Annotated in this window: 47 protein-coding genes (1 of these 47 running past the window's edge); 29 read left to right on the top strand and 18 right to left on the bottom strand. The window is 66.2% G+C overall.

The genetic code is table 11. The features are described from left to right. Together A8M77_RS24735 and A8M77_RS24740 are read left to right on the top strand one after the other, a co-directional pair. Nucleotides 1-2,662 (top strand): DUF637 domain-containing protein (locus tag A8M77_RS24735; RefSeq protein WP_192871675.1); only part of this gene is annotated, 2,662 nt, incomplete at its 5' end. Beyond that, the gene (locus tag A8M77_RS24740; protein ID WP_086924169.1) at nt 2,659-2,856 is read left to right on the top strand and encodes a DUF4926 domain-containing protein; all 198 of its coding nucleotides are present in this window, start codon (nt 2,659-2,661) and stop codon (nt 2,854-2,856) included. The genes A8M77_RS24735 and A8M77_RS24740, both read left to right, overlap by 4 nt. A gap of 182 nt (nt 2,857-3,038) precedes the next feature. Here A8M77_RS24740 and A8M77_RS24745 read toward each other — a convergent pair whose 3' ends face one another. From A8M77_RS24745 to A8M77_RS24755, 3 genes are read right to left on the bottom strand one after another with little or no spacing between them, the layout of a single operon-like run. After that, nucleotides 3,039-4,106, bottom strand: coding sequence for an AI-2E family transporter (locus tag A8M77_RS24745; RefSeq protein ID WP_086924170.1), 1,068 nt, complete (start codon nt 4,104-4,106; stop codon nt 3,039-3,041). 39 nt (nt 4,107-4,145) lie between these two features. Further along, nucleotides 4,146-4,844 carry a GntR family transcriptional regulator gene (locus A8M77_RS24750; RefSeq protein ID WP_086924171.1) on the bottom strand — a complete coding sequence of 233 codons (699 nt, stop codon included), beginning with the start codon at nt 4,842-4,844 and terminating at the stop codon, nt 4,146-4,148. Nucleotides 4,845-4,850: 6 nt separating this feature from the next. Continuing rightward, nucleotides 4,851-6,185, bottom strand: coding sequence for a C4-dicarboxylate transporter DctA (locus A8M77_RS24755; RefSeq protein WP_086924172.1), 1,335 nt, complete (start codon nt 6,183-6,185; stop codon nt 4,851-4,853). A 329-nt stretch (nt 6,186-6,514) separates the two neighbouring features. Here A8M77_RS24755 and A8M77_RS24760 point away from each other — a divergent pair, with 329 nt between their 5' ends. The 4 genes from A8M77_RS24760 to A8M77_RS24775 are packed head-to-tail and all read left to right on the top strand — an operon-like array spanning nt 6,515 to nt 10,826. Continuing rightward, nucleotides 6,515-7,375 (top strand): FAS1-like dehydratase domain-containing protein, encoded by an 861-nt coding sequence (locus tag A8M77_RS24760; protein WP_086924173.1) that lies wholly within the window; start codon nt 6,515-6,517, stop codon nt 7,373-7,375. A 37-nt stretch (nt 7,376-7,412) separates the two neighbouring features. Further along, a complete protein-coding gene (locus A8M77_RS24765) occupies nt 7,413-8,603 on the top strand; it encodes a CaiB/BaiF CoA transferase family protein (RefSeq protein ID WP_086924174.1) in 1,191 nt (396 codons plus the stop codon). Nucleotides 8,604-8,613: 10 nt separating this feature from the next. Then, nucleotides 8,614-9,441, top strand: coding sequence for an HpcH/HpaI aldolase/citrate lyase family protein (locus A8M77_RS24770; RefSeq protein ID WP_086924175.1), 828 nt, complete (start codon nt 8,614-8,616; stop codon nt 9,439-9,441). A gap of 38 nt (nt 9,442-9,479) precedes the next feature. After that, nucleotides 9,480-10,826 (top strand): class-II fumarase/aspartase family protein, encoded by a 1,347-nt coding sequence (locus tag A8M77_RS24775; RefSeq protein ID WP_086924176.1) that lies wholly within the window; start codon nt 9,480-9,482, stop codon nt 10,824-10,826. A gap of 5 nt (nt 10,827-10,831) precedes the next feature. Here the strand turns inward: A8M77_RS24775 and A8M77_RS24780 are convergent, their stop codons facing one another. Further along, the gene (locus A8M77_RS24780; protein ID WP_086924177.1) at nt 10,832-11,761 is read right to left on the bottom strand and encodes a LysR family transcriptional regulator; all 930 of its coding nucleotides are present in this window, start codon (nt 11,759-11,761) and stop codon (nt 10,832-10,834) included. Nucleotides 11,762-11,911: 150 nt separating this feature from the next. Here A8M77_RS24780 and A8M77_RS24785 point away from each other — a divergent pair, with 150 nt between their 5' ends. The 3 genes from A8M77_RS24785 to A8M77_RS24795 all read left to right on the top strand — a co-directional run bounded on the left by A8M77_RS24785 (nt 11,912) and on the right by A8M77_RS24795 (nt 16,323). Further along, nucleotides 11,912-12,883, top strand: a complete 972-nt coding sequence (locus A8M77_RS24785; RefSeq protein ID WP_086924178.1) for a Bug family tripartite tricarboxylate transporter substrate binding protein — start codon at nt 11,912-11,914, stop codon at nt 12,881-12,883. A 1-nt stretch (nt 12,884) separates the two neighbouring features. Further along, nucleotides 12,885-14,909, top strand: a complete 2,025-nt coding sequence (locus A8M77_RS24790) for a 4-oxalomesaconate tautomerase (RefSeq protein ID WP_086924179.1) — start codon at nt 12,885-12,887, stop codon at nt 14,907-14,909. A gap of 121 nt (nt 14,910-15,030) precedes the next feature. After that, nucleotides 15,031-16,323 (top strand): porin, encoded by a 1,293-nt coding sequence (locus A8M77_RS24795; protein WP_086924180.1) that lies wholly within the window; start codon nt 15,031-15,033, stop codon nt 16,321-16,323. A 225-nt stretch (nt 16,324-16,548) separates the two neighbouring features. Here A8M77_RS24795 and A8M77_RS24800 read toward each other — a convergent pair whose 3' ends face one another. Together A8M77_RS24800 and A8M77_RS24805 are read right to left on the bottom strand one after the other, a co-directional pair. Then, the gene (locus A8M77_RS24800; RefSeq protein ID WP_086924181.1) at nt 16,549-17,835 is read right to left on the bottom strand and encodes a phospholipase D-like domain-containing protein; all 1,287 of its coding nucleotides are present in this window, start codon (nt 17,833-17,835) and stop codon (nt 16,549-16,551) included. Nucleotides 17,836-17,865: 30 nt separating this feature from the next. After that, the gene (locus A8M77_RS24805; protein ID WP_086924182.1) at nt 17,866-18,054 is read right to left on the bottom strand and encodes a hypothetical protein; all 189 of its coding nucleotides are present in this window, start codon (nt 18,052-18,054) and stop codon (nt 17,866-17,868) included. 402 nt (nt 18,055-18,456) lie between these two features. Here A8M77_RS24805 and A8M77_RS36215 point away from each other — a divergent pair, with 402 nt between their 5' ends. Both A8M77_RS36215 and A8M77_RS24810 read left to right on the top strand, forming a co-directional pair. After that, a complete protein-coding gene (locus A8M77_RS36215; protein WP_158100990.1) occupies nt 18,457-18,624 on the top strand; it encodes a hypothetical protein in 168 nt (55 codons plus the stop codon). An 82-nt stretch (nt 18,625-18,706) separates the two neighbouring features. Further along, nucleotides 18,707-19,990, top strand: coding sequence for a phospholipase D-like domain-containing protein (locus A8M77_RS24810; protein ID WP_086924183.1), 1,284 nt, complete (start codon nt 18,707-18,709; stop codon nt 19,988-19,990). Nucleotides 19,991-20,152: 162 nt separating this feature from the next. Here A8M77_RS24810 and A8M77_RS24815 read toward each other — a convergent pair whose 3' ends face one another. After that, nucleotides 20,153-20,935, bottom strand: a complete 783-nt coding sequence (locus A8M77_RS24815) for a uracil-DNA glycosylase family protein (protein WP_086924184.1) — start codon at nt 20,933-20,935, stop codon at nt 20,153-20,155. A gap of 178 nt (nt 20,936-21,113) precedes the next feature. On the opposite strand from A8M77_RS24815, the gene A8M77_RS24820 reads away from it, so the two are divergent. The 3 genes from A8M77_RS24820 to A8M77_RS24830 all read left to right on the top strand — a co-directional run bounded on the left by A8M77_RS24820 (nt 21,114) and on the right by A8M77_RS24830 (nt 26,007). Further along, complete coding sequence (locus tag A8M77_RS24820) at nt 21,114-22,664, top strand: amidohydrolase family protein (protein ID WP_086924185.1); 1,551 nt, start codon at nt 21,114-21,116, stop codon at nt 22,662-22,664. 10 nt (nt 22,665-22,674) lie between these two features. Then, nucleotides 22,675-24,570 carry a S41 family peptidase gene (locus tag A8M77_RS24825; protein WP_086924186.1) on the top strand — a complete coding sequence of 632 codons (1,896 nt, stop codon included), beginning with the start codon at nt 22,675-22,677 and terminating at the stop codon, nt 24,568-24,570. Between the two features lie 63 nt (nt 24,571-24,633). Next, nucleotides 24,634-26,007 (top strand): PxKF domain-containing protein, encoded by a 1,374-nt coding sequence (locus A8M77_RS24830; RefSeq protein WP_143694752.1) that lies wholly within the window; start codon nt 24,634-24,636, stop codon nt 26,005-26,007. Nucleotides 26,008-26,073: 66 nt separating this feature from the next. Here the strand turns inward: A8M77_RS24830 and A8M77_RS36220 are convergent, their stop codons facing one another. Beyond that, a complete protein-coding gene (locus A8M77_RS36220; protein WP_337590029.1) occupies nt 26,074-26,343 on the bottom strand; it encodes an HIRAN domain-containing protein in 270 nt (89 codons plus the stop codon). A 380-nt stretch (nt 26,344-26,723) separates the two neighbouring features. Here A8M77_RS36220 and glgC point away from each other — a divergent pair, with 380 nt between their 5' ends. Genes glgC through A8M77_RS24845 form a run of 3 tightly spaced genes read left to right on the top strand, consistent with a single transcriptional unit; the run spans nt 26,724 to nt 31,984 of the window. Further along, on the top strand, nt 26,724-28,016 hold the full coding sequence (gene glgC, locus A8M77_RS24835) for a glucose-1-phosphate adenylyltransferase (protein WP_086924188.1): 1,293 nt from the start codon (nt 26,724-26,726) through the stop codon (nt 28,014-28,016). 7 nt (nt 28,017-28,023) lie between these two features. After that, on the top strand, nt 28,024-29,484 hold the full coding sequence (gene glgA, locus A8M77_RS24840) for a glycogen synthase GlgA (RefSeq protein WP_086924189.1): 1,461 nt from the start codon (nt 28,024-28,026) through the stop codon (nt 29,482-29,484). A 28-nt stretch (nt 29,485-29,512) separates the two neighbouring features. Beyond that, nucleotides 29,513-31,984 (top strand): glycogen/starch/alpha-glucan phosphorylase, encoded by a 2,472-nt coding sequence (locus A8M77_RS24845; RefSeq protein ID WP_086924190.1) that lies wholly within the window; start codon nt 29,513-29,515, stop codon nt 31,982-31,984. 40 nt (nt 31,985-32,024) lie between these two features. Here A8M77_RS24845 and A8M77_RS24850 read toward each other — a convergent pair whose 3' ends face one another. The 4 genes from A8M77_RS24850 to A8M77_RS24860 form a co-directional block, all read right to left on the bottom strand. Beyond that, nucleotides 32,025-32,504, bottom strand: coding sequence for a carboxymuconolactone decarboxylase family protein (locus A8M77_RS24850; protein ID WP_086924191.1), 480 nt, complete (start codon nt 32,502-32,504; stop codon nt 32,025-32,027). Between the two features lie 2 nt (nt 32,505-32,506). Continuing rightward, nucleotides 32,507-32,650 (bottom strand): hypothetical protein, encoded by a 144-nt coding sequence (locus A8M77_RS36225; protein WP_158100992.1) that lies wholly within the window; start codon nt 32,648-32,650, stop codon nt 32,507-32,509. A gap of 26 nt (nt 32,651-32,676) precedes the next feature. After that, entirely contained in the window at nt 32,677-33,510 is an 834-nt protein-coding gene (locus A8M77_RS24855) for an alpha/beta fold hydrolase (protein ID WP_238136960.1), read from the bottom strand. Between the two features lie 279 nt (nt 33,511-33,789). Next, entirely contained in the window at nt 33,790-34,797 is a 1,008-nt protein-coding gene (locus A8M77_RS24860; RefSeq protein ID WP_086924193.1) for a LysR family transcriptional regulator, read from the bottom strand. Between the two features lie 310 nt (nt 34,798-35,107). Between A8M77_RS24860 and A8M77_RS24865 the strand changes: the two genes are divergently transcribed. Beyond that, on the top strand, nt 35,108-36,118 hold the full coding sequence (locus A8M77_RS24865; protein WP_086924194.1) for a bestrophin family protein: 1,011 nt from the start codon (nt 35,108-35,110) through the stop codon (nt 36,116-36,118). Between the two features lie 138 nt (nt 36,119-36,256). Next, nucleotides 36,257-36,781, top strand: coding sequence for an Ohr family peroxiredoxin (locus A8M77_RS24870; protein ID WP_086924228.1), 525 nt, complete (start codon nt 36,257-36,259; stop codon nt 36,779-36,781). A gap of 62 nt (nt 36,782-36,843) precedes the next feature. On the opposite strand, the gene A8M77_RS24875 is transcribed toward A8M77_RS24870, so the two are convergent. The 4 genes from A8M77_RS24875 to A8M77_RS24890 are packed head-to-tail and all read right to left on the bottom strand — an operon-like array spanning nt 36,844 to nt 41,754. Then, nucleotides 36,844-37,923 (bottom strand): HlyD family secretion protein, encoded by a 1,080-nt coding sequence (locus A8M77_RS24875; protein ID WP_086924195.1) that lies wholly within the window; start codon nt 37,921-37,923, stop codon nt 36,844-36,846. 5 nt (nt 37,924-37,928) lie between these two features. After that, on the bottom strand, nt 37,929-39,509 hold the full coding sequence (locus A8M77_RS24880; protein WP_202820655.1) for an MFS transporter: 1,581 nt from the start codon (nt 39,507-39,509) through the stop codon (nt 37,929-37,931). Next, complete coding sequence (locus A8M77_RS24885; protein ID WP_086924196.1) at nt 39,506-41,002, bottom strand: efflux transporter outer membrane subunit; 1,497 nt, start codon at nt 41,000-41,002, stop codon at nt 39,506-39,508. The genes A8M77_RS24880 and A8M77_RS24885 overlap by 4 nt, the downstream gene beginning before the upstream one ends. Beyond that, nucleotides 40,999-41,754 carry an SDR family oxidoreductase gene (locus tag A8M77_RS24890; protein WP_086924197.1) on the bottom strand — a complete coding sequence of 252 codons (756 nt, stop codon included), beginning with the start codon at nt 41,752-41,754 and terminating at the stop codon, nt 40,999-41,001. The genes A8M77_RS24885 and A8M77_RS24890 overlap by 4 nt, the downstream gene beginning before the upstream one ends. A 330-nt stretch (nt 41,755-42,084) precedes the next feature. Between A8M77_RS24890 and A8M77_RS24895 the strand changes: the two genes are divergently transcribed. Together A8M77_RS24895 and A8M77_RS24900 are read left to right on the top strand one after the other, a co-directional pair. Further along, nucleotides 42,085-42,546, top strand: a complete 462-nt coding sequence (locus A8M77_RS24895; protein ID WP_086924198.1) for a nuclear transport factor 2 family protein — start codon at nt 42,085-42,087, stop codon at nt 42,544-42,546. Nucleotides 42,547-42,600: 54 nt separating this feature from the next. Beyond that, nucleotides 42,601-45,552: an ATP-binding protein gene (locus A8M77_RS24900; RefSeq protein ID WP_202820656.1), complete on the top strand. Its 2,952-nt coding sequence runs from the start codon at nt 42,601-42,603 to the stop codon at nt 45,550-45,552. Here A8M77_RS24900 and A8M77_RS24905 read toward each other — a convergent pair. Continuing rightward, the gene (locus A8M77_RS24905) at nt 45,476-48,457 is read right to left on the bottom strand and encodes an ATP-binding protein (RefSeq protein WP_086924199.1); all 2,982 of its coding nucleotides are present in this window, start codon (nt 48,455-48,457) and stop codon (nt 45,476-45,478) included. The two genes, A8M77_RS24900 and A8M77_RS24905, sit on opposite strands and share 77 nt — an antisense overlap. Before the next feature lie 415 nt (nt 48,458-48,872). Between A8M77_RS24905 and A8M77_RS24910 the strand changes: the two genes are divergently transcribed. From A8M77_RS24910 to A8M77_RS24930, 5 genes are all read left to right on the top strand, one after another. Beyond that, nucleotides 48,873-49,886: a hypothetical protein gene (locus tag A8M77_RS24910; protein WP_086924200.1), complete on the top strand. Its 1,014-nt coding sequence runs from the start codon at nt 48,873-48,875 to the stop codon at nt 49,884-49,886. Nucleotides 49,887-49,892: 6 nt separating this feature from the next. Further along, nucleotides 49,893-51,755: a S8 family serine peptidase gene (locus A8M77_RS24915; RefSeq protein WP_086924201.1), complete on the top strand. Its 1,863-nt coding sequence runs from the start codon at nt 49,893-49,895 to the stop codon at nt 51,753-51,755. Then, complete coding sequence (locus tag A8M77_RS24920; protein WP_086924202.1) at nt 51,755-52,186, top strand: hypothetical protein; 432 nt, start codon at nt 51,755-51,757, stop codon at nt 52,184-52,186. The genes A8M77_RS24915 and A8M77_RS24920 overlap by 1 nt, the downstream gene beginning before the upstream one ends. A 44-nt stretch (nt 52,187-52,230) precedes the next feature. Continuing rightward, the gene (locus A8M77_RS24925; RefSeq protein WP_143694754.1) at nt 52,231-52,845 is read left to right on the top strand and encodes a hypothetical protein; all 615 of its coding nucleotides are present in this window, start codon (nt 52,231-52,233) and stop codon (nt 52,843-52,845) included. Nucleotides 52,846-52,966: 121 nt separating this feature from the next. Continuing rightward, nucleotides 52,967-54,064 carry a branched-chain amino acid aminotransferase gene (locus tag A8M77_RS24930; RefSeq protein WP_086924204.1) on the top strand — a complete coding sequence of 366 codons (1,098 nt, stop codon included), beginning with the start codon at nt 52,967-52,969 and terminating at the stop codon, nt 54,062-54,064. Nucleotides 54,065-54,273: 209 nt separating this feature from the next. Here the strand turns inward: A8M77_RS24930 and A8M77_RS24935 are convergent, their stop codons facing one another. Continuing rightward, nucleotides 54,274-55,545 (bottom strand): acetyl-CoA hydrolase/transferase family protein, encoded by a 1,272-nt coding sequence (locus A8M77_RS24935; protein ID WP_086924205.1) that lies wholly within the window; start codon nt 55,543-55,545, stop codon nt 54,274-54,276. Between the two features lie 44 nt (nt 55,546-55,589). On the opposite strand from A8M77_RS24935, the gene A8M77_RS37280 reads away from it, so the two are divergent. The 3 genes from A8M77_RS37280 to A8M77_RS24945 all read left to right on the top strand — a co-directional run. Beyond that, nucleotides 55,590-55,712, top strand: coding sequence for a hypothetical protein (locus A8M77_RS37280; protein WP_272947452.1), 123 nt, complete (start codon nt 55,590-55,592; stop codon nt 55,710-55,712). 170 nt (nt 55,713-55,882) lie between these two features. Further along, nucleotides 55,883-56,767: an HpcH/HpaI aldolase/citrate lyase family protein gene (locus A8M77_RS24940; RefSeq protein WP_086924206.1), complete on the top strand. Its 885-nt coding sequence runs from the start codon at nt 55,883-55,885 to the stop codon at nt 56,765-56,767. Between the two features lie 105 nt (nt 56,768-56,872). After that, nucleotides 56,873-57,056 carry the beginning of a GAF domain-containing protein gene (locus tag A8M77_RS24945; protein WP_086924207.1) on the top strand. The gene runs 386 nt beyond the window's last position, so only the first 184 of its 570 coding nucleotides appear in the window; the start codon lies at nt 56,873-56,875; the stop codon falls past the right edge of the window.

The raw sequence follows: 57,056 nt of genomic DNA on the forward strand, positions 1-57,056 counted from the left end.
CGACATCAACGTGGTGACCACCACACGCGAGGCGCGCAGCAACGCAAGCATGCTGCCGGGCCTGGACGCGGCCAGCGGCGTGAAGCTCGCGGCCGTCGCGCTCGACCGGGTGGCGGGCCTGTATGTGACCAACCCCGGGGGCAGCCTGCTGGCAACGGCAGGGCGCGACATGAATCTGGTCGGCGCCGAGGTCAAGAGCGGCGGCGATGCGAGCCTCTCGGCCGTGCGCGACCTGAACCTGGACAGCGTCACGACAGGCCGCGCGGAAGACATCCGCTGGAGCGGCAGGAACTCCCGCGAGGGCCAGCAAAGCCAGGAGAGCGGCACCACCGTCAGCGGTACCGGCAATGTGAGCCTCATTGTGGGGCGCGACCTCACGGGACGGGCGGCCACCCTGAGCGCCGGTGAGGCCCTGAGCCTGGAGGCAGGCGACAGGCTGAGCTTGATCGCCGGCGAGAACGGCAGCTCGGCCGAGACGCATCACGCCACCAAGCGGGGCATGACCAAGTACAGCCTGGATGCCGACAGCCAGGACACCACCTTGGCGCGGACCACCCTCAACGCCACGAACATCCAGCTGCGAAGCGGCGGCGACATGGCCCTCAGCGCCATCGAGACGAACGCGCAGAGCCTGGATATCGACGCCGGCGGAAAGCTCAGCCTGCTCACGCAGTTCACCACCAGCGCCATGAGCCGCAAGGAGGTCGACAACGATGCGGCCTTCTCCTCGTCCTCGGGAAGTGGCAGGAAGGACGAGACCAGCCAGTACAACCGCTTCAACGTCAAGGACCTGAGCATCCAGGCCGGTAGTGGCGTGAAGGCCCAGCTCGGCCAGAACGACGCGCTCTCCTCCCTCGCGCAGCAGCCCGGCATGGCCTGGGTGAACCGGCTGGCCAACGACCCGGCCTTCGTCAACAGCGTCCAGTGGCAGCGGGTGAAGGAGGAGCACGACCGGTGGTCGTATCACCAGAGCGGCATGGGGCCGGTGACGGCGCTGGTGGTGAGCGTGGTGGCGGCCGCGGTGGCTGCGCCCATGGCAGCGCAGGCGGGGGCGGCTGCGGGCGGTGCGGCGACATCGGCCGGCATGAGTGCCACCGTCTCCGTGGGCGTCAGCGGTGCGGTCCAGATGGGCGTCAGTGCCCTTGCGAGCCGGGCCTCGGTGAGCCTGGCCAACAACGACGGCGACCTGGGCAAGGTGCTCAAGGAGCTGGGCAGCAGCGAGAGCATCAAGGCCATCGCCACGTCGATGCTGACGGCGGGAGTGATCGAGGGGCTGGGCGCCTCCGGGCTGCTGCCGCAGAACGTTGCCAATGCGACCAACGGCTCGGCGCGCTTCACGGACCAGTTGCAGCGGCAGTTGATCGACAACGCTGCCGGCGCTGTGGTGCGCAGCGCGGTCAACGGCACCAGCCTGGAGGACGAGCTGCGCCAGGGTTTGGTCAATGCGCTGCTGAACACGGTGGCGGCGCAGGGCGCGAATGAGATCGGCCACCTGACGGCCAATGAGACCCTCAACGCCTTTGCTGGCGAGGCGGCGCATGCGATCGTCGGCTGTGCTGTGGGTGCAGGCAGGGCGGGCCACAGCGCTGGCTGCGCACCGGGCGCTGTCGGCGCCGTGGTGGGCCACCTGACCGCGCAGTTCGTGAACCCGACCGGAGATCAAAGCCTCGCGCCGCAGACCTTGGCGGCCTCGCAGCTGATGGCGGCCCTCGCCGGAGCGATCGTGGGGGCCGACGAGCAGAGCATGTACATCGCCTCGAGCGCGGGCGTGAATGCAGCGGAAAACAACTGGCTGAGCGGCCAGCAGCAGATGCGGGCGCGTCGGGCCACCAATGCCGCGCAGATCGACTACTGGGCCCATGTGGATGCCGCGCAGCAACGCACGCTCGATGACTTGATCGCTGCCAAGGATGCAGCAGCGACGGCGAGTACGCCGGAAGAGCAGAAGACTGCCTATTTGCAGTTGCAGACGGCGACCGCAAGTGCTTCGTCACTCGTTCAAAGTTTGAGGGCCGACGGGGATAGCGCCGGCGCTGCCTTCATTGGTCGACAGCTCCTGGGCGGTACGGTTGCCATGCAGCAACTGGGCGGCCAGCTCGGCATGCCGTTGGATCTGACGCCCGAGCAGAGGCAAGCACTGGCGAATGCGTATGGCGAGATGGGCATGACGCTGGCGGCTTCAGAAGGCAGTGTCACGGATGGTGCTTTGGTAACGCGCATCAAGGACGTAGCGCAGGGATGGACCGAGGACTTGTCCGGCTGGCGGGCGAGCCAGCGAACCCCGAGCCCAGCTCAAGCACCTTCGCCTGCTACAGGAGCGAACGCCATTGTCGATACACGTAAATTTACTGACTATATTTTCAAACCGGGCGCTGATCACGGAAAGAACATTGTTTTCGAATCATTGGGTTACTCCGCCGATGATGCAGCCGAACTATCTTTGATCTGGCGATCTCAAGCTGCACAAAAATACGCAAAAGGCGAGTTCGCATTGGGCAGGGCTGACCAGTATGGTCAGCGCGTCAACATCGAGATCGTTCTGCCAGGCAAGGGTGAGGCAAGCGGACAAACCAGCTATCTCCAATCTGGTTGGATGGTTCAATCCGATGGATCTCTGAAGTTAAACACGCCTTTCTCGGGCTTTACTAGGAGTCGGCAATGAGGCCTTCAATTTACAGCAGGGTGCGCTATCTTGGGGTTGCGAACGGCCAAGAGCGGATCAATCCTGGTGACATCGGCTACATCATTGAAGACTATGGCGACGGAAATTTTGAGGTGGAGTTTTGTCGTGCTGATGGAACGACTGGGGCGCAAGCTGTTATTGCGGAGAGTGATTTAGAGTTGGCTGAGAACTAGCGAGATTCCTTGAACGGCGGCCATCGATGCGTCGGCCCAAAGCGGCCAAGTGCGCCACCATCGTCTTCAACGACGTGATGAGCATTTGGTCTGGCCATCGGCGGCGCCGTTGAAGTCATCATCGCCTCGGCACCCTGATCGCTGGTGCAAGCGGTGAAACAGCAGCCAATTGAGACGGTTTTCTAGGTGGTCGGCTCGTCGGCCTCTTCGTTCGATGACGCAAACAGATCCCAGGTCGCCATGAACAGCGCCGCGATCACCGGCCCGATGACGAAGCCGTTGACGCCGAAGAGCGCCATGCCGCCGACGGTGGACATCAGCACGATGTAGTCGGGCATCTGCGTGTCCTTGCCCACCAGCAGCGGGCGCAGGATGTTGTCCACCAGGCCGATCACCACCACGCCGAAGACGACCAGCGACACGCCTTCCCAGATGTGGCCGGTGGCCAGGAAGTAGATCGCCACGGGCAGCCAGATCAGCGCCGCGCCCACCGCGGGCAGCAGCGAGAGGAAGGCCATCAGCACCGCCCACAGCAGCGCGCCCTGCACGCCCAGCACCCAGAAGGCCAGCCCGCCCAGCGCGCCCTGGGCTGCCGCCACCGCCACGTTGCCCTTGATGGTGGCGCGGATCACGGTGGTGAACTTGTTGAGCAGGAAGTGCGTGTGCGGCCGCGCCATCGGCAGCGCCTGGCGCACCGTCTTCGACAGCTCGGCGCCGTCGCGCAGGAGGAAATAGAGCAGGTAGAGCATCAGCGCAAAGCTCACCAGGAAGTCGAAGGTGTTCTGGCCGATGTTGACGGCCTGCGTGGCGATCATCTGGCCGGTCTGGGCGGCGCCCTGGCCCAGGCGGGACAGCATGCCCTCCACGTTGCCGAGGCCGAAGCGGTCGAGCAGGTTGATCAGCCACCGGGGCAGGACGCCGAGGATCTGCTGGAAGTAGACGCCGAAGTTGATCTCGCCCGTGCGGATGCGCTGCGTGACCAGCGAGGCCTCCTGCACCAGCGACACCGCGATCATCGCCAGCGGGATGATCACGATCACCAGGCAGATCGTCAGCGTGGCCAGCGCCGCCAGGTTACGCCGGCCCGGCATGCGCTTCTGCAGCCGCTTGTAGAGCGGCGTGAACAGGATGGCCAGCGCCACCGCCCACATCACCGCCCCGAAGAAAGGGAAGAGGATCCACAGAAAGGCGACCGTGACGACCGCCAGCAGGAAGAGGAAGACGTTGCGCTGGAGTTCGGGTGAATTCATGGGCCGCCCGACTGTAGCCGAGCTTCCCGCCTCGTCTTGTCAGCGCGCAGCCCGAGGCAGGGCCACGGGGGCGAGCGTGGCGCGCAGCCGCTCGTCGGCAGCCGGGGCGGCGGCCACCTCGGCCTCCAGCGCCTCCTCGACGTTGCCGATGTGGTCCAGCATCAGTTGCCGGGCGCGCTCCGTTTCCCCGGCTTCCAGCGCCGCCACGATGGCCGCATGCTCGGCGCAGGACTGCCCGGCCTCGTGCTTCGACTGGAACAACGTGGCGGCCAGCGTGGTGCGCGCGGTCAGGTCGCGCAGCACGTCGCACAGCAGCCGGTGGCCCATCTGGTCGGCCAGGCAGACGTGGAAGTCGGCCAGCAGGAAGGCGCGGGTGGCGGCATCGGCGCCGGCAATGGCGCGCTTCTCGTCGGCGATGTGCTCGCGCAGCTTGCGGATCACCTTCGACAGGGGGCGCCCCGATTCGGCCAGGATGCCGCCTTCGATGATGCGGCGGGCCGAGAAGGCGTCGCGCGCCTCCTCGGCCGAGGGCTCCACCACGAACCAGCCGCGCCGGGACTGCACCTCCACGAAGCCGCGCGCCTGCAATTGCATCAGCGCCTCCCGCACCATGGTGCGGCTGACGCCGAAGTTCTCGGCCAGCTGTTGTTCGCCCAGGCGCTCGCCGGGGGCGAGCTTCTGCGCGAGGATGGCTTCGACCACGCGCTCGGCGATGGTGGTGGGGGTGACTTCGGGCATGGGGCGCTAGTGTGCCGGATGGGCAGCGTGGGCCGCGGCGACGGGCGAATCGGGCTCGGCCAGCGGCTCGTCCTCGGGCGAGTGGGTGCCGTCGAGCACCGCGCGGGCCCGTTCGCGGTCGATGTCGCCTTCCCAGGCCGCGATGGCGACGGTGGCCACGCAGTTGCCGATCAGGTTGCCCAGTGCCCGGGCGATGCCCATGAACCAGTCCACCGACAGCACCAGCACCAGCCCGATCGCTGGGATGGCGGGAATCGCATGCAGCGTGGCGGCCAGCACCACGATGGCCGAGCCTGGCACGCCGTGCGCGCCCTTGGAGGTGACCAGCGCGATCGCCAGGATGGCCAGCAGGTCCGACGTCGAGATCGGCGTGTTGGTCGCCTGCGCGATGAAAACGGCCGCCAGGGTGATGTAGATCGAGAAGGCGTCCAGGTTGAAGGAGTAGCCGGTCGGGATCACCAGGCCCACCGTGGAGTCGCGGATGCCCATGTTGCGCAGCTTGGCCATGATCTGCGGCAGCACGCTGTCGGACGAGGTGGTGGCGAAGACGATGGTCAGCTCCTCGCGCAGGTAGCGCAGCAGCTTGATCAGGCTGAAGCCCGAGAGCCGCATCACGAAGCCCAGCACCACGAACACGAAGATGATCACCGACACGTAGAACAGCGCCACCAGCATGCCCAGCTGCTTGAGCGAGCCGATGCCGTACTTGCCCACGGTGAAGGCGATGGCGCCCAGCACGCCCAGCGGCGCCAGCTTGATGATGATGCCCATGATCTTGAACAGCACCAGCGAGAGCGCGTCCACCACCGTGGCCACCGGCTTGCCGCGGTCGCCCAGCAGCGCCAGCGCGCAGCCGAACAGCACCGCGAACAGCAGCACCTGCAGCACGTCGCCGGTGGCGAAGGCGTTGACTACCGTGGTCGGGATCAGCTTCATCAGGAATTCGACCGTGCCCCCGCTGGTGAGCTTGTCGGCGTTGGAGGCGTAGGCGCTCATTGCCGCGGCATCCAGCGTGCCCGGGTCCACGTTCATGCCCACGCCGGGCTTGAACACGTAGGCCAGCAACAGGCCCATGGCCAGTGCGATGGTGGTCAGCACCTCGAAGTAGATCAGCGACTTGACGCCGACGCGGCCCACCCGTTTCAGGTCGCCCGCGCCGGCGATGCCGTGCACCACCACGCAGAAGACCAGCACCGGGATGATCATCTTGATCAGCTTGATGAAGCCGTCGCCCAGGGGCTTGAGCTTGACGGCGAAGTCGGGAAAGAACAGGCCTGCCACCACGCCCAGAACCAGCGCAATGACGACCTGACCGAAGAGTGATTTGGCGAAGCGGGGCATCCTTTGTCTCCATGTCTGGTTGCATGCAAGACTTGGCAAATCTTGCATACAAGCAATGTAGGCAAGATTTTGGATTTTTCTGTGCGGGTTATCCCGGGTGCGGCTCGTCATCGCCGGCACCTGTCCGCCCACCATCCGTCATCGCCGGGCCGCTGCCCTTGTACGTTCTTGTCATTGGCGATATTGCCGCGGACCGGTCCTGTAGGAGCATCTTTTATGCATCCCCTGCATCAATCGTTCTGAATCTTGCAATTCACTTTGCCCTGCCAAGGCGCGAGACTCGTTCGCAAGGTTCCTCAGATACAGGAGCCGCAACCGGAGACAAGTGAGTGACTCTTCAAGCTGAAGAACTTCGTGCCTGGATCGGGCGCAGCGAGACCATTCAGGACGCTGTTAACCCGACGCCCGTCATCGCGCTGACCGCCACGCTGGATCACCCTTCGGTGCCCGTCGAGACCGGCACCACCTTGCCGTACCTTTGGCATTGGTTGTATTTCCTGCCGATGCATCGACAGTCGGAAATTGGCGCTGATGGGCACGCCAAGCGCGGCGGCTTCCTTCCTCCGGTGCCGCTGCCGCGCCGCATGTGGGCCGGCAGCCAGTTCGAGTTTCGCTCGCCCATACGAGTCGGTGACCGGGCCGCGCGAACCTCGACCATCGACAACGTGACCGTCAAAGAGGGGCGCACCGGCACGCTTGTCTTCGTCAAGGTCAGGCACGAGGTGCGTTGCAACGACAGCAGCGATCCGGCGCTCGTCGAGTACCACGACATCGTCTACCGCGAGGCGCAGGGCCCGAACGATGTCGCTCCACCCCCGCAAGCCGCGCCTGCCGAAGCCCAATGGAAGCGCTCCATCGTGCCGGATGACGTGCTGCTATTTCGCTATTCGGCGCTTACCTTCAATGGCCACCGCATCCATTACGACCGGCGGTACGTTACCCAGGTCGAGGGCTATCCCGGCCTGATCGTGCATGGCCCGCTGATTGCGACGCTGCTGATGGATCTCCTTCGGCGCCAGATGCCGCAAGCCGAAGTGGCCAGCTTCCGATTCAAGGCGGTGCGCCCGACATTCGACCTGCATCCTTTTCACCTTCAGGGACAACCTGAAGCCGATGGAAAGACCATCCGGCTCTGGGCCTCCGATCACGAAGGCTGGCTCACGATGGACGCCACTGCGGTCCTACGCTGATCTCCTTCAACCCACCCAACTTCGGATAGAGCACCACATGCAGCCACTCAAGGGCCTCACGGTCGTCACGCTGGAGCACGCGATCGCGGCGCCTTTCGCCACGCGCCAACTCGCTGACCTCGGCGCACGCGTCATCAAGATCGAACGACCAGGCTCGGGCGACTTCGCCCGAGGCTATGACGAGCGCGTGCACGGGCTGGCATCGCACTTTGTCTGGACCAATCGTTCCAAGGAGAGCCTGACGCTCGATGTCAAGCATCCGGAGGCGGCCAGGATTCTGGAGCGCCTGGTGGTGGAGAAGGCAGATGTCGTCGTGCAGAACCTCGCGCCCGGCGCGGCTGCGCGCCTTGGCCTCGGTTATGAAAAGCTGTCCGCCGCAAAGCCGGGGTTGATCGTATGCGACATCTCCGGCTATGGCGACGACCCGATCAACCCCGGGCCGTACCGCGACAAGAAGGCCTACGATCTTCTCATCCAGAGTGAAGCGGGGTTCGTCTCGGTCACCGGCACGCCCGATGAGCCGTGCAAGGCCGGTCCATCGATCGCCGACATCGCCGCAGGCATGTACGCGTACAGCAGCATTCTCGCGGCGCTGTTGCAGCGTGGCCAGACCGGCAAGGGGCAGCGCATCGACATCTCCATGCTGGAGTCGCTCGCCGAATGGACCAGCTATCCGCTGTACTACGCCTTCGAAGGCTCCGCACCACCGCCGCGAACCGGCGCCAGTCATGCAACGATCTACCCTTATGGCCCGTTTCCCACGGGTGACGGCAACATGGTGATGCTGGGCCTGCAGAATGAACGCGAGTGGGCCAGTTTCTGCGAGACGGTGCTGCAGCGGCCGGCGCTGACGGCCGATCCACGCTTCACAGCCAACTTCAAGAGGGTGGCCGAGCGCGACGCGCTGCGCGCAATTATTGTGGAAGCCTTCTCGTCCCTGACCAGGGCGCAGGTGGTCGAACGGCTCGAGCTCGCGCAAATCGCCAATGCCCAGGTCAACACCATGAATGATGTCTGGGCCCACCCGCAACTGAAGGCGCGCGGGCGTTGGACCGAAGTCGGCTCGCCGAAGGGCCCGCTCCCCGCCATGCTGCCGCCCGGAACCTGGGACGTGGGGCCGCGCATGGACCCCGTGCCGGCACTGGGTCAGCACTCCGACGCAATCCTTGCTGAGCTGGGATACGGCGCGGCCGAGATCGAGGCGCTGCGCGCGTCCAAGGCTGTCTGAGCTGGGCATCATGTCCGTTGCTTCCAATATCCCTCGCACCTACCTCTTCGTTCCGGGCACGCGGCCGGAACGCTTCGGCAAGGCGCTGGCAAGCGGCGCGGATGCCGTCATCCTGGACCTTGAGGACGCGGTCGCAGCCGACGACAAGTCGCTTGCCCGCCAAGCGATCGCAGACTGGTTCCGTTCCGCATCTGCGGACGACCGGACGCGCACGGTGGTGCGCATCAACGACGCCGCGTCGCCGTGGTTCGATGACGACCTGACGGCGTTGCGCAAGGCCGGAGCCTGCAGCGTTCTGCTGACCAAAGCCGAGTCTGCAGAGCAGGTCGCGGCGACGCTCGCCGCGCTGCCCGGAGCCAGTGTTCTCGCGCTGATCGAAAGTGCGCGCGGGGTGGCGGGAGTCGACACCGTCGCCGCTGCGGGCGTGTCGCGTCTGGTGTTCGGCACGCTGGACTTCGCATTGGACCTGGACATCGACATTGAAAGCGACGCTTCCGGTCTCGCCTACGCGGCCAGTCGCATCTCGATTGCCTCGCGCGTGGCAGGTCTGCCGGCGCCGGTCGCCGGGGTCACGCCCCAGCTGGACGATCGCAAGCGCCTTCTGGCCGACCTGGCTTCGGCGCGTGCGCTTGGCTTTGGCGCCAAACTGTGCATTCATCCGAGCCAGGTGGAGCCCATTCACACCGCGCTCAGACCCGCCGCAGAAGCACTGGCGTGGGCGCAGCGAGTGCTGGCAGCCGATGCAGCGTCCCCGGGCGCCGCGCGGCTCGACGGCCGCATGGTCGATCGACCTGTGGTCCTGCAGGCACAACGCACGCTGGCCCTCGCCCGCGACTGAACCTACCCTCAACATCAAGCCCGGAAAGATCCAACACCATGGCCTCCACCATCATCGACTCGCGCATCTTCGGCGACATGTTCAGCGACGCGCGCATGCGCGACGTGTGGTCTGACGAGAACCGGACTGCGAAGTACCTCGACATCGAACGTGCGCTGGCCAAGGTGCAGGGCGAGCTCGGCATCATCCCCAAGGACGCGGCGGACGAGATCGTTCGCAACTGCGAGATATCCCAGATCGACTGGGCGAAGCTCAAGGCCAAGACCGAGCAGATCGGCTACCCGATCATTGCGGTCGTCAACCAGATCAACGCCAACTGCCGCGACAAGCTGGGCGAGTATTGCCACTGGGGTGCTACCACGCAGGACATCACCGATACGGCCGCGGTGCTGCAGATGCGCGAAGGCCTCGCATTGGTCGAGCAGGATCTGGACGAGATCGGAGAAGCACTGGCCGCGCTGGCAAAGAAGTACCGCGACACGCCGGTGATCGGCCGCTCCAATCTGCAGCAGGCCACACCGATCACCTTCGGCTACAAGATGGCAAGCATCCTGGCCGGTATCGACCGTCACCGCGAGCGTCTGCAGCAGCTCAAGCCACGGGTGCTGATGGGCGAGTTCGGCGGCGCGTCGGGCACGCTGTCGTCGCTGGAGAAGGGCGCGATGGAAACACAGGCCGGCCTGATGAAGGAACTCGGCCTTGCCCAGCCGCTGATCTCCTGGCACACGGTGCGCGACACTATCGCGGAGGTGGGTGCCTTCCTTGGACTGGTGGGGGGCTCGCTCGGCAAGATCGCGATGGACGTCAAGCTGATGATGCAGACCGAAGTGGCTGAGGTGTTCGAGCCTTTCGCACCCGGCCGCGGCTCGTCGTCGACCATGCCGCAGAAGCGCAACCCGATCTCCTGCCTGTACATCCATGCCAATATCTCAGTGGCGCGTCAGCATGTTGCTGCACTGATGGATGCGATGGTGGCCGACCACGAGCGCTCGACGGGCCCTTGGGAGATCGAGTGGGTGTCCTTGCCGGAGATTTTTTGCCTGATGTCCGGGGCATTGAAGCAGACCAAGTTCATCCTCAGGGGCCTGGAAGTCGACGCCACACGCATGCGCGCCAACATCGACCTCACCAACGGCCTGGTGATGTCTGAAGCCGTGATGATGGGGCTGGGCCCCTATATCGGCCGCGAGTACGCACACGATCTTGTGTATGACCTGTGCCGCGACGCGATCAGCAAGAATCGCCCGCTCATCGAGATCCTGTCCGAGCACCCGGAAATCAGCAAGCACGTGACGCGGGCCCAGCTCGACGCGATGTGCGACCCCGTCAACAACCTCGGCCAGGCCGGCGTGATGGTCGATCGGGTACTGGCGGCGCGTAGCTGACCCCTTCAAGCCGAGGCGCGCTTTCTGCCGGCCGGGGCGCGCCTGCCCTTCATCTCAGAGAAGAACTCGAAGAACTGCATGGCCGCGGGAGAGAGGGGGCGGCCCTTGCGCCGGATCAGGCCCACCTTGCGGCTGACGACCGGTTCGACCAACGGAACGCTGACCAGCAGCGGGTGATCGGCGCCCGGCATAGCGATCGAGGGAACTGCCGCGACGCCGAGCCCGGCTTCGACCAGCCCCAGCATCGTCGTGACGTGCTGCGCCTCGTAGATCGCCTGCGGGCGGCCCGGCAAACCAGATAGTGCCTGATCCAGCAGCAAGCGGTTTCCGGACGCCTTGCTCACCGAGATGTAGTCGTACTGCGCCAGTTCCGTCCAACTCACCTTCCGCTTGCCCGCGAGCGCATGGTCGCGCCGGCATGCGGCGACGAAGCGCTCCTCCATCAGCGGCTTGAACTCGATGTCGGGTTCCTGGCCTCCAATGAAGTTCAGTCCGAAATCCGCCTCGCCACGCGACACGACGGCCAGCACCTCGTTGGCACTCGCATCGAAGACCTTCACCCGAACCTTTGGATAGCGCTCGTGATAGCGAGAGATCACCTGCGACACGAAGTAATAGACCGTGGATGGCACGCAAGCGATGGTGACCTCGCCCATGCGTGTTGCCGCCACGCCGCGAATTCCCAGCAGCGTGAGGTCCAGATCGTCAAGCAGTTGCTGCACCTTGCGGTCGAAATCGCGCCCAACCGCCGTCAGGCTCACCCGCCGCGTGGTCCGCTCCAGCAGCCGTACCCCGAGCGCTTCTTCGAGCTTCTCGATGCGCCTGCTGAACGCGGGCTGCGACACGTGCAGCGCCTCGGCCGCCTTGCGAAAGCTGCTCAGTTCGGCGACGGCGCGGAACGCCTGCAGGTCGTTGAGGTTGAAGTTGATCGCCATCGTCTCGTCCCGCAAACATGTTTGACTGATCGACAGTGTGCATCAATCGATCCTAAACATGCAATTCACAGCATGCATCGAACCGAAGACCATAGGTCCACGGTCAAGGAAGCGACCTGGATGCCAATCTTTCAACTATCGGAGACATCAATGCAATTTGGTAACGCACCCGTCCTGTGTGCCCTGGCCTCGGCGGCCGCGATCTTCTGCAGCGGCGCGCTCGCTGCCTATCCCGAAAAATCGATCACCATCGTCGTGCCGACCGCTGCCGGCGGCGCCAACGACGCGATGGCGCGAGTCATCGGCCAGGCGATGTCGGCTGCTCTCAAGCAACCGGTCGTCGTCGACAACAAGGCAGGCGCCAACGGCGCGATTGCCGGCGAGTTCGTGATGCGCGCCGCGCCGGACGGCTACACGCTGATGCTGGGTTATGTCGCCACGCATGCGATGAACCCTGCACTTCAGAAGCTGCGATACGACCCGGTGAAGGATTTCGAGCCTGTCGGCATGGTCGGCACGTCCGCGACGCTCATGGTCGTGACGCCTTCCGTCAAGGCGAACAATGCGAAGGAACTCGTCGCTGCGCTCAAGGCCGCGCCCGACAAGACGAGCTACGCGTCTGCCGGCAACGGGACGGCACCGCATTTCGCCGCTGAGATGTTCAAGCTGTCCACGGGCGCCAGCATGCTTCACGTACCGTACAAGGGATCGGCGCCCGCGATCACCGACACCATCGGCGGCCAGACACAGGTGATGTTCCCGAGCCTCTTCACAGCCATGCCCTACGTGAAAGCCGGCAAGCTCAAGGCGATCGGCGTAGCCGGCACCAAGCGTTCGCCTCAGATGCCCGACGTGCCGACGCTGAAGGAGCAGGGCGTCGACAACGTGGATGTCTCGCAGTGGTACGGCATCTTCGCGCCAGCCAAGACCCCGAAGCCCGTGATCGAGCAACTCAACAAGGTGCTCAATGCGGCCTTGGCCGACAAAGGCGTCATCAAGAAGCTGGAAGACCACGGCGCCGAGGTCGAAACCATGACTTCCGAGCAGATGCGCACCTATGTGCAGCAGGAGCAGGTCAAGTGGAAGAAGGTGGTCCAGGCTGCAAAGCTTTCGGCCGACTGAGATGAGCAGAACCATTCCCTGCGTGCTGATGCGCGCGGGTACTTCTCGCGGCCCATTCTTCCTGCGGGAGTGGCTTCCTGAGGACGACGAGGAGCGCGACCAGGCGCTGATCGGGGCCATCGGCGCGTCCGATCCGCTGCAACTCGACGGCGTAGGCGGCGGCAGCAGCCTCAACAGCAAGGTCGCCATCGTTTCCCGCTCGAAGGAACCGGGCTGCGATCTGGACTACCTGTTCGCGCAGGTGGGAGTCGGACACCGGTCCGTCGACACGCGGCCGAACTGCGGGAACATGCTTTCCGGTGTCGCGCCTTTCGCGATCGAGCAGGGGCTGGTGGAGGCGCAAGATGGCATCACGCAGGTGCGCGTCTTCAATGTCAACACGCGCTCGCGCATCGATGTCACGGTCAGGACGCCCGGCAAGCGCGTCACCTACGAAGGAGACGCGCGCATCGATGGTGTGGCCGGTACCGCTGCACCCATCCTCCTGAACTTCCTGGATGCGTGGGGCGCGGTGACGGGCAAGGTCTTTCCGACCGGTCTGCGGATCGACACGATCGACGGGGTCGAGGTGACCTGCATCGATGCGGCGATGCCACTCATGATCGTTCGCGCGCATGACCTGGGCGTCACCGGCGGCGAAAAGCCCGCGGCGCTCGATTCGAATACCGTACTGCTGGAGCGGCTCGAGAAGCTGCGTCTTCAGGCCGGCCTGTTGATGGGGCTCGGGGACGTGTCGGGCAGCGTCATTCCCAAGCCGGTGCTGGTCAGCGCGGGAGACTCGCCGGACAGCATCACCTCGCGCTACTTCACCCCGCGCCGCTGCCATGCTTCGCATGCGGTCACGGGTGCGATCGGCGTTCTCAGCGCCTTCGCACTCCCGGGCACCGTCGCCAGCGCCTCTGCTCGCGAGCCAGGCCGCCACAACCTGGTTCTCCTGCACCCGGCAGGGCAGATCGACGTCGAAGTCGAACTCGAGGGTCGGGCGGACGATGCGACAGTGAAGGCGGCGGCGCTGGTTCGCACCGCCAGAAAGATCATGCAGGGCGAGATGCAGTTGCCCGACTATGTCTTTACTCGGCCCGAGACCGTTGCGCGTCAGTCGGCCACGTTCCCGCGCAAGCCGATCACCATCATCGTGCCTACCCGTGCGGGCGGCGGCAACGATACGATGGCCAGGATCATCGCGGCTGAACTGAAGCCGCTGCTCGGCCAAGAAGTTCTCGTGGACAACCGGGCAGGGGCAAACGGTGCCATCGCGAGCGAATACGTGGCCAGGGCGGAACCGGACGGCCACACCCTCATGTTCGGCTACGTGGGCACCCACGCCATGAACCCCGCGCTCCAGAAGCTGGGTTACCACCCCGTCAAGGACTTCGAGCCGGTCGGGCAGATCGGATCGTCGCCGACTCTGATGGTGGCCAACCGGCACGCAGGCTTCGACGATGTTCGCGCCCTCCTGCAGCGTCTGCGCAGCGAGCCGGGCAGCATCAGGTACGCGTCGGCCGGCGACGGGACGCCGCCACACTTCGCGGCGGAACTGTTTCAACTCAACACGGGCACGAGGATGGACGGCAGACCCCATGAAGGGGCAGCGCCTGCGATCGTGGACACACTCGATGGTCGCTCGCAGATCATGTTTCCGAGCCTGTTCACCGCGCATCCCTTCATCCTCGATGGCCGTCTGCGCGCGCTCGCCGTCGCGGCCCCGGCGCGTCTCGAAGCGTTGCCTGGGGTGCCCACGCTCTCGGAATCAGGCATCGAAGGGGTCGATGTCTCGCAGTGGTATGGGCTGTTTGCCCCTGCAGGCACCTCACCCGCGGTGATCGCGCAGATCAACCGCGCCCTCAACGAGGTTCTCGCAAATCCGCAAGTGGTTGCCCGGTTCGAGCGCCAGGGCGCCAGGGTCGAGGCAGGCCCGCCCGCTGCACTGCGAGAGCGCGTTCGGCACGAGTTCGCTCGTTGGCAGGACGTGGTGGCCGAAGGCGGCCTCGCTCCGCAAGATATCCGCCTGCTGGCGGCGGATTGATCGGCCGAATCACCCAGACCCGGCACTCGTTGCCGAACCAACTTGCGGCACGTTGCCGCAATTCCACCGCCGGCGTTGCAAGGCGCAGGCAATCCTCGTTCGTCCCTTGGAGACAGTTGCTATGCGCACATCATTGATCACTTTTGCGGCACTGGCCGCTTCGGGCGCTGCTTCGGCGCAGTCGTCCGTGACGCTGTTTGGCGTTGCTGATTCAGCAATCAGCCACTACAGCGTGAAGAGTTCTTTCTACAACAACACGGGGGCACTCCCGCCGCTGTCTGCTCTCGCCGTGCCAGAGGCGAAACGATCACAAACTGCCTTGTCGAGCGGGGCCAACGCGTCGAGCCGCGTCGGCTTCCGTGGCACCGAAGACCTGGGCGGGGGACTGGCGGCAGGGTTCTGGCTCGAGTCAGGCATCACCCAGGACAGCGGGGCGACCGCTTTGGCCGCATTCAGCCGTCGCTCAACGGTGAGCCTGTCAGGCGGATTCGGTGAACTCAGGCTGGGCCGTGACTATGTTCCGACCTACTGGAACGAGAGCGTGTTCGATCCGATGGGCGCAGTCGGCGTCGGCGAAAATCTCATCAAGAGCATCAGCGGAAACATCGCCACGGCGCGCGGCCCGGGCTCCGCCATTGCCGCGAATGACAATGCGATCCGGGCGTCCAACAGCGTGGGTTACTTCCTGCCGCGCGACCTCGGCGGCTTCTACGGGCAGGTCATGTATGCCCTTCCGGAAAACGTGAAGTACAGCTACCTGTCCGACAGCCCGTCGCAACGTGGCCGCTACTACGGCGGGCGGTTCGGCTATGCAAGCGGCCCGCTCGATGTGGCGGTTGCCTACGGACAGAGCACGGCAGCAGACACCTTGGTGATCAGCGAGACCGGAGTCGTGGCCGGCACCCGGCTTTCCGAAAAGCTGCGCACCATCAACTTGGGCGCGTCCTACGATTTCGGTGTCCTCAAGCTGATGGGCGAGTTGTCGCAGGTCAAGGACAAGGCTGAGACCACCACCGCTCCCTTGAGCGCCGGCAGACTCACCTTCAAGGACAATGACGAGTACCACGGCGCCATGATCGGCATGACGGTTCCCGTCGGTGCGGGCGTTGTCAAGGCATCGTACGCTCGCGTCAAGTTCAAGAACGACCTGGGTTCCGCCGCGCCCACGTTGCTCGCGCTGAACCGCGACGCATCGGTGAACAAGCTCGCGCTCGGCTACGTCCACAACCTGTCGAAGCGGACCGCACTCTATGCCACGGTGGCTCGCGCTCGGATCAAGAACGGACAGAACAATCCTGCAATCATGGCCGTCGGGCTTGGAGGACCTGCCTTCTTGTCTACGGGGTCGGGCGTGGCGGGCTTGGCGCCGCGCAGCGCTACAGGCTACGACTTCGGGCTGCGCCACGCATTCTGACGTCAAGTGTGGCAGCGTGATGGGGCCTTTGCTTGAGCCCCATCGTGCCGATCAGATGTCTGCAATACCAACCCCAAGCGGCATTGAAGGAAAAACGCCGAATGCCCGCATGGCGTCGGGAGGGAACGAGATGAACACCAGGTGCGTGCCCTCTGGTGAGGGGGCAAGGAGCGGGCCGATGGCCCCCGGGTCGTTTTCCGTCGCGGCACTGGAGCTCCTCTGGGGTCACAGCAGTTCGTTGAATGCATAGAACGTGTTGTCCTGACACCGATGCCAGAGACCCCGCCGAGCCCACGCATCGGCCCGTAACTCCGTGCAGTCACGGGCGTCGCGTTCGAAGATGGCCTCCAACCGCGCGGCCAGGGCTTCGTCGCGCACGCCCAGTGTGACCTCGTCGTTGGTCTCGAATGACCGGTCGTCGAAGTTGCTCGAGCCGATCGCGCACCACACCGAGTCGACAGCCATGACCTTCTGGTGCAGCAGGCACTTCGGGTATTCGAAGATGCGCACACCACCGGCGAGCAGATGGTGGAAATTGCGGTGTGCCGCGTGCTGGACCATGGGCATGTCCGACGCCTCGGTCGAAGGCACCATCACTCGGACGTCAACCCCGCGCTGCGCCGCGTCGCACAAGGCATCAATCGCCTCACGGTCCGGCAGGAAGTAGGGGTTCTGAATCCAGATCCGCCTGCGCGCGACGCACAGCACCAGGTGGTGCAGGATTTTCACGGCCGGCGGAGAGCCCTCCGGCTTGAGGCTTGCCACGTGCACGGCGACATCGCCCACGCGCTGGAGTGGCGGGAAGACGTCGTCGCCGACGAACAGTTCCCCCGTGTCCTCTACCCAGTTTTCGCTGAAGGCCCCCTGCACCGCGTGCACGATCGGCCCGCGCAGGCGAACGCCCAGGTCGCGGACGTGCTCGCGGCTCTCGCCGTTGCCCATCCAGCCATCGACGACGCAATGGCCGCCGACGAACGCCACCCGGCCATCGACCACCAACAGCTTGCGATGATCGCGCTCGTTGAAGACGCCGATGTTGCGGATGTGCCGCGGATGATGCATCCTGAGCGGGCAGCCCCCTTCGCGGAGGCGCACTGCATCACGCCCCATCTTCTTGCCGCCATCGGCGTCGACCAGCACGCGCACCTTCACCCCGCCGCGATGACGTTCGAGCAAGGCATCCACGAGGCGCGCGCCCAGCACACCCTCCTTCCACAGGAAGGTCTCGAAATGCACGGAGGCCTTCGCCTCGCGGATCTCGTCGAACATGGCTTCGAAGAAGGCGCCGTTCTCCAGCAGTTCGACCGCGTTGCCTTCGTAAACGGTGCCTTGCGTCAGCCCTGACAAGGACGGCAGCAAGTCGGTGAGGGGCGCGTCGCATTCGACCACCAGGCGTGGATCGCGGTGCCGGCGAATCGACCAGATGACGAGGCCCAGCACGACGACGACGATCGCCAGCGCGAGCGCGAGCCAGGTAGGCCATGACGGCGAGGGAGACAGCTCAACGCTCATGCCCACTCTCGCAGTCGCAGGCCGGAATCGTCATTCCTTGGGATCGATGCCCTTGATCGGATCTTTCGTCACGTCCTTCCCGATCTCGACGACCTTGTCCTCGTTGGCCTCGTCGCGAAACTCTCCCGGTTGCTCCTCCGTGCTCTTTTCCATGTTGTCCTTGACGCTCTCGCGACTCGTCTTGGGCTGTTCCCTTGTGGGCGGTTCGTTCGCGTGCATGGTGTCTCCTTTCGAGTGGCCGACCCGCAGCCGGCTGCATGCCGATTGCCGGCACGCTCCGAGCATGGCGGCAGGGGCAGCCGTGCGATGTCAGGCAAGAAGATGTTTGTGCGTAGGGCGCGCCGGCGGGGGGGCGCTCATCGGTCTTCGCGGACGCGCAAGCGGTCGTCAAGAACAAGGGCTGAAGCCGCGACGAACAATTCGGCCACTCACCGAGTTTTCCGGCTCGGTCCTACGTGCAAAGGTCGCTGCCGACGCCACCATCGAATGTGAAGATTTCACACGAGCAACGAGGGAGCGCTGCTTGGGGAGGAGCCCGGGTGGATCGGCATCCGGCGACTTCGGCACGCCCAAAGGGGCCGAGCACAAAGGGCCTGGGGCACACGACGCGGAGCACATGAGATGTCAAAGTATGAAGATGAAGATTTCTGGGAAAGTGCATCTCGCCGACAGGCACTCGAATCAAACCGGCGCCGCGAAGCGAAGATGTTCGCGAATGGCTGGCGCCGCAACATCCTCTTCGTTGTCCTGCTCGCGCTGACCTTGGTCTGTTTCCTCACGTTGAGCTAGCCATGCTCAAGCGGTACAAGAAGATCGAGCAGTACTGCAAGCCCCACCCGCTGACTGGCCCGGGGAATCCTGCGAATGCATCATGGTGAAGCTTCGAAGCAAGCAAAAGCTGATTCTGGGAATCCTGCTGCTGACCCTTGCTGCCGCGATCGTTGTCGTCAATCTCGCCGGCGGCGAAAAGAAGATCGGGGAGCAGGTCCACCGTGAATACTCCCTTCATGACGCCCAGTATCAGCGGGCCCTGGGCGTCCTTCTCGGCCCTCCCATTACAGGCGGCAATCGCTTCGAAGCTCTTCACAACGGCGATCGAATCTTTCCGCCGATGCTTGCAGCCATACTCAGCGCGCAGCACAGCATCACCTTCGAGACCTACATCTACTGGTCGGGCGATATCGGCAGGGCGTTCGCCGACGCGCTGGCGCAGCGCTCTCGTGCGGGCGTCAAGGTCCACGTGCTGCTCGACTGGGTCGGCAGTGCAAAGGTCGACGAAGCGTTCATCAAGGAGATGGAGGCTGCGGGCGTGCAAGTTCGAAGGTTTCACGAGCCGCACTGGCACAACCTGGGAAAGATGAACAACAGGACCCACCGCAAGCTGCTGGTCGTGGATGGACGAGTTGGCTTCACCGGCGGAGTCGGCATCGCGCCGGAATGGACAGGCGATGCCCAGGACGCAGCGCACTGGAGGGACTCCCATTTCCGCGCTGAAGGACCGGTTGTGGCGCAGATGCAGGCGGTGTTCATGGACAACTGGATCAAGGCAACTGGCGACGTGCTGCATGGCGAACGATATTTCCCTGCGCTGGTCGCGGCAGGGTCGCAACGCGCCCAGGTGTTCAGCAGCTCGCCGTCGGGGGGCAGCGAGAGCATGCGCCTCATGTACCTGCTCTCGATCGCGGCAGCCACGACGTCGATCGACCTGTCGAGCGCCTATTTCGTTCCGGATGAACTCACGGTGCAGGCGCTGGTCGCCGCCATGCGCCGCGGCGTCCGGCTGCGGATCATCACACCAGGGCCGATCATTGACTCCCAGACGGTGCGCAGCGCCTCGCGTGCGAGCTGGGGTCGGCTGCTCGAAGCGGGCGCCCAGATCAGCGAATACCAACCAACGATGTTCCACTGCAAGGTCTTCACCGTGGACGGATTGCTGGTCTCGGTCGGCTCTACCAACTTCGACAACCGGTCGTTCAGATTGAACGACGAGGCCAACCTCAACATCTATGACGCGGATTTTGCGGCCCAACTGACAGCCCAATTCGAGGCGGACATGAAGCAGGCCAAGCGGGTCACCCTGGAAGCCTGGCGCAGTCGGCCTTGGTCAGAGAGAGCCCAGGAACAGCTGGCGAACCTGCTGGCTCTGCAGCTTTAGGGCGCGACTATGGGGCATCGGCGCGCGATACACGTGCCGGGCCAGCGCCCTCCGACGCGATGAACGCGTCCATCGTGGCGACGGTGTCCTGCAGGTCGCTGGAAAGGTCGAAATCCATGGTGTGTGGCGGAGTGGGCGATTCTGCGGATCATCGCGATCTCCTCACGGAACCTTGACGGAAATGTTCGCTCGTTCGGTACCCGGAGGGGTGGCCAGGGTCGCCCAGAAATCGGTGGTGCGCATCCAGGGCTGAAGCCCCATGGGAAAGTCCAGGCTGGGAATCGGCGGAAGTTCGGCCGCGTTGAAATCATTTCCGTAGAGCACCAGGGGCTGGGTCGCGTCGGGGTGCTGGATGTTGGGGTGAACGGCCTGCAGGGCCACGTTCCAGTTGTCCAGCAGGTCCTTGCGCGTGATGGGCCCATTGGGTTTGTCGGCGGTCGGGTGCAACGCCCGGTGGTGGAAGGCCGTCACGCCCTGGCCGGCGGGCGTCGCCTTGAATGCCCTCCACGCTTCGAACGCAGGTGTGCCGAACGTGACGACGGCTTCGATCTTGCCCGGCGCAAACGCCGCCTCCAGCCACTGGTGGCGGTACGACTGGATGCCAGGGTCGTTCAGATGCGGCAGCGCCATGTCCTGGTTGTAGATGCCGTAGACGAACGCGTTGATCATCAGGTAACTCTTCGAAAAGCCCAGCTTCTCGACAAAACCCTGCACGCGGCGGCCAGCCTGGCCCGACAGGATGCGACGCGTGAACGCCTCGGTCTGCGCGGGATCCTGGCCGATGACGAGAAGGCGTGCGCTGCCGTTCGCGCGTCCCCGGTAGAAGATGGGGCCCCAGAGAGAACGGAATCCGTCGGCGCCCTTGTACACCGTGTCGTCGGGGTAGTTGCGGCACAGCGTCCTGAACGCGCCGGTCGGTCCGGTATCGAAAGGGTCGGTGATCATCGGGGCTCAGTTGAAGACACACGTTCCGTCAAGTCTCGTCATCCCTTCGGCTCGAGTCATCCTCAAGATGATGTACGGCGCCTCTCGACAGCCGCCAGCCGAAGGTTGAAGATGGCCCGCACGCTCGCTTCATCCGCTTGGGGTGCTGACGGAGGCGCCTTGACGCATAGGAGGCATCGTGAGTCTTGTCATCTCAGGGCGGGTCGTTCCCATCACGCAGGACTCCAGCGTGGCTGCCTCCGAGAAGGATGCCTTCCAGGGCAAGGTCTGGATCGGTGACGACGGTCGCATCGAGCGCGTCACGCGCGGCAATGCCGCGGGCCCCGGCAGTGGATTCGACAAGGCGCCCGTCGTGGACGTCGGGAGCAATCTCGTCCTGCCGGGCTTCGTCGACCTGCACAGCCACCTTGCCTATGCAACGCTGCCGCTGTGGGTCGATCCTGGCCGGACGCTGCCCTTCCTGCACCACGATTCCTGGCCTTCGGCGCGAACCTACGCTGCGGACATCACCTGGCCGGCGTACGCCTTCATCGAGGCGTCGCCCCGTGAGCTTCTGGCATATGCCGAGGTGCGGGCACTCGTCGGGGGCACGACCAGCATCCAAGGGTCGCCGCCCAAAAACCGGCCTCTGGATGGCTGGATGGTCCGCAACGTCGAGGACGAGACTTTCGGAGGCAGCGTCAAGTCGAACGAGGTCCTCTCCTCTACGCTCACCCTCAAGCCGGAAGTTCTTGCCAGGAGGTCTGCGCAGATGAAGAACGGCGCCACCTTCATCTATCACTGCGCCGAGGGGCAGGTGAACTCGATCGTCGAGCGGGAATACCAGAGCGCTCGCAGATGCGGCTGCCTGCAGCGCGGGTTCGTCGCCATCCACACGAATGCCGTGAATCCAGGCGGATACGACGCATGGACGGAACCCGGTGCGATCGTCTGGTCGCCGTTTTCCAACCTGTGGCTCTACGGAAGCACGACGGACGTGCCTTCGGCGCTGGCCTTGAAGATTCCGGTGTGCATTGGTTCGGACTGGGGACCCTCGGGCACCCGCAATGTGCTCGGGGAGGTCAAGGTCGCATCGCTCGTCAGCAAGAGCAAGGGCTGGAAACTGTCGCCCTACGAACTGGTGCGCATGATCACGTGCGTTCCCGGCGACGTGCTCAAGGAAGCGTGGGGCGCACAGGCCGGGCGCCTGCAGCCGGGTGCGCTCGGCGATGTCGTGGTCATCAAGGCAGCCTCATCCGCCGAGCCTTTCGGCACGGTCCTCGCAGCCACCGAGAAGGACGTGCGCTTCGTTGTGGTCGGCGGTCGCCCGCTGTACGGTGATACGAAACTCATGAAGGCGGCCAAGGCAAGCTCGCCATCAAGCCTCAGCATCGCTGGAACGAAGCGAACGCTGTCGATGGCCAGGCTCGAGGACCCTTCCCAGCCCTGGGACTTCGCCAGCGTGCTGGCCCGGATGGAGCAGGTCCGCGCCGACCCCAAGAAGGAGATCGACGCCGCGAAGAAGGCCTTTGCCGCCGCGGGCGGCCTGCAGGACGGCGTCCCGCGCCTGCGCCTGGCCCTGGACATGCCATTGGGCAGGGTGCCCATCGGCGGCCTGCCCAAGGACCTGGGCGAGGTGGTCGTTCCCCCCATCCAACCGCTTGAGCACGACGCCGCCTTCTTCGCTTCGATCAAGGGGCGCGGCTTCCATGCGGGGATCCTGGACGAACTGGGCAAGTTCTACGCGTGAGGAGATGGTCATGGCAACAAGAACGACGCCTCTGCAAAGGGCACAGGCCGGTACGCTGTTGAGCAAGCGGGCGGGCCTGCTCAAGGTCAGCCACGAGAAGGCGCCAGCCCCTTCCGACGAAGAGCTGGACGCGGCTGAACGCGAACTCGTGATCGACGCATTGCTGACGGCCATCGGCGGCGCGTACTGCCACCTGCTGCAAAAGCGCGCCGGATACGCCAACGATCCGGTGCAAGCGCTGCAGTTGCTGCGCACGCACGCGGCGGACATGAGCGACACGGAGTTCCACATGATCCTGACCGGCATCATCGTGGATCTGCGCGACGCCCACACCATCTACTCCGGCCCGAGGCCGCTCGCAGGCGCCGTCGCAAGGCTCCCGTTCCTTGTCGAGCAGTACGGCTCGGCCGACGCTCCCGCCTTCCTGGTGACCAAGGTTGCGCAGACGAAGCTCATCAAGGATCCCAAGTTCAAGCCCGGGGTCCGGCTCGAGACATGGGGCGGAATGCCGTTCGGGCGTGCCGTCGCGATCCACGCCGACCGTGAAACGGGTGGGCGGCCCGACGCCAGGCTGGCGCGCGCGCTGGAGTCGTTGACCTTCCGCTCCCTTCAGTACGGCCCGCCCCCGGACGAGATGTGGGTCGACATCGGCTTTCGCGAAGCCGAGCGCAAGCCGCTGCGAGAGGTCCGCATCCCGTGGAGCTTCGTCCGGCCCGGGCGGGCATCGACCGGTGTGCAGCGCGGCGCGCATGCAGCCCTTCGGCTTGCCGTCAGCCCTGCCGCAGAGCAGGTGCGGCGCGCGAAGAAGCTGATGTTCTCCGGCAAGCAGTGGCAGGCAGAGAACCAGCGACAAGCGCTGGCCAGAGATCCTGGCTGGCTCGAGACGCGCTTTCCTGACGCATTGTCCGCACGAAAAGTCGCGGCCAAGGCGCCACTGGGCGAGATCGGATATGTGCGCATCTGGACTTTCGACGTCGAGGACCACCTGGCTTTCGTCGACGAGGTGGCGCGCTTGGTGGAGCAATTGCCCGACACCGGCCTGATCATCGACGTACGCGGCAATCCTGGTGGCCTCATCTGGGCAGCGGAGCGGCTGCTGCAGTTGTTCACCCCGAACTCGGTGTCGCCGACACGGTTCAGCCTGGTGGCAACTCCGCTGACGCGAGCGATGGCCAGCAGCCCCTTCAATCGCATGGAGCTCGAGCCGTGGATCACCTCTCTCGAGTCGGCCATCTCCACCGGTGAGGCCTATTCGCAGGCTTTGCCGATCACCGACCCTGCGTGGTGCGACGATGTGGGGCAGCGTTACGGCGGGCCCGTCGTGTGCGTGGCCGATGCCAACACGTATTCGTCGGGCGACCTCTTTTGCGCCGGCTTCGTGGACAACGAAATCGGCGCGCTCGTGTGCGTCGGGCAGGCCACGGGCGCAGGCGGGGCCAACGTGTGGACGAGCCAGGATCTGGCAGACGCCCTGGAGGGCACCGAGTTCGAGCTTCCACGCCTTCCCAAGGGCGTGAACTTCACGATGGCGTTTCGCCGGGCGGTTCGCGCCAGGGACTCGGCAGGCGTGCCGATCGAAGACATCGGTGTTGCAGGCATTCCCTACGCCATGACACGGCGGGATGTACTGGATGGCAACGCCGACCTCATCGGCTATTGCGCCCAGCTGCTTACCGGCGCGCCGCGCAGCAGCCTTCGCGTGGAACTCACAAGATCCGAGGTGAGTGTCACGTCGACCGGCCTCGATGAAATGGAAACCTACGTCGATGGAAGGCCGGCCGCGGCGGCGCGCGCCATCACCGACGGAAATGTGTTGTTCCCCCGCCCCGGCAAGGGAACAACACTTGAGATCGTGGGCCGCAAGTCCGGCGCGGTCGTACAGCGGCGCCGGGTCTCGTTGGCATAGCCGGAAGCGATCCGTCGTCGCACGAGGGCGCCGGGCGTAGACGCTATTCAGGGGGTGGTCGAGATGGACAAGATTCGAGACGTGCTGCGGTTCAGGGCGTGGCATTCATGGTTTTGGTTGGACCTCGGGCGCGCACTGCTCCTGGTTGCTGTCGCCTCGGGCCCGTACTTGCCGAGCCACGCGGCACCCTTCGCCTACGTGGCGAGATGGTTACACGATGACGTCGCGGTCATCGACACGGCCACGAACAAGGTCGTGGCCTACGTGCCGGTCGGGAAATCGCCGCATGGGGTGGTCGTCGCTCCCAATGGCGCCCATGCCTACATCGGCAACGTCAACAGCGACACCGTGTCCGTCATCTCCGGCGCGACCCACAAGGTGGTGGCGACCATCGAGGTGGGCGCTCAACCTGAAAGCATCGCGGTCACGCCGGATTCGGCGTTCGTCTACGTGGCGCTTTACGCGGGCCAGGGCAAGAACGACCTGGCCATCATCGACACGAAGACGAACCAGGTCGTTGGACACGTCGCCGCAACGGGGTGGGCTTCGGGCGTGGCCGTGTCGCACGATGGTGCCTATGTGTACCTCGTGTGCTTTCCCGAGAAGCTCTTCATGATCGAGACAAAAACCCACAAGATCGTCGCCACGGTGAAGCTCGGGAAAACGCCGCAAGGTGCCGTCGTCACCCCGGACGGCAAGCAGGTCTACGTCGCCAACTGGGACGATCACACGGTCACCGTGATGAACACGTCAACGCACCAGGCAGCGACGATCAAGGTGGGCAACTTCCCCTGGATGCCCGCGGTGAGCCCTGACGGCAAGGTCGTCTACGTGGGCAACGCTCTCGACAGCACCATGTCGATCATCGACACGGCCACCAACAAGGTCGTGAAAACATTCCCCGTGGGGAAGAAGCCGATCTCGGTCGCTTTCACGCCGAACGGGAAGTTCGCGTACGTGGTGAACCAGGACGCCGAGACGGTCGAAGCCGTGGACACCGCGAGTCACAAAGTCGTCGCCACGATTCCTGTACCTGGCTACAACGGGGCCTTCGGCCGCTTCATCATCCCGGGCAAGCCTTCTGTGGTGTCCACATTCGCCTTTGCAGCACCGTTGCAAGGGCTCCCGAGGGTCAACGTGGCCGCGGCGGGAGAGGCCATCGACGTACGCTTTTCACTGGGAGAAGATCTGGGGCTCGACGTCGTCGCGCCCGGCTATCCTCGATCCGAGCAGATTCCCTGTGTGAGCGCCATCCCCTTGAATGCGCACGACCTGCCTGCTTCGAGAGCACCCTCCAATACGCTCGCCTATGACACTGCATCGAAGGTCTATTCTTACGTTTGGTTGACTGAGAGCACCTGGTCCAGGACGTGCCGTCACTTCACGATGGAGATGGTGGATGGCAGCAGGCACGAGGCTGTCTTTCAGTTCCGGTGATGGCGAGCCGAACGGGGTCTGAAGGTGGGGGGGGCTGCTGCAGCAGAGCCAGCGACGCCGCGTTTTTCAGGTGTGCCGAAGTTCGATTTGAATCGAGACGCGTGGCAAGGACAGCTCCGTCGCCGTGCAGCTGTTGCTCACCACCGCGCGTTCCACATGAAGCAAGCCTGCATCGAGCTGCCATGCCCACCGGGCCGTATGGGCGGACTTGACATAGCCGATCCGTTTCCAGAACGTGACCAGCCCGAAAGCGCGACCACAGCGCAGCCATACGGAGATGGCCTCGGCGTCATAAGGTTGCTGTGCCCCAATTCGGAGTTCCACGGCCGCACCCACGTGGCAATGGCGCCGAATGACTCGAGCGTGGTCCTCATCAGCTGTTCCAGCCAGCAAGATCCAAACGGTTTGCGGCGTTCCCCACGTCCTCGCCAAAGGCGAAGCGAGATGTCCCCCACCCCTGGATTCCGAGCGCCGGAACGCATCATTGTTGCGCTCCAATCTCGCCTCCTCCCGTTGCTGCAATGCAGCATATTTTATGCCGAATGTAGTACCTTGGGGCTAATTTTTGTCGGGTGCTGTGGCGGCGTCCCGCAGGCGGCCTGGCGGGTTCCCTGGGCCCGCCTCCGGGGCGGGTTATCCCGGGGGGCAGGAGGGCTGATGCAGCGCCGCAACGAATGCTAGGCTGCGACCGACGGCACAAGCCGACGGAGGCAGAGATGGAAAGCAACGCGCAACCAAATCTTCAGGCCCACCAGCTCGTTCGCCGCACCATTGCATTGGTGCTGGCTGGCGGGCGGGGCTCCCGCCTCAAGCAATTGACCGACCGCCGGGCCAAGCCGGCGGTCTATTTCGGCGGCAAGTTCCGCATCATCGATTTCGCGCTTTCCAACTGCCTCAATTCGGGCATCCGGCGGATGGCGGTGGTCACCCAGTACAAGTCGCACTCGCTGATGCGCCACCTGCAGCGCGGCTGGAGCTTCCTGCGTGCCGAGCTCAACGAGATGGTGGACGTGCTGCCGGCCCAGCAGCGCGTGGGCGAGGAGCATTGGTACCGCGGCACGGCCGACGCGGTCTACCAGAACCTGGACATCATCCAGACCCGTTCGACGCCGCACGACTACGTGGTCGTGCTGGCCGGCGACCACGTCTACAAGATGGACTATTCGATCATGCTGAGCGACCACGTGGCGCATGGGCGGGGCTGCACGGTCGGCTGCATCGAGGTGCCTCGGATGGAAGCCGTCGCCTTCGGCGTGATGGCGGTGGATGGCGAACGCGGGATCACCGCCTTCCTGGAGAAGCCGGCCGACCCGCCGGCCATGCCGGGCAAGCCCGATGTCGCGCTGGCCAGCATGGGCATCTACATCTTCGACTCCGAGTACCTGTACACGCTGCTGGAGGAAGACAGCGCGGACCCGGACTCCAGCCACGACTTCGGCAAGGACATCATCCCGCGGACGGTCGCCCAGGGGCGGGCCGTGGCGCACCCCTTCGGCATGTCCTGCGTGACCCGGGCGCGCCATGGCGCCGACGTCCAGGCCTATTGGCGTGACGTCGGCACGATTGATGCATTCTGGGCTGCGAACCTCGATCTGGCCTCGATCACCCCCGAACTCGACATCTATGACACCGACTGGCCCATCTGGACTTACCAGCGGCAGCTGCCGCCAGCCAAGTTCGTGCTCGACCGCGACGGAAAGCACGGCATGACGGTCAACACCATCGTCTCGGGCGGCTGCATCGTGTCCGGTTCGCACGTCAAGGATTCGGTGCTGTTCTCCGGCGTGCGGGTGCATTCCTTCTGCAGGATCGAGGAGGCGGTGCTGCTGCCGGACGTGGAGGTAGGCCGCGGCGCGCGGCTTCGCAAGGTGGTGATCGACCGCGCATGCGTGATTCCCGATGACATGGTCGTCGGCGAGGATCCGGCGGCCGACGCGGCGCGCTTCGAGCGCACCGAGGGCGGCGTGGTGCTGATCACGCGCGAGATGCTGAAGCGGCTGGCGCCCTAGGACAGGGATGAAGATCCTCCAGGTCAGCGCCGAGCTGTTTCCCCTGCTCAAGACCGGTGGCCTGGCCGATGTTGCCGGCGCGCTGCCGCGGGCCCTGCTGGCCGCCGGGCAGGACGTGCGGGTGCTGCTGCCGGGATTCCCGGCGATCCGGGACGGCGTTGCCGACGCGGTCCAGGTGGCCGAACTGGAGGCGCCCTGGGGCGAGCGCGCGCGCCTTCGCCTCGGGCGCATCGGCACCGAAGGCGGGCCGGACCTGCGGGCCTACTGGATCGACGCGCCGTGGCTCTACGACCGCCCGGGCAATCCGTACGAGGATGCGCAGCGGCAGCCTTATCAAGACAACCACCGGCGTTTCGCGCTGCTGGGCTTTGCGGCGGCGCGGATTGCGCACGGCCTGGACCCGGGCTGGCAGCCCCAGGTGCTCCATGCGCACGACTGGCATGCCGCACTGGCGCCGGCCTACATGGCCTTCTCGCCGCGCCGCGGGCCGCAGCGCGTCGGCAGCGTCTTCACGGTCCACAACCTGGCCTACCAGGGGCTGTTCGCGCCCTGGCACTTCGCCGACCTCGGCCTGCCGGCCGCCGCCTGGGGCATCGATGGCCTGGAATACCACGGCCAGCTGTCCTTCATGAAGGGCGGCCTGGGCTTCGCCGACCGCATCACCACCGTCAGTCCGACCTACGCCCGCGAGATCCAGACGCCCGAGCAGGGCTGCGGGCTGGACGGCCTGTTGCGCCGCCGCGCGGGCGTGCTCAGCGGCATCCTCAACGGGGTCGACGACCAGGTCTGGAATCCGGCCACCGATGCGCTCCTGCCGCACCCCTTCGAGCCCGGGCAGTTGGCCGGCAAGATGCGTTGCAAGGCCGCGCTGCAGACGCAGCTCGGGCTCGCGCCGGAGGCCCTGGCGCCGCTCTTCGTGGTCGTGAGCCGGCTGACCGAGCAGAAGGGCCTGCACCTGGTGCTCGGCGGGCTCGACGCCCTGCTGGCACAGGGCGGCCAACTGGCCCTGCTCGGCAGCGGCGATGCCTGGCTGGAGCAGGCCTTCCGCGAGCGGGCCGCGGCCGCGCCGCGCTCGGTCAGCGTCACGCTGGGCTACAACGAGCCGCTCGCGCACCGCCTCTTCGGCGCCGGCGACGTGACCCTGGTGCCCTCTCTGTTCGAGCCCTGCGGCCTGACGCAGATGTACGGCCTCAAGTACGGCAGCCTGCCGCTGGTGCACCGCGTCGGCGGCCTGGCCGATACGGTCGTCGATGCCACACTGGAAGACATGGCCGACGGCCGTGCCACCGGCTTCTGCTTCGAGACCTTCGACGCCGAGGGCTTCGCTCGCGCGCTGCGCCGCGCCTTCGCCCTCTACCGCCGCCCGGCCGACTGGGACGCGGTGCGCGCCAGCGCGATGGGCCGGCCTGCCGACTGGCGCGGTGCGGCGGCCCGCTACCTGGACATCTATGCCCAGGCGCTGGCCTGAAGAGTCAATAACCCACCCCCCCGACATCATGTCCCTCGACGATTTCTCGTACGACCATCCCGACCGCGATGTTGCTGCCTTCAAGCGCTCCGTCGCCAACAAGCTGATCTACGCGGTCGGCAAGGACCCCGTGGCCGCCAGCCCCGACGACTGGCTGCACGCGACCGCGATGGCGGTGCGCGACCAGCTCGTCGAGCGCTGGATGGCGACGACGCGCGCCCAGTACACCCAGAATCTCAAGCGCGTCTATTACCTGTCGATGGAGTTTTTGATCGGGCGAACCTTCACCAACGCCCTGCTCGCGCTGGAACTGCAGGACACCGTGAAGGAGGCGCTGGCGGACTTCGGCGTCGACATCCAGGCACTTGCCGAGCGCGAGCCCGACGCCGCACTCGGCAACGGCGGCCTCGGGCGGCTCGCGGCCTGCTTTCTCGACTCCATGGCCACGCTCGGCGTGCCGGGCATGGGCTACGGCATCCGCTACGAGTACGGCATGTTCAAGCAGCAGATCGTCGACGGGCAGCAGGTCGAGGCACCCGACTACTGGCTTACGCGCGGCAATCCCTGGGAGTTCCAGCGCCCCGAGGTGACTTACCGCGTGCGCTTCGGCGGCCATGTCCAGCGGCTGGACGGGAAGGGCGCGTCCCACGATGCGGCAAAGTGGGTCGACACGCACGACGTGCTGGCCATGGCCTACGACACGATCATCCCCGGCTATGGCACGCAGGCCACCCACACGCTGCGCCTGTGGTCGGCGCGCGCCACCGAGGAGATCGACCTGTCGGCCTTCAACCGCGGCAACTACATGGCGGCGGTCGAGAGCAAGAACCACTCGGAGAACGTCTCGCGCGTGCTCTACCCGGACGATTCGACCGCCTCGGGGCGCGAACTTCGGCTGCACCAGGAGTACTTCTTCGTCAGCGCCAGCGTGCAGGACATGCTGCGCCGCCATCTGCGCAACCACAGCGGCTTCGATACGCTGTCCCGGCAGATCAGCATCCACCTCAACGACACGCACCCTGTCCTGGCGATTCCCGAGCTGATGCGCCTGCTCATCGACGATCATGGGCTGGCGTGGGACACGGCATGGTCCCACACTCAGAAGGTGTTCAGCTACACCAACCACACGCTGATGCACGAAGCGCTGGAGACCTGGCCCGTCGAGGTGCTGGGGCGGGTCCTGCCGCGCCACCTGCAGATCCTGTTCGAGATCAACGCACGATTCCTGCACGTGGTGGCCCAAGCGCACAGCCATGACGTGGAGCTCATGCGGCGCATGTCGCTCATCGACGAGTCCGGCGAGCGGCGCGTGCGCATGGCCTACGTGGCGGTGCTGGCCAGCCACTCGATCAACGGCGTTTCGGGCCTGCACTCGGAGCTCATGAAGCAGTCGATCTTTGCCGACTTCGCGCGCCTGTTCCCGGAGCGCTTCAACAACAAGACCAACGGCGTGACGCCGCGTCGCTGGCTGGCGCAGGCCAACCCGCCACTGGCGGCCCTGCTCGACACGCGCATCGGCCGCGGCTGGCGGCGCGACCTGTCGCAGCTCGAGGCGCTGAAGCCGATGGCGCAGCAGCCGGCCTTCGTGCGCTCGTTTCGCCATGCCAAGCGCGAGAACAAGCTGCGTCTGGCCAACTGGATCGAGCAGAGCCTGGGCATCGTCGTCGACTCCGACGCCCTGTTCGACGTGCAGGTCAAGCGCATGCACGAGTACAAGCGGCAACTGCTGAACGTGCTGCACGTGATCACGCGCTACCAGCGGATCCTGCAAGCGCCGCAGGCCAATCACGTGCCGCGCGTGGTGGTGTTCGGGGGCAAGGCCGCGTCGGCCTACCGCATGGCCAAGCTCGTGGTGCGTCTCATCAACGACGTGGCGCAGGTGGTCAACAACGACGATCGGGTGGGTCCGTTGCTCAAGGTCGTCTTCGTGCCCAACTACAGCGTGAGCCTGGCCGAGATCATCATGCCGGCGGCCGACCTGTCCGAGCAGATCTCGACGGCCGGCACCGAGGCGTCCGGCACCGGCAACATGAAGTTCGCGCTCAACGGTGCGCTCACCATCGGCACGCTGGACGGCGCCAACGTCGAGATGCGCGAGAGCGTGGGCGAGGAGAACATCTTCATCTTCGGCAACACCACGCCGGAGGTGGCCGAGATACGCGCCAGCGGCTATGAGCCGCGCGCGATCTACGAATCCAACCCGCAGCTGCGCCGTGCGCTGGACGGCATTCGCGACGGCGTCTTCTCGGGAGCGGAGCCGACGCGCTACCAGGAGATCTACGACGCGCTCGTGAACTGGGGCGACCAGTACCTGCTGCTGGCCGACTACGCGAGCTATGTCGAGACGCAGGACAAGGTCGATGCCCTGTACCGGCATCCCGATGCCTGGACGCGCATGGCGATCCTGAACGTGGCCGGCATGGGCGGCTTCTCGTCGGACCGCACGATTGCGCAGTACGCGCACGAGATCTGGCACACGCGGCCGGTCAGGCTGGGCTAAGGCCTGTTCGCCACGGCCCGGGCCACCCGGTCCCGCTGCATCAGCTCAGGTTGGCCTTGTCCAGGCCCCAGGCCTTGTCGTACGCGCCAGGCACCGGCCTGAAGGCCACGTTCGCACGGTTCCAGCCGTTGATGGACATGATGACGTAGGTCAGGTCGGACAGTTCTTTTTCCGACAACTGGGTGCGCACGCGCTCGTAGAGTTCGTCGGGCACGCCGGTGTCCGGCAGCTTGGTGAGTACCTCGGTCCAGGCGAGTGCCGCGCGCTCGCGCGGAGCGAAAAGCGGGGACTCGCGCCAGCCGGCGACGTGGTGCACGCGCAGTTCTCGCTCGCCGTGGATCCTGGCTTCCTTCACATGCATGTCGATGCAGAACGCGCAGCCGTTCATCTGCGATGCACGCAGCACCACCAGGTCGATGATCGACTGCTCAATTGCGCCGTGGGTCAGTTGTTGGGAGAACGCCAGGAACTTCTTGGTCAGTTCCGGGGATTGCTCCATGTAATTCAGACGTTGGGTCATGATCACTCCTTGGGGTTGAAGAGGTAAAGAGATGCCAGGTGTCGCCTGGCGACGGCGGTAGGCCGCGCGTTCAGGTGACTGAAGCGCGAAATGTTCCAGTCGTCCGGTCCATCTTCGATGGTGGTCTGGAGCAGCAGGTGAAGCATGGCGCGGCCCTTTGCGGTGGGTCTTCTCAGGCGCTGCTGCCCAGGAAGGCGAGCAGGTCCGCGTTGACCTTGTCCTGCATCGTCGCCGTGAGGCCGTGCGGGGCGCCGGGGTAGTAGATCTCCCTGGCGCCCTTGACGAGGCGCGCCGCCTTGCGCGCCGAATCGTGGACGGGGACGATCTGATCGTCCTCGCCATGCATGAAGAGCGTGGGCACGTCGATGCGCTTGAGGTCTTCGGTGAAGTCGGTCTCGGAGAAGGCCTTCACGCATTCGTAGGCGTTCTTCTGGCCGCTTTGCATGCTCCAGAGCCAGAACTGGTCGAGGGTGCCCTGCGACACCTTGGCGCCGGGGCGGTTGGCGCCGTAGAAGGGAATCGCCAGGTCCTTGTAGAACTGCGAGCGGTCGCCTGCCACGCCGGCGCGGATGCCGTCGAACACCTCCAGCGGCAGGCCTTCGGGATTGGCCGCCGACTTCAGCATCACCGGAGGCACTGCGCCGATGAGCACGGCCTTGGCGACGCGCTTCGTGCCGTGCCTGCCGATGTAGCGCGCGACCTCGCCCCCGCCCGTCGAATGGCCGACCATGGCGGCCTTCCTGAGGTCCAGCGCCTCGAACAGCTCGGCCAGGTCGTCCGCGTAACCGTTCATGTCGTTCTTCGACGAGGACTGCGTGGAGCGGCCATGGCCGCGGCGGTCGTGCGCGATGACCCGGAAGCCGTTGCGTGCCAGGAAGTGCATCTGGCCATCCCATGCGTCCGCGTTGAGCGGCCAGCCGTGCGAGAAGGTCACCACGGGACCATCGCCCCAATCCTTGTAGTAGATCTGCGTGCCGTCCTTGGTGGTGATGGTGCTGCTGGTCATGCGCGCACTCCTGACCGGTTGGGGTGCACGCGCTGCGGTGGCTGCGCCGGCGTCGGCGAAGGTGGCCAGTGCGCCAGTGGCGATGGCCGCGCCACCGGCGATGAGGTTGCGGCGCGCCGGGTTGTGCGAATCGTTCATGAGAGTCGGACCTTGGGGTTGAAAAGAGACGGGGTCATCGTAGGTTTGCAGCCCCGGCGCCGGTAGGTCCGGCCAGGGACGCATGCTGTTGTTCGGGTGGCACCAATCGGCCGCTGCGCCTTGGCCCGTTGCTCGGCGGCCCTAGACCTGCTGCAGGTCCAGGTCGGCTGCGCACTGCAAGTCGGCGGCTCGGATCTTTTCGATCGCGAAGTCGATGAAGGCGCGCATGCGCGTGGGCAGGTGCTGGCGGCTCAGGTAGCAGATGTAGTGGCCGCGATCGTCGGGCGCGTGCTGCGCCAGGCAGGACACGAGCGTGCCGCCGCGCAAGTGGCCGCAGATCTGGTAGCCCGGCAGCTGCGCGATGCCTTGTCCGTTCAGCACGGCCTGCAGCACCAGGTCGCCGTCGTTGTAGGTGAGCCTGGAGCCCGGCGTGAGCTTGCGCATCTGCCCGTCGACCTTGAACTCCCATTCGGCGATGCGACTGGAGGCATGGCGGAAGTTGATGCAATGGTGCCGGGCCAGCTCATCCACCGTGGCGGGCAGTCCGTGGGTCCGCCGGTAGGCCGGCGATGCGCACACCAGCAACTGCATCGGGATGATCTGCCTGGCGATGATCTGCGCATCCTCGATGCGCCCGTTGCGAAATTCGATGTCCACGCGATCGGTGATGAAGTCGGTCGGCTTGTCGCTCAGGACCAGCTCGAGGGTGACATCCGGGTAGGCGAGCTGGAAGTCGGCGAGCAGCGGCGCCACCACCTTGCGGCCGAAGCCCACGGCCGAGCTGATCCGCAGGTGTCCGCGTGGCGGGCCTTCGCGCAGGTCCTTCATCTCATCGACCGCCTGCACGATCCGGTCCACGCCGGTGTGGCATCCGGCGTAGAAGATGTCGCCTTCGCGGGTCAGGGTGGTGCTGCGCGTGGTCCGCAGGAACAGGCGGACGTTGAGCTGGTCCTCCAGCCGCTGCACGCTGCGGCTCACGGCCGAGCGGCCGATGCCCAGCCGGTCCGCGGCGCGGGCGAAGCTGCCTTCCGCCACCACGGCGATGAAGGCGACCACCCCTGCATAGGTCGTCGCGAAGCTGGAGGCCAGTGGGTCGGAACGCGGCGTGAGCGGCGCGGAGGATGAAAGGGAGAGGGGGGGTGTAGACATGGCGGCTGGTCGGTCGGATGCGGTTGCAGAGTGCGGTGCCTCCACGAAAGAACGAGGCAACTTTGCACGCTCCGTGCCCCGTGGGCCAGTTAATGCCTGTCAAGCTTTGTTATGGATGCGCAGGCCGGCCCAGGGGAGCGGCTGCGCCCGGCGATTGGTGCCTGCCCGTCAACGCCGTGAGGCGTCGCGGATGCCTTCTGCGGCTGCATCGCCTTCCCTACGATGTACTGCATGAAGCTCTTTCTTTCCCTGCAGGGCTGAACGCCGTGACGACGCAGCAGTTTGACTTCCTCAACCCGCGGAGACGGCCATGCATCTGGGCAAGTCCTACAAGGTTTCCGAATTCATCGTCTGGACCCGGCGCAGGATCTACCTGCTTCTGGCCATTGCCTCCTTGCCGGTCATCCTCTACACGGTCTGTGGCCTGCGTTGGATGACCATGCCGCTGGCCATGGTCGGGCTGTTGGGAACGGCCACGTCCTTCATCGTCGGCTTCAAGAATGTCCAGACCTACCACCGGACGCTCGACGCGCAGCAATTGTGGACCGCCATCCTCGGCTCGAGCCGGTTCTGGGGCGCCAGCGTCCAGAACTATGGGCTGGGACTGGACGAGGTGCGCGAACTCATCGCGCGCCACCTGGCCTGGCTCAGTTGCCTGCGCTACGAGCTGAGGACCCCGAGGCCGTGGGAGACCATGGAAAAGGCTTCGCATGCCGAATACCGGCGCTGCAGGTACCGCATTCCCGAGCACGAGACACCGCTTGAGGAGGCGCTGCGCGGGCAACTGTCGCCGGCGGAACTTCGGCTGGTGCTGGACGCTGAGGACAAGGCCCTGCAGGTGCTCTGGCTTCAGGGGCGGGGCCTGAAGCGCCTCCTGGACGAGGGCCACCTGTCCTTGACCTGCCACCTCGAGCTGCACAAGCTGCTCAAGGAGTTCATCGGGCAGCAAGGCCATGCCGAACGCATCAAGAACTACCCGTACCCGAGGCAATACGCCATCATCAACACGATCTTCGTGTGGGCGTTCTGCACGCTGCTTCCGTTCGGGCTGCTGCAGGAGTTCGACAAGCTCAACCAGGGCGTTTCCGGCCTCATGCAAGGCAACATGGTGTGGTTGGTGGTGCCCTTCAGCGCCACCATTTCCTGGATGTACACCTCCCTGGACCTGGTGGGCGAGAGCACAGAGAACCCCTTCGAAGGCGGTGCCAACGACGTGCCGATCAGCTACGTCTCCAGGCGCGTCGAGCGGGAGCTGCTCGCGCAGTCGGGGGCACTTTCGCTGCCGGCCCTGCCGAAGCCGATCAACGACATCCTAATGTGAACGGATCGCCCGGGCATTGGTGCGGACGGCGCAACATGGTGAGGCCACCTGCACGGCTATCGGGCGAGCGCCTTCAGACCTAGCATCGAGGCAACTTTGGGCATTCCAGCGCCAGTACCCCTGCCGCTCTTCTCGATCATGGCCAAGCTGCAAGCTCCTCCAGTCTCGCTCCTGAACAAGTACAGCGGGGCCGATTTCCAGCCCATCTACGGCACCACGGTCACCGTCAGCGGTGGGGAGGCCGAGCATGCACGGGCCTCGGGCACTGCGCGGTCGGACGATGGCAACCTCGAAGTGGATCTGCGCCTGCCCTCCGCGATGGGTGGCGAGGGCGGAGGCACCAATCCCGAGCAGTTGTTCGCAGCCGCGTATGCGGCCTGCTTCCATGGAGCGCTGAACCTGCTGGCCAGTCGCAACGGAATCGTGATGCGCGGTGCCAGCGTCGAAGTGTCGGTGGTCTTCGGCCGCGACCCGATGGATGGCCTGTTCGCGCTGACGGCGGACGTGCGCATCTACCTGCCGGGCATCGAGAAGAGCGTGGCCCAGGAGCTGGTGCGCAATACGGAACGGCTGTGCCCCTACGCGAAGATGGCGAGGAGCGGCATCACCAGCGTGGTGGCGCTGGCGGACGCCGGGTCCGGCAAGGTCAACAACAAGCAATGACACGCGTCGAAGGGGAAGCTACCGACCCTGGCGGGCACGACATCCCCCCGGGCGACCGCGCGCTATCGCATCCCGATCTCGGTGCGGCAACAGTTCGCGGTGTCACGCCGTTCGCCGATACGGATCTTCGGCGTCACGGACATGCCGACCCGCAGCTTCGCTGCCGCGGATTGGCCGGGATCGATGCGGATGCGAACAGGGAGACGCTGGACGATCTTCGTGAAGTTGCCCGTGGCGTTGTGCGGCGCAACGGCGGAGTAGCTGACGCCGCTGGCCGGGCCCAGGCTTTCCACCGTGCCTTTCAGCATCTCGCCCGGCAAGGCATCCACTTCGATGTCCACGGCATGCCCGGCTTGCACGCGCGCCAGCTGTGTTTCGCGGAAGTTGGCCGCGATATAGACGGCGTCGAGCGGAACAATCGCCACCAACGGTTTCCCCGGGCTCACGAAGGCGCCGACGCGCACCGATTTCTGCCCGATCGTCCCATCGAACGGCGCAGTGATACGCGTATAGGAAAGCTTCAGTTCGGCGGCGGCTTGCACGGATTGCGCCTGGGAGAGAGCCGCCTTGGCCTTCTCCAGATCCGCCTTGAGGACGCCCACTTGCTGGCGGGCCGCTTGCAGTCCGGCCAGGTTCTTTTCTCCTGCGGCCAGCTGAATGCTCAACTGTGCTTCGGCCTGCTGCAGTGCCTGCAGGGTGCCTGATCCATCCGCGGCAAGATTGCGATAGCGGACCTGATTCGTCCTGGCCAGTTTGAGCGAGGCATCGTCCGCCTGCACTGCGGCCTGGGCCTGGCGAATCGCGGTTTCCTGGAGGACGAGGCGCGCCTGCAGACCGACGATATTGGCTCGGGCAGCTTCGACCTCGGCCTTCGCTGCGTTCACCGCCACAACAAAATCACGATCGTCGATGGTGGCGAGCAAGTCGCCTGACTTCACGGGCTGGTTGTCTTCGATCAATACCTTGTCCACCGTTCCCGCCACCTGGGGCGCGACGATCGTGAAGTCGGCGTGTACATAGGCGTCGTCCGTCGACTGGGTCGATGCGCTGGACGCGGGGCGATTCAGGTAGAGCGCGCCGCCGATCAGCACTGCAAGCAGCAGTGCTGCGCTGACGATCCTGGCTGTCTTTGGCAATGCCATGGCGGTTATCCGTGTGAAGGGGATGAAGCAGAAGAATCGGTCGATGCGGCGCCCAGGTCGGGCGCCGGGATATGGGTCAGCCGAAGCACGAGAGGAATCATCAGGAGAGCGAGCACGCCCAGAACGCGGTAGGCATCGGCAGTAGCCAGCACCGGCGACTGCAGGCTGATCACCGTCATCAGTTGGGAAGACTCCGGCGGATTCGCCAGGGAGTTGCTGACCATACCCGCGTGGTCCAGCAACATGTCCGCATGGAAGCGGGCGCGTACCGCTGTGAACTGCCCGACCACCGCGGCGCCCAGCAACGAGCCGAAGGCGCGCAGCGCGTTGATCGTGCCGGAAATGTAAGGACCTTCCGTGGGCAGCACGACGCTGGTGATCAGGAAAAGCATCGACACCACGGCCATCGGTTGACCGAAGGCTTGCAACGTCTGCGCGACAACGAACTGGTCCCGGTTCCAGTCAGCCGCCAATCGTGAGCCGCAGAGGCATGCGAGTGCGACCAGAGCCAGGCCGAGCGCGAATACCAGACGCGCATCCACCCATTTCTGATAGAGCACCAGTGCCACCACCGATCCCAGGACAAGCTGGGGCAGGGCCACGATCAGACCCACCGGTGCAGTCTGCATGGAACGGTAGTCCTGGATTTGCCCCAGGTAGCTGGCGGGCAATTGCGAGCCGGACAGAAGAACGATCAGCAGAAGGACGAACAGGATGCAGCCCAGTCCCAGGTTGCGGCGCCCGAGGATCTGCAGCTTGAGGAATGGCGAGGGGTGATACCACTCGGTCAGCAGGTAGACGAATAGAAGGGCGAGCCCGGCCAGCAACGCCACGGTGATCAACGGCGAGTTGAACCAGTCCAGCCGCACGCCCTGGTCGAGCGCGACCGTGATCGAGCCGAGCGCCGGTATGCCGACGGCCATGCCGAACCAGTTGGCCTGCCGAAAGCGATCCCACTGGATCGCCTCGAGCGAGAGTCCCCAGTTCACCAGCAGTCCGGCGACGATGGCCAGCGGCACGATCTGCCAATACACCCAGCGCCAGTCGAAGATGCCATCCGTCCACTGCCCGGCCAGCCAGATGGCGAGGTTGGGCGCGAAGGTGGCGGTCATCGCATAGAGCGCCAGTCCATGCAGCCGAATCTGCAGCGGCAGGAACTTCAGGGCGGCCATCATCAGGATGGGAATCAAGGTACCGCTGCTGATGCCCTGGAGAAAGCGCAGGCACAGAAGCAGGGTCAAGTCCTGGATGAATGGCAGCAGCACGGCCAGCAACGCACAGCTGCCGACCATCCACAGGTGAAAGCGCCGCAGCGACAGGGTGATGGCGAACCATGCCGCAAAGGGCATCGCGATCAGTTCGCCGGCGGTATAGGCGGTGGAGAGCCAGGACGCATCGTCCAGGTCGAAGCCGAGTGCGCCACGGACATCGGCCAGTGCCAATGCGCCGACGCGATTGTTCAGTCCCGCCATCATCGCGGCGAGGAAGATGCCTAGCAGTCCGGCCATGGCACGCATGGAGGGCGCGGCCGGGGCGGCCTGAAAACCGGGCGCGGCGGATCGCCCTGGCAAGGTGTCGGTGGTCATTGCCCGGTCCCTTCTGTGGGCGCCGATGCAAGTTCGAGTGCTCCCGGGTCCCAGCCGCCGCCCAGCGACTTGTAGAGGTTCACGAGGGTGAGCGCGGCGGCTGTCGCGCTGCCGTTGAGACTGGTCTGGCTGGCCAGCAGGTTGCGCTGCGCCGTCAGCACGCTCAGATAGTCGGCGGCACCCTCCTGATAGCCTCGCTCGGCGATCCGCAGCGCCTCTGCGCTCTGCTCATGGGAGACCAGCAACTCGGCGTGTTGACGCTGCTGGGCGGCCCAGGCGTCCAGGGCATTGTCCACCTCGTGCCACGCGCGCAGCACCGTCTGCCGGTAGGCGAGGGCTGCCGTCTTCTGCTGTGCCTCGTTCAGCGCCAGTCGCTGGGCGAGTCTGCCACCCTGGAAGATCGGAAGGAAGACCGTCGGACCCACGGAAAAGAACCGGGAGTCCCAGCTGCCGAGATCGCCGAATTCGGAAGCTTCGACGCCGATTCGGCCCTTCAAGCCGATCCGCGGGTAGAAGTCGGCCTTCGCGACCCCGATGGCGGCCGTTGCGGCATGGAGCAGCGCTTCGGCACGCAGGATGTCCGGCCGCCTGCGCGCCAGTTCGGACGGAACACCGACCGGGACATCGGCCGGGAGCGCAGGCAGGGGCATCGCGTCGCGCACCCGATCATCGATGGCGCGCGGCGGCGCGCCGAGGAGCAGGGCCAGTGCGTTCATCTGGGCGTTGCGACGCTGCGTCAACTCGGGAACCAGCGCCCTGACCGTGGCCAGCTGCGCAAGCGCCGACGAGGTCTCGAAGCGTGTGGCGACCCCCTGGCGCTGACGGCTTTCCGCCAGGCCGAGCGTGCGTTCGGCGACGACCCGGTTCTGCTCCGCGATGTCCAGCTGTGCCTGCGTGCCGCGCAACTGCAAGTAGGTTCGCGCCACTTCGGCAGACAAAGCCACGCATGCCGCCTCGCGGTCGTACACCGCCGCGTCCAGCGTCGCCTGTGCCCCTTCGCGGGCGCGCCGGGCGCGGCCCCACAGGTCGATCTCCCAGCTGGCATCGAAGCCCAGCTGCCAGAGGTTGCTGGGCGTGGTCGGTGCGCCCAACGCGGCAAGCTTGCCGTTTTCACTCAGGGCCTCACGCGCGTAGCTGGCGCCGAGGCCCACGCTGGGCAGCAGGTCTGCCGAAGCGATGCCCCGTTGCGCGCGGCTTTGCTCGATGCGGGAGGACGCGATCTGAAGATCGAGATTGGCCGCCTGGGCATTCGCCTGCAGGTCGGCCAGCAGCGCGTCATTGAAGAGCGTCCACCATGGCGTGGGGACGTCGGCGCCGGAGGGCTGCATGGCACCGACGTGATCCGCCCTCGGGGTCAGCGCGACTTCGTGCAGCCCGCTCTCGGGTCTCACGAAATCCGGACCCACCGCGCAGCCGGGCAGCAGCAAGGCCAGCCACAACGCCGCGCTCGCGCGCAGCGCCCCGTTCCCTGGTGTGCCGGCTCGGGCGTTCATCGGGGCGTCTTCTGCAGGGCGAACCATCCATCGAAGCCGAGCTCGCCGAGCCACGGGTTGTCGCCGGGCACCAGCGTGTCGTCCTTGAGCTCGGCGCCGAAGTAGCGCGCATGCACGTCCGCCACCACGGTGCGCGGGTCGTTCGTCTTCGCAAGAAAGCGCTGGACGAGCTCCGACAGGCGCACGCGCTCGGGTCCGGCGATCTCCACCACGCCGTTGACGGGCGCTCCCACCGTGAATTCGGCCATCGCCGCGGCCACGTCGTCCGAAGCGATCGGCTGCATGAAGGCCGGGGACAGGCGCACCGTCTTGTCGTCGGCCGCCGACTGGACGATGCCGCCGAGGAACTCGAAGAACTGGGTGGAGTGGACGATGGTGTAGGGGATCTTCGATTCGCGGATGAGTTTTTCCTGCGCGATCTTGCCGCGGAAGTAGCCGCTCTCGGCGAGGCGGTCGGTGCCCACGACGGACAGCGCGACGTGGTGCCTGACGCCGGCCTTCTCTTCGGCGGCCAGCAGGTTGCGGCCGGAAGTCTGGAAGAACTCGAGGACGGCCTTGTCCTCGAAAGAGGGCGAGTTGGCGACGTCGACGACGACCTGGGCGCCGGCGAGTGCTGCGTCCAAGCCCTCGCCCGTCATCGTGTTGACACCCGACGCGGGCGATGCGGCGATGGCCTCGTGGTCCATGTCGCGCAGGTTGTTGACGAGCTTGCTGCCGATGAGGCCGCTGCCTCCGATGACGACGATCTTCATGATGGATCCTTCAGTGGCCCCGAGGGGCGTTGGGTTGAGAGCGCTGGAAAGGAATGCCGATGCCTACTTTGCTCGGGCGGGCGAGCGAAGGCGAGTTATTCGGTGTCAAGCTTTGTTATGGGGCCGGTGGTGGCCGCATTTCGTGCTGCTCGTGCTGCTCGTGCTGCTGCCGGCCTTGAGCGGCTGCTTCCACGAGCGCGACGAGGCTGCACGGAGCTTGCGCGTGGGGTCGTCGCTCCGAGTGATCGTCTTAACAATGCTTGACAAAGCATAACTTTCACTTGGCGTCGGGCTCACGGACGATGGCAGGCGCCGTCCTGGAGAATTCTCATGAGTGTTTCGCCCAAGCCAGACCCGGTCGCGGCGCCTGCTGGCCTGCCCGCTTCCGTTGCGGCTTACATCGCTGCGACCAACGCCTTCGACGCCGACGCGTTGATGGCCTGCTTCGCGGACGGTGCGTTGGTCAACGATCAACTGCGCGACTACTGGGGCACCGACGCCATCAGGACGTGGGCCGAGCGGGAGCTCATCGGGGACAAGGTGACCATGGAGGTGGTCAAGGTTGTCGACCATTTCGGGGATGTGATCGTGACGGCCCATGTGGATGGGGAGTACGACAAGACCGGCCTGCCGGGACCGCTGGTGCTCGCGTTCCACTTCGCCGTTCGCGCCGACAAGATCGTCCGGCTGATCATCCTCAACAACAGGGCGCCTGATTCTTCCCCGGAAATTCGCAGCCTTCGCGCCGCGCTCGCAGTTCGCCGTCCGCCGGATGCAGCGCCAGAGGCGTGAGCGTCGCGCCGCTTGGCGAAGCCGCGTTTGAACTTGCGGCAGGAGTACTCCAGAATGGAGCTCGACGCTGCATGCGAGGCCGACGCGATGACGATGCCGACGAAGGACAACGCCGAGCCCCTTCCCCACGACGCGTGGGTCGCGTCGTTCGGCCCGTTCAGGCTGTCGGCGACAGCAAGGCTGCTCGAAAAAGACGGTGTCCCCGTGCATCTTGGAGGACGCGCGCTCAGCCTGTTGATCGCCCTCGTCGGTTCGGCCGGCGAGGTCGTCAGCAAGAAGGAGCTGGTGGCTCGAGCCTGGCCCGACGTCGTTGTCGACGAAGGCAGCCTCAGGGTCCACATGGTCGCGATACGCAGGGCCTTGGGCGACGGGCAATCCGGTGCAAGGTACGTGACGAACGTCACCAGCCAGGGGTACTGTTTCGTTGCGCCTGTCAAGCGCCTGCAGCCGCCGGCGATTCCGGGAGATACGCCTGCGCGCTCCGATGTGCCGAGCGGCCTTCCGCCGCCGTCGATGCGCATGGTGGGCCGCGACGCGACCGTGCAGGTGATCCAGGCCGACCTGTTGCAGAAGCGATTCATGACCATCGTCGGGCCGGGCGGGATCGGCAAGACGACCGTCGCCGTTTCGGTGGCTCACGGCTTGCTCCCCGCCTTCGAGGATGCCGTCCGCTTCATCGATTTCGCGCCGGTGAACGAGGACGCCTATGTATCCAGCACGCTCGCGGCAGCGCTGGGCCTGCTCGCCCATTCCCGGGACGCTGCAGGGGAGATCGTCAATTTCCTGCGTGACAAGCGGATGCTGCTTGTCCTGGACAGCTGCGAGCACGTCGTCAGCGCAGTCGCCGGGCTGGTGGAACGGATCTTCAAGGAGGCACCGGGGGCTCACATCCTTGTCACCAGCCGCGAGGGTCTGCGCGTCGAGGGCGAGCAGGTTCATCGACTGCGCCCACTCGCTTGCCCGCCTGCCTCCGATGGGCTGAAGGCCGAGGAGGCACTTGCCTATGCCGCGGTGCAACTGTTCGTCGATCGCGCTGCACTCGGTGCCACCCGCTTCGAACTCAGCGACGCCGATGCCCCCATCGTCGCCAGGATCTGCCGAGAGCTCGACGGCATTGCGTTGGCCATCGAACTGGCAGCCGGGCGGCTCGATGCATACGGCGTCCGGGGCATCGAGGCCTTGCTCAACAAGAGCATCACGGTGTTGTGGCACGGCCGCCGCACTGCCGTGCCGCGGCACCAGACGATGAGCGCCGCGCTGGAATGGAGCTACAACCTGTTGACGGAGCTGGAGCGTGCGGTTCTGCGCCGCCTTTCGGTGTTCGTCGGGGTGTTCTCGCTCGAGGCCGCGCGCTTCGTGGCCGGCGAGGACGATGCGGACGATGCCGTCGTCGAAGCCGTCGCGAACCTGGTCGCGAAGTCGCTGCTGGCCGGCGAAGTCGGCGACAAGGACATGCGTTATCGATTGCTGGACAGCACGCGGGTCTACGCACTGAAAAAGTTGATCGAGTGCGGCGAGTCCTTCCCGGTGGCCTCCCGTCATGCCACGCATTACCGCGCCCTTCTCGAGCGAGCGGCCCTGTCTGCGTCCGGCGCCGAGATGGACGGGACGCCGGTGCGGAATGCAGAGATCCTGGGCAACGTGCGTGCCGCGCTGGATTGGAGTCTGTCCGATGGCGGCGACGTGGAGATCGGCACGTCGCTGGCGGCGGCGGCGGCGCCGCTGCTGTTGGAGGCGGCGCCGCTGAACGAATGCCACGCCTGGATGGAGAAGGCGATCGCTTCGCTCGGCGAGGCGATGCGCGGCACCCGCCGCGAGATGGAACTGCAGGCGTCGCTCGGGCAATCGCTCATGTTCACCAGCGGCAACATCGAGGAAGCGAGACGCGCCTTCTCGCGCGGTCTCGAGGTCGCTGAAGCGCTCGAGGATCTTCCGTACCAGTTGAGACTGCTGGGCGGGCTCGGTACCTTCCGGCTCAGGACGGGAGACTTCAGAGGCGCGCTGGAGATGGCCCGCCTCGCCGATTCCGTCGCCAAGAGGATGAAGGACCCGGTGGCCGATGGAACGGCGGATTCGGTGCTGGGCGTGGCGCTGGACCTGACCGGCGACATCGCGGCGGCCGAGAGGCGTTGGGAGGCTGCACTCAAGGGCGCTGCCCGGGCACAGCGCGTCCGCACCATGCGCCTGGGCTTCAACCGCCGCATCCATGCGTTGAGTGGCCAGGCGCGGTGCTACTGGCTTCGAGGCGAATGCGACCATGCGGCCGCCATGGCCCAGTACGCGATCGAGCAGGCTGAATTGCTGGATCACCCGGTGACCCTGTCCATCGCGCTCATCTGGGCGGGTTCCGTGTTTCTCTGGAGAGGAGACTGGTCACGGGAGGAGGAAATCATCGAGCGGCTGCGCTCCCTCGCCACGAAGCATTCGCTGTCGCCCTACGTGGCGGTCGCCATGGGCTTGCGGGCCGAGGTGCAGATCAAGCGCGGAAGGCCCGACCTTGGCGTCGACCTGTTGCGGGACAGCCTGCAAGCGGTACGCGCCAACCGCTACGAGATGCGGACCGCCGTGTTCATCACCGCGTTGGCCGAAGGGCTGAACAACCTGCAGCAGCATGCGCAAGCCCTGGGAACCATCGAAGAAGCGATCGCCCTGATCGAACGGCAGGGCGGCTATCTCCAAATGTCGGAAACGCTCCGTGTGAAAGGCGAGATCCTGGCGAGCACGCCGGGGGCCGATCCGCACCTTGCGCAGCAGTGCTTTCTCGACGCGATCCAACGGTCACAGTGCCAGTCGGCGTTGTCGTGGGAGTTGCGGGCAGCGAACAGTCTCGCGCGGCTCTGGTTGAAGGAAGGTCGGATCGATTCGGCGAGGCGGCTGCTTGCGCCGATCTATGGCAGGTTCACCGAAGGTCACGACACGGTCGACCTCGTCACCGCGAGGGAGCTTTGGGGTGGCGTGGATCCTCCGTCCGGCTTTGCTCGCCGAGCGTCGCGGCGGAGCCTGTGAATTCGTCCAACTCGCAGAGCAATTGACCGGCTGCCTTGAGATCGTGCGTCTCGAAGCCCTCGGTGAACGATCGATAGACACCGGAGACGATCGCCCGGGCTTCCTCGTGGCGGCCTTGGCTCGCTCGAAGGCGCGCCAGCGTGGTGGCCGTTCGCAACTCCCAGGCCAATGCGTGCTGGCGCCGCGCGCACGCCATCGAACGCATGAGGCAGTCTTCGGCTTGCATCTCTCCCTGCGGGGGCATCATGAGCAGGACAGCGGCCTGAAGCCGGAGCAACTCGGGCAACTCCAGCGCCTCCTCCCCGTCTCGCGTTTCGGCGATCGCCTCGGCGATGACGGCGAGGGCCTCGTCGAGCTGCCCGCATCTCATGAGTGCATCCGCGAGCGCACAAGCAGCCCGCTTGACCAGGATGACATGCCCCTCGGCCTTCATGGCTTTCAAGGCATCGCGCAGGATCGCCGTCCCCTGGTCGATCTTTCCGCGATGGACGAGCAGCTCGCCTTTCAAGGCGAGCCCGGTTGCGTGAAACGACAGCAGCGCCTGCCAGTTGGTGTGCTGCATCAGCTTCCCGATTGCAGCCTCCGCAGTGCTCCAATCGCCGCACCAGAGGAACAGCGGCGCGGCGTAGAGGAGGGAGAAGCAGACGTCGACCGATGTGCCGGAAGCGGCCGCCTCGCCGATCGCCTCCTTCGCGGCCGCCATCGCTCGATCCGGGCGGCCGGCGAGCCACAGGACACGGGCATACGGCACCAGCGCTCGAACACGGTAGTCGAGCCCGAACAGATGGAGGTTGCGGGGGCCGGCGCGCCCGAATCCAGCCTGGAAGTCGCGCTCCGCGGCCTGCTGATGGCCGAGGAAATGCTGCGATGCCCCTCGTGTCCAGTCGGCCACGGCCATGTACGTCAAGTCTGCCGAGTCCCGGGCCGCAGACGTCAACTCTTCTGCCACGGCGAGGGAGCCTCGATAGTCGCCCGCGCGGATGAGGTGGATGTGCAGCCCCGCCATCAGCCGCAGCCGGTGCGAGCCTTCTCCCAGCCGGTGCGCGATGTCCAGCGCACGGCCGATGGCCGCGCGCACGTCTTCGCCGGCGCCTCCCGTCCACATCGCCGCTGTCGCGAGCGTCTCCTGAAGAATCATCTCTTTCCGGGTCCCCCGATCGGAATCGCCCAGCAATGACAGCGCCTTCGCGCTCCACTGGCGGCATTCGGTCAGCAGTTGGAGTTGCAGAAGGAGGGGGGCAGCCGCCGCTGCCAGCTCGATTCCGAGGGCCGCGTGGCGAGGACCCGATTCGCGATCACCGAAGCACCAGTCGAGTGCCGCCCGCACGTCCCCCAGGCATTCGCCGAGGGCGGACGCGTGGGGGGCACCCTGCGGGTCGATGCCCGCGTCGGAGACCGAACCCAGGAGACGCAGGAAATGCCTGGCGTGGCGCTCTGCCGTGACTGCCATTTCTCCGCTGGCGTCCAGCTTTCCGGATGCGTAGGTGCGGGTGGTCTCGAGCAGCCGATAGCGCACGGCCCCATCTCCCGCAGGCGCCACCGACACGAGGGACTTCGCCACCAGATCGCCGACATGGGCGACGAGCTGATCCTCGTCGAATCCCACGCACGCGACGGCCTGGGCGGCCTCGAGGGTAAAGGGGCCGACGAGGATCGAGAGTCTCCGGAACACGACCTGCTCACTCTCGCAAAGAAGGTCGTGACTCCAGTCCAGCGTCGCGTGGAGTGTCTGCTGCCGCGGCGAGGCGGTGCGCCTTCCGCGCCAATCCAGGCCGAAGCGGCGTTCCAGCAGACGGGCGATGTCGTCGATGCCATACGCGCCGACCCTTCCCGCTGCGAACTCGATGGCGAGTGCGATCCCATCGAGCCGGCTGCAAATGTCGGCCACGACCGCCGCGTTCTCGTCGCTCAGCTCGAAGCCGCTTCCGCTGGCGCCGACGCACGCCATGAAGAGCTGGATGGCCGGAAAGGTTTGCGCTTCTTCGGCACGCAGGCCGGGATCGGATGGCGGACACTCGAGAGGAGGCAGCAGGTAGGCGTATTCGCCGTCGACCCGCAGCGCCTCGCGGCTGGTCGCCAGGATGTGAACGCCAGGTGCTTCGCGAAAGATCTGCTCGGCGAGCGTGGCGGAAGCTTCGATGACATGCTCGCAGTTGTCCAGCACGAGGAGCAGCCGAGCCTGCCGGAGGGATTCCCTCAGACTGGGCAGCGCGTCCTCGGTCTGAATCGTGAGACCGAGCGTCGATGCGACCGTGGAAGCGACGTGCGCAGGGTCGGAGAGGGCGCCCAGACTGACGAAGCACACCGCGTCCTGGAACTCCTGGAGCACGGCGTGGACGACAGCGAGGGCCACCGTCGTCTTGCCGATGCCCCCGGGTCCCACGACCGTCAGGAAGCGATGGGCCATCAGGTCGGCGGCAATGGCGCGAGCCGCTTCGTCGCGCCCGACGATCCGCCCGGGGGGCGGCGGCAGGGCGAGCGTTCGCAGCATGACGCTCTTCGAGGAAGCCGAGTCCGCGTGGAAGGGGTGCTCCTGACGGCTGACCGGGGCCACGAAGCAGTAGCCTTGGCTGCGGACGGTTGCGATGTACCGAGCGCCCGCCGTGCCGTCGCCCAGGGCTTTGCGCAAGCCATTGATGTGCATCCTCAGGCTGCCAGAGTCCACGATCAGGTCGCGCCACACCCGCGACGTCAAATCCTTGTGGCCGACGATCTCGCCGGCATGCTCGACGAGCACGATCAGGAGATCGAGAGCCCGGCTGCTCAGCGGCAACGCAACGCCGTCCCTTTCGACCTTGCGCTCGGCGGGGAACAGCCGAAACGGCCCGAACGAGATGCTCGGACGGCCCAGGTATCCGTGCGACGGGCCCGGTCCTGCAGTGTCAAGGATGCTGCTTTCGGGCACTCGCCCATCAGCGCGAGCAGGCGAAGTATCGATAGCTTTCTCCGCGGCGTTGGGGCCCGCAAATGCGAGTGCCCGACCTGGATCGGGTCAGCGCGAGGACTGGCTTTTAATTATAGGTACGCGACATGCAGCGCGGTTGTCGTCCTGGCTGTCCCGAACAAGCAAGGCGATGCCCCAAAAGAGCGCTTCGCCACCGACATTGGACGCTCGCGCCATCGCCACGAGCTGCTGCCCGAACTGCGCTCGGAGCTGGCCGCCTTGCGTTGCTCCATCGACTTGATGATGCTCCGGCTCTCGGCGGCGCCTAGACTCCCGTCTCTCCCGCGACCGCCACCGGCGGATGCGATGACAGGAAAAGGAGCGGACGATGGCGAGATCCGGCTGCTGCTGCGAGAGTGCCGCTGGCTCCTGGGCCATGCCGAGGCTCGTCAGCTATTCGCTGCAGGCCGACGAGCGGCGCCGCCACGAGCACGCCTGTCAGTTCGAGCTGAGCGTCTCGTCGTTGCGGGCTTCGAATCCCGCCGTTCCGGTCGTCCTGTTCTCCCACGGACCACTGGCCGCCGAGATCGCCTGGCTTTGCAGCCACTTCGGCGTGATGGTGCGCGACCAGGGCCCCTACGCGGACCGCCTCGCCGCGCTGTCACCGCAAAGTGGTCGTGCGATGGCGCGCTACCCCGTGCTTCACAAGCACCTCAACTTCTCGGAACTGGCGGCCGCCGGCGTGCAGCAGGTGCTGTGCTGCGATCTCGACACGATCTTCTTCACCGACGTCGAGCGCGTTTTCGATCGCTACGCGGGAGCGGACGTCGTCGCCCGCGAAGAGGTGTGCAGCGGGCGCAGCATTCATGGTGCCGACCGCGCGTTCATCGACGAGCCGCTGCTCGAGCGCCTGGCGCACCACCTTGGCCGAGCCGTCGTCGCACCCATCAACCTGGGAGTCGTGCTCTACAGCCATGGCGTCGTCGCGCGCCTCGCCGACATCATGAAGACCTTCGTCGACGACGCGTGGCGCCTGATGAACGGCCTGACGGTGCGCGAGTTTCCCAATTCGGCGGTTGCCGGCAGCGACACGTCGTTTCCGTGGATGGCCGACGTGCGCAAGCACGCTTCGGACATCGACCGGCAACGCGCGCTGCCGTATCCGTCGAACAACGGCTGGATCGTCGAAGAGGTCGCGTGGTGGCTTGCGCTCGGTTCGATCCCCGGGCTGACGCAAGCCGATTTCGCCGCGTGCGACGTCGCACAGAACGGCGAAGTGCTCGGCACGCCGCGCGACCGATCGAACTGGGCGCTGTGCCACTACTACTCGCACAACCTCCAGCGTATCGTGGAGTGGCTGCACCCACGGCCCTCGCACGCGACGCAAGCATTCTCGTACCCGGCTCAGCAACGCCGTGCGGCCCAGCCGTCGGCCACATTCGAAAGGTAACGAACCATGGCAACGAGCAAGAAGCGCAGCAGCAGGAAGGCAGCTCCCGCTGCCGCGCCGGCGGCCAAGACCGCGCGTGCGAAGGGCGAGCCCCGCAAGGATTCGGCCGGCTTTCCGGAGCGGATCTTCGGGGTGGCATCGCCCCACTCGGTGGGCGGCGTGTCGATGTTCACGCCCGGTCTGTCGATCGATGCGTCCAATGTCCAGGCCTTCGAATCGGACGAGGAGCTCGTTCGGCGGGCGATCGCGCGGCTTCAGGAAGCAGGCTTCGAGGTGCTGTACGCGACCCCGCGAACGATCAACATCGCCGGATCCCGCGCGACCTACGAGCGCGCGTTCGCCACGCGGCTGGTGGCGGTCGAGCGCGAGACGATCATGAGCGGAGGCAAGATCGGAAAGACGACCTGTTTCGACGTGCCCGAGACCCCGTTGTTCGGCCAGGTCGATACGGCGAACTCGAATCTTGCCGACGTCCTGGAAGGCGTCGCGATCGAGCAGCCGTACGCGCTGCAGACGCCGACCGCGTTCCCGCCCCCGGCGCGCTACTGGCATCTCGACGTGCCGGCGGACGTCTCGCTGGGCTGCAATGCCGACCGTGCGCACCGCTCCGGGGTCACGGGGCTCGGGGTCCGTATCGCGATGGTCGACACGGGGCAGGCGGTGCATCCGTTCTTCACGGAGCGGGGCTACCGCGTCGAGCCGACGCTGCTGGGGCCGGGGACCGTCGACGCGCACATCGACTCGGTCGGCCACGGCACGGGCGAATCCGCCAACATCTTCGCCACCGCGCCGGACATCACGCTGCTTCCGGTGAAATGCGCGAACGCGTCGGGCAGTCTCGTCAACACGACGGCGGCGTTCGCCGCCGCTGCCGCGCTGAATCCGGCGATCATCTCGTGCAGCTGGTCGCGCAGCATCCAGAGCGGCCCGCTCGACGCGGCGGCGAACGCCCTTGCGGCCGAGGTCGCCGCCGCCGTGAACGCCGGCATCATCGTGTGCTATTCGGCGAGCAACGGCGGCTGGGGCTTTCCGGCGCAGATGCCCGAAGTCATCGCGGTCGGCGGCGTTTTCATGGAGCGCAACGGAGCGATGCGCGCCTCCGACTATGCGAGCGGCTTCATGTCCAACATCTATCCGGGTCGCCGCGTGCCCGACGTCAGCGGGCTCGTCGGCATGCGGCCGAAGGCGATCTACATCATGCTGCCGCTCTCGGAGGGCGCATCGATCGATGTCGGCAATGCGGGCGGCGCCCACCCCAACGGCGATGAAACGCCGAACAACGACGGCTGGGCGGCGTTCTCGGGCACCTCGGCGTCGTGCCCGCAGATTGCCGGCGTCTGCGCGTTGATCAAGCAGGCGTGTCCGCGGTTGAAGCCGGCGGAGGTCAAGGACGTCCTGATGAAGACCGCGCGCGACGTGACGGTCGGATCGAGTTCGCCACTTCCGGGCTTGCCCGGCGGCAGTCCCGCCGGGGTCGGCCCGGACACCGCGACCGGGGCCGGCATGGTCGATGCGCACCGGGCGGTCCTGCTGGCCAAGCTGCGGTGCGTCGTGTTCCCTGTCACGCCGCCGCTGCGGCCCTTCGTGCCGCCGCTGATTCCCTTCATTCCTCCGACGATACCGTTCCTGCCGCCGCGCTTGCCCGTGTTGCCGCTGACGCCGGTGCTGCCGTTCTTGCCGCCGAGGCTGCCGATCATGCCCTTGCTGCCGTTTGGCCCGGGCCCTGGCCCCGGTCCAGGCCCCGGGCCGGGTCCGTTGTCGGGCGCGGAAGTGCGTCCGCAGGGCGAGGGGCAAGGCATGCCGATCACCGCCGATGACGTTGCGGCGCTCGAGCAGATGCTGCTCGACTCGCGGGAGCCGCTGATCTGATGCCCGAGCCGCTGATCGTCGCCCGCGTGTTGCTGCGGACGGCCGAGGGCGAGCGGCCGGGGATCGACGTGCCCATCACGGCCGACACGATCCCGCGCCTGACACCGCCGTCCGAGGCCGTCGCAGCCGTTTCTGACCACTTTCGTGGCGCCGGCTTCTCCTTGCTCGGCGGGCCAGCCATCACCATCGGGATTGCAGGGTCGAAGGCGCAGTTCGAACGGCACTTCGGCGTCAAGCTCACACATGGGAAGGACCAGACATACACGGTCCGCCGTGCACGCCAACGCGGTGTTGCGCGAAGCGCTGCCGACGACATCGTCGATCCGACCAGCATCCCGGTGGATCGCCTGCCGCCTTCGATCCGGCGCGCCGTCTCGCAAGTGGCGCTCGAGACGGCGGCGTCGATCGATCAGCCGGGGGTGGATCCTTGACACCGTGCCGGACGGTCAGCGTCGACCGGCCGCCGACATTCGAGGTGCCGTGGCTTCGCCGAGGTCCGCTGTTCCGTGGCGGCGGCGTCGCCGTGTACGACGCGCTGGTCGACGGCCGGACCTTCGCCGGCTTGTGCGCGGAGGCGCGGGCCCACTACGCGTGCGCCGACCGCCAGGTCTGCGACGTGGTCACGAGCGACCACTGCGACGGGCGTGGCGGGGTGCCGCCGCGCCAGCTGTGCACCGCCGGCGGCGGCCCCGTCCAGGACGACTGGTACCGGTCGCCGGCGTTGCACGCGTTCCTCCGCGAGCTGTGCGGCGGGCCGATCAGGCCCAGCGGCTCGCGCGGCAGCTACAGCTACTACGTCGAGCCCGCCGACCACCTCGGCCTGCACCTGGACATCGTCACGTGCGATGTCACGGTGATCAGCGTGCTCGCGGATTCCTCGCCCGACAACGGCGGCGCACTCGCGGTCCAGCGCGGCAACGTGGGCGTGCCGCTGTCGGTTCTGCGCCGGTCGGCGCGGGTGGAAGAAGAGGTCGTCAAGGCGCCGGCCGGATCGAGCATCGTGATCCTCGGCGGCCTGGTGCCGCACCGCGTGCTGCCGTTGACGACGGGGCAGCGGGTCATCTCCGCGCTTTGCTTCGAGGCCGCCTGACCGAGGTGTCACGAAGTCGCCAACGTTTGCCAAGTGCTGCAGAATGGCGCGGCCAGGCCACCGGCCTTGCGCTCGCCTCGCAATTGCATGCAGCATGCACGGACACGGAAGGAGCAGAGACATGAGCAACCATGGCGGATCGACGTTCTCGATCGAAAGAAACCTGACCCCCGTTCCGGCCGGCGAGCGGGAGCTGCTGCTGCAGAACCCCGTGTTCGGCCGGGTGTTCACCGACCACATGGCCACCGCCCGCTTCACGCCCCAGCGCGGATGGCATGACGCGCGGATCCAGGCGCGCGGCGAATTCAAGTTCGACCCCGCGAGCCTGGTCTTCCACTATGCCCAGGAGATCTTCGAGGGCATGAAGGCCTATCGCCTTCCCGACGGCGGCGCGGCGCTCTTCCGTCCGCAGGCCAATGCGCGGCGCTTCCGCAATTCCGCCATCCGGCTCGCGATGGAGCCGCTGCCCGAGGAGCTGTTCCTCGAATCCGTCCGCGAGCTGGTGCGCATCGACCGGGACTGGATTCCCGGCACGGAGGGCGCCGCGCTCTACCTGCGCCCCTTCATGATCGCGACCGAGGTCCTGGTGGGCATGAAGCCCTCGTCCGACTACCTCTACTGCGTCGTCGCCTCGCCCGTCGGCTCCTACTTCAAGGGCGGCGCGCCGGCGGTCACGCTGTGGGTCTCCGAGAACTACACGCGGGCGGCGCCCGGCGGGACGGGCGATGCGAAATGCGGCGGCAACTACGCCGCGAGCCTCGCCGCCCAGGCGGAGGCGAGCCGCGAGGGTTGCGACCAGGTGGTCTTTCTCGACGCGGTGGAGCGGCGCTGGGTCGAGGAACTCGGCGGCATGAACGTGTTCTTCGTCTTCGACGACGGTTCGCTCCAGACGCCGCCGCTGACCGGCACCATCCTCCCCGGCATCACGCGCGAGTCGCTGATCGTCCTGGCGCGCGACATGGGCCTGACCGTGCGCGAGGAGCCCTATGCGATCGACCAGTGGCAGGCCGATGCCGGCAGCGGGCGCCTGCGCGAGGCCTTCGCCTGCGGCACCGCGGCCGTCGTGACGCCGATCGGCAAGGTGAAGGGGCGCCGGCACGACCTGACGATCGGGGACGGTGGGGCCGGGGCCGTGACGATGCGCCTGAAGGCGGCGCTGCTGGACATCCAGCAGGGCCGCGCGCCGGATCCGCACGGCTGGATGGACCGACTGTCCTGAAGCGCGCCTGCACGCTTCCCTGAGCGCGGCGACGGGAAGTCGCACCCTGGCGCGGCGAGCCGCATTCAGGCGGCGCACACATCCTGCCCGCGCTCCGTAGCGTGACCGTGCCGGTCGGGCCCGGTCTCATTCGCGCGGCGTATTCGCGCGTCAAGTTCAAGAACGGGACGAGGTTTGCGAGGCAGGGTGGGCCAAGGCCTGCCCCGACTTCAGTGCCCTTTCACCGCCCTATGCGCCGCGCGCTCCAGCGATTCCCGGTGCGCCGGGTCCGCGATCGCGATCATGCGCGGGATGCGCTGTGCCAGCGTCAGTCCGCGCAGATCGGCCACGCCATGCTCGGTCACGATCACGCACGAGTCGCTGCGCGGCACCGTCACCGGCCCCGTGAGCGACGGCACGATGCGGCTGCGCGTGCCTGCCGTGGACGGCAGCGCGACGATGGGTGCACCGCCGCGGCTGGCCTGCGCGCCGCGCAGGAAGTCGACGATGCCGCCGACCGCGCCCACGTAGCGCCCGCCCGCGAGCTCGGAATTCACCTGCCCCGTCAGGTCCACCTCGATGGCGGAATTGACCGCCACGAAGCGCTCGATGCTGCCCAGCACGCGCGGGTTGTGCGTGTAGTCGGTGCCGCGCAGTTCCAGCGCGTGGTTGCGGTGCGCGAAGCGGCGCAGGCGCTCGCCGCCGATCAGCACCCCGCCCACGCTGAGGCCCGGGTCGATGCTCTTGCAGCTGTTGGTGATCACGCCGCCTTCCTGCAGTGCCGCGATGCCGTTGCCGATGCTGCCGGAGTGCACGCCCAGCTCGCGCCGGTCGCCGAGTTGAGAGAGCACCGCGTCGGGGATCGCGCCGATGCCGGCCTGCAGCGTGGCGCCGTCCTCCACGAAGCCGGCCACATGCCGCCCGATCGCCATCTCCACCGGCCCCGGCGGCAATGAATCTCCGGGCGGGAAGGGCTCGGTCGAATGGACCCGCAGGTCGATGTCGGCCTCGTGCAGATAGGGCCCGCCGTAGGTCCACGGCACGTCCGGGTGCACTTCCGCGATCACGGTCCTGGCGCTGTTGAGCGCATCGACCAGGTACTCCCGCGCCATCCCGAGGCTGTAGCGCCCCAGCGAGTCCGGCGCGGACACCTGCAGCAGCAGCACGTCGACGCGCAGCGGCCCGCGCTGGATGAGCCGGGGCAGCTGCGAGTAGTGCACCGGCAGGATGTCCAGCACGCCCGCGTCGGCGAGCCTTCGGTTCGATCCGGTGCCGCAGTACGCCAGCAGCTCGAAGGCGTCGGTGTGCTCCGGCGTGAGCAGGGTGTTGAGACCGATCCCGAGGAACACCCGGATGCGGCCGATACGGTGCCGTTGGGCCACCAGGGCGCGGATGAGCGTGAGCGGCTCCGCATGCGACTGGCCCCACATGACGGTGTCGCCGGCATGGATGAGGCCGGCCAGGTCCGGCTCGGCGAGTGACTGGCTGCTTTCGGTATTCATGGCTTGCTGAGAGCAACTCTAGAGCCTGGTGCCGCGGCTGCCAAATGACGTCGACCCTGAGCGGTGCGGCGCAGCGCTCCTCACCCGCGGCCTTCGCACAGCAGATTCGCGAGGAGACCGAGGTCTGGCAGGAACTCTTCAAGGCCATGAACTTCAAGCCCGAATGAGCCGGCATCCGGCCGGGGCCGCTGCAATGCCGCCGAGGTTTCGAAAACGCCGAAGGCTCGCTACCGAACTTTCGGATTGTGCGCGGCGCGCGAGACCGGCACGATCGAATTCATTCCGAGACGAGACCATGACCACGCAGATTCCCGCTCCCGGCCCGGGAGAACCTTCGATGAGCTCGCCCTTGGCATCGGCGCGCAGCCTCCTGTTCGTGCCCGCGTCGCGGCCTGAACGCTTCGCGCGGGCATTGGACGCCGGCGCGGGATGCGTGATCCTGGACCTCGAGGACGCTGTCGCGCCTGCGGGCAAGGCCGCCGCGCGGACACAGCTCGACGATCATCTTGGCGGCTTCGCCGCGGACCAACTGGCACGCACCCTGGTGCGTATCAACGCGGGCGGTACCGAGTGGCACGAGGACGACCTGCGCCTCCTGGCGCGATGGTGCGCCAAGGGCCTGGCGGGCGCGATGGTGCCCAAGGCGGAGTCGGGCGCCGCGCTGGACGCGATCGCCGCCGCGCTCGGCCCCGCGGCGCAGCTGGTGCCGCTGATCGAATCGCTGGCTGGCCTCGATGCGGTGGACGCGCTGGCGCGCGCGCCCCAGGTCGCTCGGCTGGCCTTCGGCCATCTTGATTTCCAGCTGGACCTGGGCATGAAGTGCGGCGCCGACGAGGCCGAGCTCGCCGCCGTGCGCTTCGCGCTGGCCGCGGCCTCGCGGCGCGCGCAACTGCCCGCGCCGATCGACGGCGTGACGGTCGACACCGCCGACGGCGAGCGGCTGCGCCAGGACGCCCGCCGCGCCCGTGCGTTCGGCTTCGGCGCCAAGCTGTGCATCCACCCAGCGCAGGTGGCCATCGTCGACGAGGTGTTCGCGCCCTCGGCTGCCGAGATCGAATGGGCGCGCCGCGTGATCGAGGTGGCGCGCGCCAGCGGCGGCCAGGTGGCCAGCCTGGACGGCAAGATGGTGGACCTGCCGGTGATCCGGCTGGCGGAGCAGACGCTCCGGCAGGCCGGGACCGTTGCGGCGGCGTCATCGCCCGCCGCAGCCCGGGCGACGTAGTTCACGAAAGCATCGGGCGGATACCGGTTCATTCTGTTTCCGTGACTTTTTCAGAGGAGTGCCGCCGCCGCGGCACATACGATCCATGAAAAGGCATAAAAGCAGATGGAAACCCCTCCCCCACAAGCACAGCCGTCCGGCGATGACGCATGGACCGACCGGCTTGACGTGATCACGTCCAGCGCCCGGCATGGCGCCGGCGAGGTCTCGGTGCGGCGCTCGATCGGCGAGCTGCTGGGGGTCGTGCGCGAACTGCTGAAGCTGGAGGTCGTGTTCGTCAGCGAACTCG

It is taken from the genome of Variovorax sp. JS1663, assembly GCF_002157355.1.
Taxonomy (GTDB): Bacteria; Pseudomonadota; Gammaproteobacteria; order Burkholderiales; family Burkholderiaceae_C; genus Variovorax.

What these genes read in the sequence shown, in the direction of transcription:
- A8M77_RS24915 (WP_086924201.1), top strand. Translation starts at nt 49,893, where the DNA reads ATGGCAACGAGCAAGAAGCGCAGCAGCAGGAAGGCAGCTCCCGCTGCC.
- A8M77_RS24920 (WP_086924202.1), top strand. Translation starts at nt 51,755, where the DNA reads ATGCCCGAGCCGCTGATCGTCGCCCGCGTGTTGCTGCGGACGGCCGAG.
- A8M77_RS24870 (WP_086924228.1), top strand. Translation starts at nt 36,257, where the DNA reads ATGGCCAAGCTGCAAGCTCCTCCAGTCTCGCTCCTGAACAAGTACAGC.
- A8M77_RS24885 (WP_086924196.1), bottom strand. Translation starts at nt 41,002, where the DNA reads ATGAACGCCCGAGCCGGCACACCAGGGAACGGGGCGCTGCGCGCGAGC.
- A8M77_RS24750 (WP_086924171.1), bottom strand. Translation starts at nt 4,844, where the DNA reads ATGCCCGAAGTCACCCCCACCACCATCGCCGAGCGCGTGGTCGAAGCC.
- A8M77_RS36215 (WP_158100990.1), top strand. Translation starts at nt 18,457, where the DNA reads ATGTCAAAGTATGAAGATGAAGATTTCTGGGAAAGTGCATCTCGCCGA.
- A8M77_RS24935 (WP_086924205.1), bottom strand. Translation starts at nt 55,545, where the DNA reads ATGAATACCGAAAGCAGCCAGTCACTCGCCGAGCCGGACCTGGCCGGC.
- A8M77_RS24795 (WP_086924180.1), top strand. Translation starts at nt 15,031, where the DNA reads ATGCGCACATCATTGATCACTTTTGCGGCACTGGCCGCTTCGGGCGCT.
- A8M77_RS36225 (WP_158100992.1), bottom strand. Translation starts at nt 32,650, where the DNA reads ATGCTTCACCTGCTGCTCCAGACCACCATCGAAGATGGACCGGACGAC.
- A8M77_RS24775 (WP_086924176.1), top strand. Translation starts at nt 9,480, where the DNA reads ATGGCCTCCACCATCATCGACTCGCGCATCTTCGGCGACATGTTCAGC.
- A8M77_RS24780 (WP_086924177.1), bottom strand. Translation starts at nt 11,761, where the DNA reads ATGGCGATCAACTTCAACCTCAACGACCTGCAGGCGTTCCGCGCCGTC.
- A8M77_RS24850 (WP_086924191.1), bottom strand. Translation starts at nt 32,504, where the DNA reads ATGACCCAACGTCTGAATTACATGGAGCAATCCCCGGAACTGACCAAG.
- A8M77_RS24805 (WP_086924182.1), bottom strand. Translation starts at nt 18,054, where the DNA reads ATGCACGCGAACGAACCGCCCACAAGGGAACAGCCCAAGACGAGTCGC.
- A8M77_RS24845 (WP_086924190.1), top strand. Translation starts at nt 29,513, where the DNA reads ATGTCCCTCGACGATTTCTCGTACGACCATCCCGACCGCGATGTTGCT.
- A8M77_RS24785 (WP_086924178.1), top strand. Translation starts at nt 11,912, where the DNA reads ATGCAATTTGGTAACGCACCCGTCCTGTGTGCCCTGGCCTCGGCGGCC.
- A8M77_RS24790 (WP_086924179.1), top strand. Translation starts at nt 12,885, where the DNA reads ATGAGCAGAACCATTCCCTGCGTGCTGATGCGCGCGGGTACTTCTCGC.
- A8M77_RS24865 (WP_086924194.1), top strand. Translation starts at nt 35,108, where the DNA reads ATGCATCTGGGCAAGTCCTACAAGGTTTCCGAATTCATCGTCTGGACC.
- A8M77_RS24930 (WP_086924204.1), top strand. Translation starts at nt 52,967, where the DNA reads ATGAGCAACCATGGCGGATCGACGTTCTCGATCGAAAGAAACCTGACC.
- A8M77_RS24880 (WP_202820655.1), bottom strand. Translation starts at nt 39,509, where the DNA reads ATGACCACCGACACCTTGCCAGGGCGATCCGCCGCGCCCGGTTTTCAG.
- A8M77_RS24800 (WP_086924181.1), bottom strand. Translation starts at nt 17,835, where the DNA reads ATGAGCGTTGAGCTGTCTCCCTCGCCGTCATGGCCTACCTGGCTCGCG.
- A8M77_RS24830 (WP_143694752.1), top strand. Translation starts at nt 24,634, where the DNA reads ATGGACAAGATTCGAGACGTGCTGCGGTTCAGGGCGTGGCATTCATGG.
- A8M77_RS37280 (WP_272947452.1), top strand. Translation starts at nt 55,590, where the DNA reads ATGACGTCGACCCTGAGCGGTGCGGCGCAGCGCTCCTCACCCGCGGCC.
- A8M77_RS24770 (WP_086924175.1), top strand. Translation starts at nt 8,614, where the DNA reads ATGTCCGTTGCTTCCAATATCCCTCGCACCTACCTCTTCGTTCCGGGC.
- A8M77_RS24910 (WP_086924200.1), top strand. Translation starts at nt 48,873, where the DNA reads ATGCCGAGGCTCGTCAGCTATTCGCTGCAGGCCGACGAGCGGCGCCGC.
- A8M77_RS24860 (WP_086924193.1), bottom strand. Translation starts at nt 34,797, where the DNA reads ATGTCTACACCCCCCCTCTCCCTTTCATCCTCCGCGCCGCTCACGCCG.
- A8M77_RS24875 (WP_086924195.1), bottom strand. Translation starts at nt 37,923, where the DNA reads ATGGCATTGCCAAAGACAGCCAGGATCGTCAGCGCAGCACTGCTGCTT.
- glgC (WP_086924188.1), top strand. Translation starts at nt 26,724, where the DNA reads ATGGAAAGCAACGCGCAACCAAATCTTCAGGCCCACCAGCTCGTTCGC.
- A8M77_RS24810 (WP_086924183.1), top strand. Translation starts at nt 18,707, where the DNA reads ATGGTGAAGCTTCGAAGCAAGCAAAAGCTGATTCTGGGAATCCTGCTG.
- A8M77_RS24755 (WP_086924172.1), bottom strand. Translation starts at nt 6,185, where the DNA reads ATGCCCCGCTTCGCCAAATCACTCTTCGGTCAGGTCGTCATTGCGCTG.
- A8M77_RS24825 (WP_086924186.1), top strand. Translation starts at nt 22,675, where the DNA reads ATGGCAACAAGAACGACGCCTCTGCAAAGGGCACAGGCCGGTACGCTG.
- A8M77_RS24745 (WP_086924170.1), bottom strand. Translation starts at nt 4,106, where the DNA reads ATGAATTCACCCGAACTCCAGCGCAACGTCTTCCTCTTCCTGCTGGCG.
- A8M77_RS24900 (WP_202820656.1), top strand. Translation starts at nt 42,601, where the DNA reads ATGGAGCTCGACGCTGCATGCGAGGCCGACGCGATGACGATGCCGACG.
- A8M77_RS24740 (WP_086924169.1), top strand. Translation starts at nt 2,659, where the DNA reads ATGAGGCCTTCAATTTACAGCAGGGTGCGCTATCTTGGGGTTGCGAAC.
- A8M77_RS24815 (WP_086924184.1), bottom strand. Translation starts at nt 20,935, where the DNA reads ATGATCACCGACCCTTTCGATACCGGACCGACCGGCGCGTTCAGGACG.
- A8M77_RS24855 (WP_238136960.1), bottom strand. Translation starts at nt 33,510, where the DNA reads ATGACCAGCAGCACCATCACCACCAAGGACGGCACGCAGATCTACTAC.
- A8M77_RS24895 (WP_086924198.1), top strand. Translation starts at nt 42,085, where the DNA reads ATGAGTGTTTCGCCCAAGCCAGACCCGGTCGCGGCGCCTGCTGGCCTG.
- glgA (WP_086924189.1), top strand. Translation starts at nt 28,024, where the DNA reads ATGAAGATCCTCCAGGTCAGCGCCGAGCTGTTTCCCCTGCTCAAGACC.
- A8M77_RS24765 (WP_086924174.1), top strand. Translation starts at nt 7,413, where the DNA reads ATGCAGCCACTCAAGGGCCTCACGGTCGTCACGCTGGAGCACGCGATC.
- A8M77_RS24940 (WP_086924206.1), top strand. Translation starts at nt 55,883, where the DNA reads ATGAGCTCGCCCTTGGCATCGGCGCGCAGCCTCCTGTTCGTGCCCGCG.
- A8M77_RS24890 (WP_086924197.1), bottom strand. Translation starts at nt 41,754, where the DNA reads ATGAAGATCGTCGTCATCGGAGGCAGCGGCCTCATCGGCAGCAAGCTC.